Source organism: Falsirhodobacter halotolerans, assembly GCF_022899245.1.
Classification (GTDB): domain Bacteria; phylum Pseudomonadota; class Alphaproteobacteria; order Rhodobacterales; family Rhodobacteraceae; genus Falsirhodobacter; species Falsirhodobacter halotolerans.
In genome coordinates, this window is the sequence record NZ_JALJAZ010000001.1 from 42,501 (window position 1) to 100,171 (window position 57,671).

Here is a 57,671-nt window from a genome sequence, read left to right on the forward strand (position 1 = left end):
ACCTGACAGTTTGTCATTGTCACCTTGGTGATCAATGGCGGGTTGAGCCAGGTACTTTTATCCTGAATACATAGGGATATTAGAGCGAACCCGGGGAACTGAAACATCTAAGTACCCGGAGGAAAGGACATCAATAGAGACTCCGTTAGTAGTGGCGAGCGAACGCGGACCAGCCGAGCCTTGAGGATGACTGGAATGCGCTGGAAAGCGCAGCGATACAGGGTGACAGCCCCGTACAGGAAGTCTGATGGGACGTATTAAGTAGGGCGGGACACGTGAAATCCTGTCTGAAGACCGGGGGACCACCCCCGAAGGCTAAGTACTCCTTACTGACCGATAGCGAACCAGTACCGTGAGGGAAAGGTGAAAAGCACCCCGACGAGGGGAGTGAAACAGTACCTGAAACCGGACGCCTACAAGCAGTCGGAGGGACATCAGTCCTGACGGCGTACCTTTTGTATAATGGGTCAACGACTTGGTCTTACGAGCAAGCTTAAGCCGCTAGGTGAAGGCGCAGCGAAAGCGAGTCTTAAAAGGGCGCATGAGTTCGTGGGATCAGACCCGAAACCAGGTGATCTAGCCATGTGCAGGATGAAGGTACGGTAACACGTACTGGAGGTCCGAACCAACACCCGTTGAAAAGGGTCTGGATGACGTGTGGCTAGGGGTGAAAGGCCAATCAAACCTGGAGATAGCTGGTTCTCCGCGAAAGCTATTTAGGTAGCGCCTCGGACGAATACCTGCGGGGGTAGAGCACTGCATGGATGATGGGGGCCCACAGCCTTACTGAGTCTAAGCAAACTCCGAATACCGCAGAGTACTATCCGGGAGACACACGGCGGGTGCTAACGTCCGTCGTGAAGAGGGAAACAACCCTGACCTGCAGCTAAGGCCCCTAATTCGTGGCTAAGTGGGAAAGCATGTGGGACGGCCAAAACAACCAGGAGGTTGGCTTAGAAGCAGCCATCCTTTAAAGATAGCGTAACAGCTCACTGGTCTAGATAAGCTGTCCTGCGGCGAAGATGTAACGGGGCTCAAGCCACGAGCCGAAGCTCAGGATGCATAGCGATATGCGTGGTAGCGGAGCGTTCTGTGATATAGAACGCTGTCTGTTCTGTTTAAGCGGGTCGCCGCGCTCAAGTAGCGTAGCGGTAGCGCAAAGCAGTGAAGACAATGTTCTGTCTGTGAAGCCGGGCCGGAAGGCATCCGGTGGAGAGATCAGAAGTGAGAATGTTGACATGAGTAGCGACAAACAGGGTGAGAGACCCTGTCGCCGAAAGTCCAAGGGTTCCTGCTTAAAGCTAATCTGAGCAGGGTAAGCCGGCCCCTAAGGCGAGGCCGAAAGGCGTAGTCGATGGGAACCAGGTTAATATTCCTGGGCCGTGAGATGGTGACGGATCCCGAGTGTAGTTTGCCCTTATCGGATTGGGTGAGCTGCTTAGGGGTTCCTGGAAATAGCCTCTCTATAAGACCGTACCCGAAACCGACACAGGTGGACTGGTAGAGAATACCAAGGCGCTTGAGAGAACCACATCAAAGGAACTCGGCAAAATGCCTCCGTAAGTTCGCGAGAAGGAGGCCCCACTTGCAGGCAACTGTGGGTGGGGGGCACAAACTAGGGGGTGGCGACTGTTTACTTAAAACACAGGGCTCTGCGAAGTCGCAAGACGACGTATAGGGTCTGACGCCTGCCCGGTGCCGGAAGGTTAAAAGGAGGGGTGCAAGCTCCGAATTGAAGCCCCGGTAAACGGCGGCCGTAACTATAACGGTCCTAAGGTAGCGAAATTCCTTGTCGGGTAAGTTCCGACCTGCACGAATGGCGTAACGATCTCCCCGCTGTCTCTGATGTGGACTCAGCGAAATTGAACTGTGTGTCAAGATGCACACTTCCCGCGGTTAGACGGAAAGACCCCATGAACCTTTACTATAGCTTCGCACTGGCATCAGGATTGTGATGTGCAGGATAGGTGGTAGGCATCGAAGCGGGGACGCCAGTCCTCGTGGAGCCATCCTTGAGATACCACCCTTCGCACTCTTGATGTCTAACCGCGGCCCGTTATCCGGGTCCGGGACCCTGCGTGGTGGGTAGTTTGACTGGGGCGGTCGCCTCCTAAAGTGTAACGGAGGCGCGCGAAGGTTGGCTCAGACCGGTCGGAAATCGGTCGTTGAGTGCAATGGCAGAAGCCAGCCTGACTGCAAGACTGACAAGTCGAGCAGAGACGAAAGTCGGCCATAGTGATCCGGTGGTCCCAAGTGGGAGGGCCATCGCTCAACGGATAAAAGGTACTCTGGGGATAACAGGCTGATGATGCCCAAGAGTCCATATCGACGGCATCGTTTGGCACCTCGATGTCGGCTCATCTCATCCTGGGGCTGGAGCAGGTCCCAAGGGTATGGCTGTTCGCCATTTAAAGAGGTACGTGAGCTGGGTTTAGAACGTCGTGAGACAGTTCGGTCCCTATCTGCCGTGGGTGTAGGAGACTTGAGAAGAGTTGCCCCTAGTACGAGAGGACCGGGGTGAACGAACCACTGGTGGACCAGTTATCGTGCCAACGGTAGTGCTGGGTAGCTATGTTCGGACAGGATAACCGCTGAAGGCATCTAAGCGGGAAGCCCCCTTCAAAACAAGGTCTCCCTTGAGGGCCGTGGAAGACCACCACGTCGATAGGCCAGAGGTGTAAGTGCAGCAATGCATTCAGCTGACTGGTACTAATTGCCCGATAGGCTTGATTTGATCCGGAAAAAGCCGGACCAAAAGCAACCACGACTTGAACACAGGATCAAAACGATCCCTGATGTTGTAAAACCCTCCCGGCAAACATGCCGGGACGGGGTCTTCCTCGGTTTGGTGGTCATAGCACGAGCAAAACACCCGATCCCATCCCGAACTCGGCCGTTAAGTGCCGTCGCGCCAATGGTACTGCGTCTCAAGACGTGGGAGAGTAGGTCACCGCCAAACCTAGAAAGACCCCATACTCTCAAACGATAATCCCTCTCTCGACACAAAAGTAGCGCTCCCACAAAAGCGCAACTCCCGCGGGATGGAGCAGCCCGGTAGCTCGTCAGGCTCATAACCTGAAGGTCGTAGGTTCAAATCCTACTCCCGCAACCATCGTTTCCGACTCATCGTCACAACCAACCCCGGCCAAACGCCGGGGCTTTTGGCATTTGGACGATCCGCCCTTTACCTGAACCCGGACCTGGGGCCCGGGAAGCGCGCCGTCTTCCGCCAGACGCAGAATCCCCGCCAGATCGCCCACCAATTCCATCCGGTGGCCTCCAGGTGCCCCGGTCTCCGGGATCATCCGCACCTCGGAGATGAGGCCGCGCAAGATCTCCGTCGCCTCGCGCTTCATCCCCGGCGCCTGAAGCGCTTCCGACAGACGGGCGATCTCGGACCGATACCGAACGCCGAGGCTCGGATGCAGACGCAGGGCAGGGGGCTTGGCCCGAAGACGGCAGCCACAAGGTTCAATTGAGTGGGAAATCGGACGCGTGGCGGTTCATGAACGTATTTCGTCCCGTCGCCGAATTGTCGTCCAGCCTTTGGCTTGTTATCGGGTGATGATGGATCACGCCTCACCCTCCAGCCGGATCATCGTTGCCGGCACCTGCGGCCTTATCTTGACGGTCGGGCTTGCGCGTTTTGCCTATACGCCAATGCTTCCCCTGATGCAGACCCAACTTGGCCTCAATGCCGCGACGGGGGGCATGATGGCCACCTTCAACTATGCGGGCTATTTGTCGGCGATCCTGATCGTCACCATGGTGGGTGATCCGGCTCTGCGGCTTTGGCTGTATCGCGCGGGATTGGTCGCGGGGTTGGTGGGCACTCTGGGCATGGGATTAACCACATCGCCCGCTTTGTGGATGGCGCTGCGCTTTCTTGGCGGGCTGGGTGCAGCCGCCGGAATGTTGCTGGGGGCGGGAATGGTGCTTTCATGGCTGATCGCCGAAGGGCGTAGGCCGCAGCTTGGTCTCCACTTCATAGGAATGGGGCTGGGGATCACCATTTCGGGCCTTTTCGTCATGGCAACTGCCTCATGGCTGACTTGGGCCGAACAGTGGATCGCGATGGGGATATTTGGGGCGGCGCTGCTTGTCCCGGCATGGATATGGCTACCATCGCCGCCCGCAACGCCCGCGCCGCCGGTGGCCAAAAAGGCGCGCGGGGTGGTCAAATCGCGCACACGGCCCCTGCAGTTTCTGGCCCTCGCCTATTGCGGTGCGGGTGTGGGCTATGTCGTCAGTGCGACCTTTTTGGTGGTCGTCACGGAAAGCCACCCTGCACTGGCGGGCAAAGGGACGTTGGTCTGGATCATCGCGGGAATCGCGGCAACGCCAGCCACGCTGGTTTGGGACCGTGTGGTCCGACGCATCGGGGACGTGTCTGCCTTGCTCTGCGCCTATGGGCTGCAGATTCTGTCTCTGCTGCTGTCGCTCCTGCCCTCACTGGCGGCGGCGATCGCCGGTGCCGTCCTGTTCGGCATGACCTTCATCGGCATCGTTTCGATGACCCTTGCCTTGGCAGGTCGACTTACGCCCGCGGCCCCGTCGCGGGCCATGGCGCAGATGACGCTGTCCTACGGGATCGCGCAGGTCACCGCGCCGGTGATCGTGGGTCTGGCTGCTGACAAGGGCGGCGGCTATGCCACCGGGCTTTGGATGGCCGTCGTGGCGATGGCGGTCGGCGTCGTGTTTCTTCTGGCCTATCACCGCGGAGTGCGACGGGCGTGAACGTGCGGGGTGACTGGCCTTCACAGCGTCTGATCGAATGGGGACATTGATCCGGTTTTCGTGGACCCGAAGGGGGTGGATGGGTCGCGCTCAGGCGGACCAATTGACAAGCTGTGCGCCGACCTCGGCCGCCGCCGAAATGACCGGATCGTAACTCGACCGCATATACGAGGCGGTGAAGCCGAGTGGCGGCGGGGTCCAGTCGGTGTCGATTTCGCAGACGCTGCCATGGCGCAGCGCGTCCTCGACAAAGTATCGCGGCAACCCGGCGACACCGATCCCGCTCTGCGCCATTTTCAAGCAGGCGCCGATCGTGTTCGAAGGCACGATTTTTGCCCGAAGCTGCTCGTGCCTGGAGAAGCGCTCAACAATGGCGATATGTGGTTTGCTTCCCTCACCGGGTGTGAAGATTGTCAGGCTGGACAGTTCTTCCAGCGTCGTGACCGGCATGATTTCGGACACAAGGCCCGGTGCCGCGACCCAACAGAAGTCCACGGTGCCGATGTCCAAATTCACCGCGTCAAGATCGACGATGGGCCCGTTCATGAAGGCGAGGTCCAGATCGCGCGCAAGGATGCGTTCCTCAAGCACAAGCGAGCGGTTGACCTCAAGTTCAAGCCGCACATTGGGATACCGCCGTTCCATCTCCTTCAGGAACAGGGGCAGCCAGCTGTGCGCGACCATCTCGGCCACGCCCAAACGCAGGACGGATTGCCCCTGCGTCCCACCGGCATCCAGAAACGCGGCGTAGGCCTTCATGACGTATTCGGCATGGGGGACCAGCCCCCGGCCCTCACGGGTCAGCTGAACGCCGCCCGTCGACCGTTCGAACAGCGTCTGGCCCAAAGAGTGTTCCAAATGCAAGATCCGGCTGGAGATGTTGGGCTGCGTCGTGTGCATCATATCAGCGACGCGCCGGAAGTTCCCGACGGCGGCAAGGCGAAGGAACGTCTCGATCTGCTTGAGCGAAGCTTGCAAGGCGTATCTCCCGTCCATTTTTGCAAACTGCCCGCGGGTCAGGCTCTGTTTGTCGGTCAAGTCGGCAACAGGTCATAATTTCATCAATGACCCAAGCGCCCGTTGATAAGATTTATCGATCAAGGCGACAGTTACAAACAATTTCTCAGATGGTGCCAGATCGCGCCACAGTCGGCGCAAGAGATGACGTCGTGAAGCGATCCCGGGGGCCCGGGACCGATAAAAAGGAGAGGTGAGATGATGAGAGCTGCTCGCACCCTCGCGGTCACGTTCTGCGCCGCGATGGCTTTTGCGCCCGCGGCCATGGCGGAAACCGTCTGGACGATGCCTTCCGGCTTGCCCGAAAGCAATTTCTTCACCAAGAACATCCGCATGTTCATTGAAGAGGTCGACGCGGCGACGGGGGGCGAACTGAAAATCGACCTGCGCCCGAACAACGAATTGATGAAGCTCGACATGATCAAGCGTGGGGTCCAGTCCGGCTCGGTCCCGATCGGTGAAATTCGTCTGGGCGTCTATGGAAACGAAGATCAGATGAACCTGCTTTCGGGTGTTCCGAACCTGGCAAGCGATTATGACCAGGCGCAAAAGCTCATGGATGCGCAGATGCCGTATTTCGACAAGGTGTATGGCGAAAACGGGATGATGGTTCTCAGCTATGCACCATGGCCGGGGCAGGGCTTCTTCACCAAGATGCCAGTGGACGGGCCGGAGGATCTCGCGGGGCTTCGCGTCCGGGTTTATTCAGCATCGACCGAGGAAATGGCCGGCCTGTTGGACATGCGCCCGACGATCCTGCCCTTTGCCGAAGTGCCGCAGGCCTTTTCGACGGGCCTCATCGACTCTCTCTTCACCTCCGCGCAGACGGGTGAGGACATTCAGGTCTGGGACTATGTCGACCACTACGTCTATACCGGGTCCATGCATCCCAAGAATGCCATCATCGTCAACCGCCGGGCGTTCGACCGTCTGGACGAAGGGATGCAGACCGCGCTTGTGGAGGCCGGTCGCCGCGCCACCGAACGTTCGTTCACGATGAGCCGGGATGCCAATGAGGCGACACTGGCCGCGCTTCAAGCCCATGGCATCACGGTGACCGAGGGGTCGGAAGCCCTGCAATCCCGCCTGAGCGAGATCGGTGCCACCATGCTTGAGGAATGGGCAAGCAGCGCCAATCCCGAACAACAGGCCGTGCTGGATGCCTATGAGGCTGCGCGCGGCAACTGACCCCACCTTACGGGCACCGCCTGTGCCCGTTCCTTTCGATACTGTCCCCCCAGGGTCCATGCACGGGATGTCCGGATGATGGAAAAATGTCTTGATGGCCTTTACGCGCTTTGTGGATATCTGGCGGCGTTCTTTCTTGCCATGATCGCGGTTCTGACGGCGGTGCAGATCGTCGCGCGGCAGTTCGGTTGGGCGCTGGAGACGGTGGAGCTTTCCGGCTTTTGTCTGGCGGCGTCGACCTTTTTTGCCCTGGCCCATACGCTGGTGCGGGGCGATCATATCCGGGTCGGGTTCGCCGAAAACTCGACCCGACGCTGGCTGGTGCGGGGATCTGACCTGTGGGCCTGCGCCGCCAGCTTCGTCGTGGTCGCCTATTGCGCCTGGCACATGATCAGATTCACCTTGGAAAGTCATGCCTATGGCGATCTGTCGCCCGGGTTGATGGCGATACCGATGTGGATTCCCCAATGCGCCGTGGCGTTCGGACTGGTTGTCCTGGCGGTTGCGCTGTTGCATCAGATCGTGCGGCTGATCGGGGGACGAAACACCCAATTCGAAGACGCCCGGCACCGGAACGCCGCCGGCATCAGCCCCGAGTAAGGTCATGGATCCCGTCTTCACCTCAATGATCGCCCTGGGCGCGGCCATGATCGTGCTGCTGATCAGCGGCGTCTGGATCGCCATCGCGCTGCTGAGCGTGGGGATCCTGACATTCCTGCTTTTCACCCATGCGGACCCCGCCCTTCTGGTGCCGTCGACCCTGTGGGACGCAAGCTGGAACTGGGCATTGACCGCCTTGCCGCTTTTCATCTGGATGGGGGAGATCCTGTCCCGGTCGGGCCTGTCGGCGAACCTGTTCGGCGGTCTTGCCCCCTGGTTGCGCCGTTGGCCCGGCGGGTTGATGCATGTGAACGTCGTGGGCTGCGGCATCATGGCGGCGGTCGCGGGGTCCTCGGCGGTCACCACGGCCACGGTCGGCCGGATGAGTATTCCCGAACTGACCCGCCGCGGGTATGACCGCGACATGATGATCGGCTCGCTTGCCGGGGCGGGAACCTTCGGGCTTCTGATCCCGCCGTCGATCATCATGATCGTCTATGGCGTTCTGGCGCAGCAATCGGTGGCACGGCTGTTTATCGCGGGCATCCTGCCGGGGCTTTGTCTCGTCGTGCTGTTCTCAAGCTATATCGCCCTGTGGGCGCGGTTCAACCGGTCCAAGGCGCCTGTGCCCGAACCGGCCATGTCATTCCGCGAGAAGCTTTCGGCTTCGCGAGAGCTGACCCCTGTTTTGCTGTTAATCGTCGCGGTCATCGCCTCGATCTATGGTGGCCTTGCCACCGCGACCGAGGCGGCGACCATCGGCATCCTCGGGGCGCTCGGTCTGGCGGCCCTGAACCGCAGCCTCGATCGCCGCATGTTTCTTGACAGTCTGATGGCGGCGACCCGCCTGTCCTGCATGATCGCCTTGGTGATCTCGGCGGCATCCGTGCTGTCGGTCGCGGTGGGATTTGCGGATATTCCGCGCACTTTGGCCGGATGGGTCGAAGGGATCGAACTGTCGCGGCTGGGGTTGATCCTTGCCTTGACGATCTTCTTCCTGATCTTGGGCTGCTTTCTCGAAGGTGTCTCGATCCTCGTGCTGTCTTCCGCTGTCGTGCTGCCGATGGTCGACGCGGCGGGGATCGACCTTTTGTGGTTCGGCATCTACATCGTGATCGTGATCGAATGCGCACAGATCACCCCGCCGCTCGGGTTCAACCTGATCGTCCTGAAGTCGATGACGGGCCGTAGCATCTGGGAGATCACCCGCGCGACGCTGCCCTTCCTGATTCTGTTGCTGGTCATGATCGCGCTGATCGTTGCCTTTCCCCAAATCGTGACCGCTCTGCCCCAGATGATGTCGAACTGAGATCTTAGGGACGTGTCGTCCCGGCCCATGTCCCATGCCTCTTCCCGGACGGGGGGGCGGCCTCCAACTGCCCGAGATGTCATGCTCAAACGCGCTGCCAATCCCGTCGTTGCCACCCATTGGGGCCTTTACCGGGCCGAAATGGACGGCAACCGGCCCCAGGCTCTGGTCCCCATTGCCGCCGATCCCGATCCCTCACCGTTGAGCGAGGCGATGATCGCCGCGCTTGACGCGCCGTCACGGATTCGGCGTCCAGCTGTGCGGCAGGGGTTTTTGCGTCGGATCGAACGGGGTGGCCCCCCCGGAAGCCCCAATGCGCGCGGTCAAGAACCTTTCGTCGAACTGCCATGGGACGAGGCGCTGGATATCGCCGCCGCCGAGCTTGGGCGCGTGCGCGCCGCCTATGGCAACGGGGCGATCTATGGTGGCTCATACGGCTGGGGGTCGGCGGGTCGCTTCCACCATGCGCAAAGCCAGGTGCATCGCTTTCTCAACAGCATCGGCGGCTACACCCGGTCGGTGCAAAATTACAGCTTTGCCGCGGCCAGCGCGATCGTCCCGCGTATTCTTGGAACGCATGACGGTCTTGTGGAGGGCCATACAAGCTGGGCCCGCATTGCGGAACATACGGAAACCGTCTTGATGTTCGGCGGCGTTCCACGACGCAACGCCCAAGTCTCGTCCGGGGGAGTTGGGAGGCATATCGTCGAAGAACACCTTAAGGCGCTGCGCCAGCGGGGGGCGCGGTTGATTTCCGCGTCGCCGGTGCGGAGTGATACCGAAGGCGGGGGTGTGGAATGGCTGCCGGTTCGCCCCGGAACGGACACAGCACTGATGCTCGGCATGGCCCATGTGCTGATCGAGGACGGTCTTGTTGACCGCGATTTCCTGGACAGGTGCACGACCGGATACGAGGTGCTTCGGGATTACGTCATGGGGTGTTCGGGGGGACCCGCGCGAACGCCCCAATGGGCCGAAGCGATCTGCGGCGTTCGCGCGGACCGGATGCGGGACCTCGCCCGCCACCTTTCGGCCACGCGAAGCTTCATCATGGTCGCCTGGTCGCTGCAACGCGCCGACCATGGCGAACAACCCTATTGGATGGCGATGGCGCTGGCGGCGATGCTGGGGCAGGTCGGTCTGCCCGGGGGCGGGTTCGGATACGGGTATGCCTCGGCCAACGGGATCGGCCAGGCGCCGATGCCATTTCGCTTTCCCGCCCTGTCGCAGCTTGCGAACGGAGTCGACGATTACATCCCCGTGGCCCGCATCACCGACGCCTTGGAAACGCCCGGCGGCGCGTATCACTTCGACGGTCAACGGCGGACCTATCCCGATATTCGGCTGGTCTATTGGGCAGGGGGCAACCCGTTTCACCACCACCAGGATCTGAACCGGCTGCGCCGGGCCTGGCAACGGCCCGAAACCGTGATCGTGCACGAGGGGTGGTGGAACCCGCTGGCCCGGCATGCCGATATCGTCTTTCCCGTGACCACCCCGCTGGAACGCAACGACATCGCGGCGTCGGCGCGCGATCACTTCATCGCCGCATCGCATGCTGTGGCCACCCCGGCCCATGAGGCGCGCAACGATTACGACATTTTCTCCGCCCTCGCCGCACGCCTTGGGGCCGAACAGGACTTCACCGCCGGGCGGGATGAGGAGGCGTGGCTGCGTCACCTATATGCCGAAGCGGGGGAACGGGCGTCAGCGGTGGGCATCACACTGCCGCCGTTTGATGCCTTCTGGAAGGACGGCATCCTCATGATCGACCCCGCGCCGTCCGAATACACACGCGATCTTCTGGCCGATTTTCGTGCGGACCCGGAGGGCGCGCCGCTGCAGACACCCTCGGGCCGGCTTGAGATTTTCTCAAAAACCATCGCGGATTTCGGCTATGACGATTGCCCCGGGCATCCCGCATGGCTGGCGCCGAAGGAATGGCTGGGTGCGCCGATGGCGGCGACCTATGGCCTGCATCTTCTGTCAAACCAGCCGCGTCACCGCCTGCACAGTCAATACGACATGGCCGGTCCCTCTGTGGCGGCGAAACGTCATGGGCGGGAAACGATCTGGTTGCATCCGATCGACGCGGCCAGCCGCGGGCTGGCCGAGGGGGCTCCGGTCCGGGTCTTCAACGACCGCGGGGCGTGCTTGGCAATTCTGGCCATGGACGACGCGATGCTGCCCGGCGTTGCGGTGTTGCCGACCGGCGCGTGGTATGACCCGGTCCCCTCCGGGGCGGGGGACGCGGATGCACCGCTGGAGGTTCATGGAAATCCCAATGTGCTGACCGCCGATCGCGGGACGTCGAAATTGGCGCAAGGATGTTCCGCGCAATCCTGTCTTGTCGAGGTGGAACCGTGGCGGCGTCCGTTGCCACCGGTCCGCGCCTTCTTGCCACCGGACTTCGTTCCCCGCGCCTGACACCCCGTCATGGCCCCGCGCGGGGCCATACCCAAAAGAGAGTTCAAGGATGACCGAAGCCACCCTCAGCGCCGATATCGGCGGAACGTTCACAGATGTGGTCCTGGATATGGGCGGCACCTTGTTCAGCACGAAGGTGCTGACCAATTATGCCGCGCCCGATCAGGCCATCATCGACGGGATGCGCCGGGTGTGCGACCAGGCCGGGATCGCGCCCGGACAGATTGGCCGTGTCATCCATGGCACCACATTGGCGACGAATGCGCTGATCGAACGGCGCGGCGCCCGCACGGCCTTCGTCACCACACAGGGATTTCGCGACACCGTCGAGATGCGCACCGAAAGCCGCTTTGAGCAATATGACCTGAACCTTGTCCTGCCGACCCCTCTGATCGCCCGCAACCACCGCTTTACGCTGGCCGAACGCATCGATGCCACGGGCAGGGTTCTTCTGGCGTTGGACGAGGCTGAGGTCGAGGCGCTTGGGCGGGCGATCGGGGCGGGGAATTATGAAAGCGTCGCGGTCGGGTTGATTCATTCCTATGCCAATCCGGCCCATGAACGCCGTGTGCGCGACATCCTCACCGCGATCTGCCCCGGCGTTTCGGTGTCGATCAGTGCCGATGTCTCGCCCCTGATGCGCGAATATGAACGGTTCAACACCGTGATCGCAAACGCTTATGTCCGGCCGATGATGGAGCGTTACCTAAATGCCTTACAGCATCAGTTGGTCACGGCGGGTGCGGAATGTCCGATCTTTCTGATGCATTCGGGCGGCGGCGTCATCTCGCTTCGCGATGCGGCGGCCTTTCCCGTCCGGCTGATGGAATCCGGCCCCGCCGGAGGGGCGATGTTTGCCGCATACACGGCGGCCAGCCACGGATGCGCGCGGGTTCTGGCCTTCGACATGGGCGGCACGACCGCGAAAATCTGCCTGATCCGCGACCATACACCCAAGACTGCCCAAGTCTTCGAGGTGGCCCGAACCTATCGTTTCAAGAAGGGCTCCGGGATGCCGATTTCGATCCCGGTGATCGACATGGTGGAAATCGGCGCCGGGGGCGGTTCCCTTGCCACCGTCGACGACATGCGCCAGATCCGCGTCGGCCCGGAAAGCGCGGGGTCGGAGCCCGGACCCGCCTGCTATGGCCGCGGCGGCCTGCGCCCGGCGGTGACGGATGCCGATCTGGTGCTGGGGCGGCTTGATCCCGAAAACTTCGCCGGCGGCACCATGACGCTTTCGACCGAGGCATCGGCCCGCGCGATCACCGCCGAGGTGGGGGAACGGCTGGACCTCGACGCGACGATGGCCGCCTTCGGAATCTCGGACATCGTGGACGAGAACATGGCCAGCGCGGCCCGCGTCCACGCGGTTGAGAACGGCGAAGATCTGGGGGACTACACCATGATCGCGTCGGGGGGTGCGGCCCCGCTGCATGCGGGCCGTTTGTGCGAAAAACTCGGCATCCAACGATTGATCGTGCCGCCCTCGGCGGGGGTCGGATCGGCGGTGGGCTTCCTGCGCGCCCCCTTCGCCTTCGAAAGCACCCGCAGCCTGTTCATGCGGCTGGACGCGTTCGACACGCAGATCGTGCGCGATCTTCTTGCCAGCCTTGCGGCAGACGCCACGTCGTTCGTGCGCAGCTGCGACACGACCTTGCCCATCGCGTGTGAAACCCGCGTCTTCATGCGGTATGCCGGGCAGGGATGGGAAATTCCCGTCAGCCTCGATCAGGCCGATATCGCGACGATCGACGCGGCCACCTTGCAACGCCTGTTCGAGACGGAATACGCCAAGCTGTTCTCGCGCATAATCGAAGGAATGCCGATCGAAATCACCGTCTGGGCGGTGAACGCCACGACCCCGCGCGTGCGCCCCGAACCCGTCGATCCGCTGGGGACGGTGGTTCAGGCCAGGCCCCAATCCCACCGCCCGGTGTTCGACGCGGGGCTGGAGCGTTTCGTCGATGCGGCGGTCATCGCCCGCGCGACCTTCTTGCCCGGGCAACAGATCGCGGGGCCCTGCGTCATCCACGAAAATGAAACCACCATCATCGTTCCGGCCAGCCGGGTCGCGAATTGCCGGTCCGACGGCGCCATTGAAATCGTCCCGCACGGAGCCTGATCCATGACACAGCTTTCGACCGTCACCCTTCAGGTGTTGTGGAACCGCCTGATCTCCATCGTCGAGGAACAGGCGCAGGCGCTTGTGCGGACGGCCTTCTCCACCTCGGTCCGTGAGGCGGGCGACCTGTCGGCGGGGGTTTACAACCGCGCGGGTCTGATGCTGGCCCAGGCGGTGACCGGCACCCCCGGCCATGTGAACGCCATGGCCGATGCCGTCGCGCATTTTATCGACGCGATCGGCGCGGACCGCATTGCGCCGGGTGATATCTACATCACCAACGATCCATGGAAGGGGACCGGTCATCTTCACGACATCACCGTTGTCACGCCGGTTTTCCATGACGAGGCGCATATCGGCTTTTTCGCCTGCACGGCGCATGTCGTCGATATCGGGGGCCGGGTCTTCGGTGCGGATGCGAACTCCGTCTATGAGGAAGGACTGTATATCCCGATCACCCGCTTTGCGGATGCGGGGCGCATCAACGACACGTTGCTGCAGATTGTGCGCGCGAACGTCCGAGAACCCGATCAGGTCGTGGGCGACATCTATGCGCTGGCTACATGCAACGATGTGGGTGTGACGCGTCTACGCGACACCTTGCAGGAATTCCGCCTGTCGGATCTGGACGAGATCGCCGAGTTCATCTTCGGCAACTCTCGCAGTGCCACGTTGGAGAGGATCGCGGCCCTGACACCCGGAAGCGCCGCGGGGGAGATGCGGATCGACGGCTTCGCGCAGCCCATCGATCTGGTCTGCCGTCTGCACATCCTGAGCGACCGGATAAAGGTCGATTTCGCCGGCACCTCGGGGGTGGATGCCAAAGGCATCAACGTGCCGCTCGTCTATACCAAGGCCTATGCCTGCTATGCGCTCAAATGCGCCGTCGCGCCCGAGATACCGAACAACGCCGCATCCCTGGCCCCGTTCGAGATCACCGCCCCCGAGCATAGCATCGTCAACGCATCCTTTCCGGCGCCGGTGGCCTTGCGCCATGTCATAGGGCACATGATCCCCGACACCGTTTACAACGCGCTGGACAAGCTGTTGCCGCAGGTTGTCCCCGCCGAAGGGGCCAGCGCCCTTTGCAACTTTCAGCTCAGCCTTCGCCCCGCAAGCGAGGCGGCCCGGCAGAACGGGGCGCGCCGGGCGGAGATACTGATGTTCAATTCGGGCGGCGCTGGGGCCCGACCGACGCTGGATGGGATGAGCACCACCTCTTTCCCCTCGGGGGTGATGACGATGCCCGTGGAAGCGACCGAGCAGAGCGGGCCGGTGGTGATCTGGCGCAAGGAACTGCGGCCCGATTCCGGGGGTGCCGGAACTTATCGTGGGGGGCTGGGACAGGTGATCGAGCTCAGTGCCGCGGCCGGGCATGTCTTCGACATCTCCCTGATGCTGGACCGGGTAAAACATCCCGCGCGCGGACGGGCCGGGGGCGGCGATGGAGCGTCGACCTGTGTGACGCTGGCCGACGGCACGGTCCTGCAAGGCAAGGGGCGGCAGTTCGTGGGTGCCGGACAGAAGCTGAAAATGGAGCTTCCGGGCGGTGCCGGATACGGCCCGGTTGCAGAACGGGCGGCGCAGGCCGTGCAACAGGATCTAAGGCTCGGCTATATTTCAGAGGCGGCCGCTCGCGACAATTACGGCCTTGCCGAGGACCAAATCCGCTGGGCACAGGATACGGAAGAGTCGTGATTTGTCGCCGATAAGGGCCGGTCGCCGTGAGAGTGAGGGCTGACAGGAAGACCGCGGGACGGGGTCCGCGACGTGTCGCTGCGGGCCTTCATGTGGACATGATCCCGGTGCGACTTGGCGGGACGCGAGGTCATTCCGGCCCGATCGCGTCGAAGGCCCCAACGGAAATTCCCGTCAGCAGCCACCGGCTTCCCTCCTGGGCAAAGGTCAGGTCGAAGCTGACATGGTCGGGCTGCAACGGGAAATAACCTGTCAGCCGCATCTGGTCCTGCCCCTCGGTCAGTTGGGCGTTCAGGATCACGGGATCGGTGACAAGGACACGCGTCAGGTCCAGACGTTCGGCCCGCAGCTGAACGAACAGGCCTGCAAGTCGCGTCGGGTCGTTCGCCGCCGCGAAATCCGCCGCCGCATAATCGCGCACGACGGTGTAATTGCCCGTCCAGTTGCCGTGGTTCACCGCCGCCAGCACGTCGCGGATCAGCGCCGTCGCGAAGCTGCGTTCGACCATCTTCTCTTGCGCGGTGACGGAAATCGGCGAAAAGGCAAGGGCGGCAGCAAGGGCCGCCGCGTGCAGCGGCCCTTTCCGACAGGTCTTACCACGCATATGTCATCCCGATGCGCCCGCCCACCTGGTTACGATCCGTACCATAGCTGATGCCCGCGTCGAATTGCACGTTTTCATTCGTGCGGAAGCCCATGGATACGGCGACCGCCGACGACCCTTCGAAATGCCCAAGGGCCGACGACACCGCGAAGGTGGCATCGGCGGGCACATAGGGCGCGTCCATCGCCATCGCCATCGCGATCCCTTCTTTGTTGTTCTGGATTTCGCGCGCGTTGCGATCCACCTGATTGCTTAGCGAGGACATGCGCGACCCGATGGAGCGGTCGACCGCGAGATTGCCGCTGGCATCAGAGGTGACGTAACCCACCTCGCCCGACTGGGCGTCGCGGCTGGCCTGGCTTGCGATGCCCGTCGCGGTATAGGTGTTGCTTGCGTTGCCCAGAACGAACTGGTTGTCGCGTGTGGCCGTGGCGCCGTTGCCGATCGCGGCGGAGTTCGCACCCGATGCGCTGGCAAGGTTCCCGAAGCTAAGCGAATTGGCGCCGGACGCGACGGCACCTTCACCGACCGCGGTGGATCGCACACCTGTCGCCTGCGCCAGATGGCCGAAGGCCTGCGCCCGCTCGGCGGTCGCCATCGACTGCCATCCGATGGCCGTCGCCCCCGCACCCATCGCCACGGATTCCCCACCGATCGCGGTGGTGGAGTTTCCGATCGCCTGCGAGGTATCGCCCAAGGCCAGCGCATCCGTGCCTGCGGCGATGCTTTCATTTCCGATGGCGGTGGACAGATCGGTTTGCGCATCGGCATTCTCACCGATGGCCAAGGACCGCACGCCCTGCGCGGTGGCAAGGTGCCCGAACGCCTGCGCGCGTTCCGCCGTCGCCATGGATTGCCAGCCGATGGCCGTCGTGCCTGCGCCCACCGCCACGGATTCCCCGCCTATGGCCGTGGTGGAATTGCCGTTGGCCAAAGACGTGTCGCCGATCGCCAGCGCGTCCGTGCCCGCCGCGATGCTTTCATTGCCGATGGCCGTGGACAGATCGCTTTGCGCATCGGCATTCTCGCCGATGGCCATGGACCGAATGCCCTGCGCGGTTGCAAGATGCCCGAACGCCTGCGCCCGTTCCCCGATGGCGACCGACTGCCAGCCGATGGCCGTCGTCCCCGCGCCGTTGGCTACAGCCTCGCCGCCAAGCACGGTCGAGGAATTGCCGACCGACGACGCGCCTGCCCCGATGGCAATGGAATCTTCGCCCGACGCGGAGGCGCCCGCATCCTGACCGCCCGCATTGTTGCCGCCGACCGCGATGGCGCCATAGCCCGACGCGACGGCATCCTCCCCCGCCGCGATGGATTGATCGCCCGACGCGGTCGTCTGATGGCCAAGGGCCGTGCCGAAGGCGCCCGTCGCCTCGGCCTGCCAGCCGATGGCGGTGTTGCCCGGGGCGGTTGCGACGCTTTCGCCACCCACGGCGGTGGTGGAGTTTCCGTTGGCCACAGCCGTGTCTCCCACGGCCAGGGCATCGACCCCGTTCGCGGTGGCGTTGCTGCCGATCGCAGTCGCGTTCGCCGATTGCGCCGACGCCCCGACGCCGCATTCCAGCGCCGTGCCGTCCAATCCGACGGGTGTGTTGCACGAGGGGGTGTCGTCGGCAAATGCGAAGCTCGCGCTGCCAAGAATCGTGGCAAGCGTCAGCGCCGGACGGAGAAAGAAAATATTCCGGGCCGCAGGCTTTGTGTCAGGCAGGTCGGTCATGATCATGTCCTTTGTGAAAATCCGGGCCGGACGCCAAGCGCCGACAGTTCCACGACACCCCAGATGCCGTTCCGGATGCGCGCGGCAAAAATTTTTGTGATCGGGTTTGGCTGGCGGCTTGCGTGGACGCGACATGCGGGGCCGAGTGACGCGCGGGCGACACGGCTGGAGGACCTGTCTTACAGATCGGATTAAGCGGGAACGGGCGTTGGCGTCCACCTTCCGCATGTTCCCAAGGCATTCTACCGGGGGTGACGGTATCGTCGGGTTTTGGCTGGGTGATCGTCGCCTTTGGGGTGTTTGGCGATCATTTGCTCTGTCCGATGAAGGGCACGGCAAACGATCGGGACGCGTGCCGTCCGAGGCCTGCCATGCGTCGCTTCGGCTTTCGAACCGAACCCTTGGTCAAGACCGGCGGGCAAGTCCCCGCCGCTTCGTCACGGCAGGCTGCGGATCGGCTCTACCGGGGCGGGGGAATAGCCGACCAGTTCCGACGTCAGTCGAGCATAGGTGCCATCTGCGATGATGTCGGCCAGCGCCTTGTTCACGGCGGCGGTCAGATTGGGTTTTCCCATCTTGATCGCAAAGCCTTTCTGGACGGTGCTGACAGGCTCTTCCAGCATCACCAGGGGCAGGTTCGAGGTCTTGATGGCATGTCCTGCGGCGACCGCATCCGTGATGATGGCATCGACATTGCCGTTGGCCAAATCCTGCATGGCGTCGGATTCGGCCTTGTAGGCTTTGACATTGCCACCAAGCTCTTCACCGATCTTGGTCCAGTTCGACGCGACCAGCCCCCCGACGTTCCGGCCGTTCACATCGGCCGGTACCTTGATGTCGCTGTCGTCGAGCACAACGACACGTCCGCCGGACTCGAGCCAGCCATCGGCGAATGTCACTTTCTGCTGCCGCTCCGGCGTGATGTCCATGGCCACGCTGATGATGTCGTATTGGTCGGCCTCCAGACCGATCAACACGCTTTCCCATCTTACCAGCACCGGCTCGTATTCCAAGCCAAGCCGCTTGGCGATTTCGCCCATCACGCGGATCTCGAGCCCGTCGAGCTGGCCATACGGCGCGCGCATCGAAAAGGGCGGGTACCGCCGGTGGGCGCTGGAGGCCAGAGACCGGGGTGGCGATCACGTCCTGCGCGATTATCTCGTTCAACCGTCCCTTTTCGGCGCTGCAGAGCCATGAGATCAAGTTTCCCTCGGACGCCGGTTTTTGCGAAGCGTCCGGGCGCGAATAACGAGTCAACTGCGTCCGGATATTATCAGAAGCCAGTCACCCGAGCGGAAGTTCAGTCCAAAGCGCTTGCCTCGATCCTGCTAGATTGACGATCGTGTTATTGCCGATGCCCCAATCGCTGCGATGTAGGCGTTGCACATCACCAGCAATTGCGACCGAATGGCCTCTGTTTCGGCCTCCGTTAAATTACGCTCAAACACATAGCGCACAGTGCCGAAGATGGTGGCAAGTAGCGTTAGCGTGACAGTCGGCAGGTCAGGAAACGTGGAGCACGGGGTGGTTGCCAGCATCGCGGTGCTTGCCGCGTCCGTTCGCCGCATGAACGAAGCAATCAGCGCCTCGTTGTCGAGTTCCGCAATCGAGCGATAGAGCGCACGGGTTTCCTCCGGGCGCGCCATCTTGGCATCCCAGTAGGTCGTCACCAGCGCCTTGATCATGGTATCAATGGACGCGCCATGATGCGCCTTGCATGCGCGCTCGACCTTCTCCGCAATGTCGTCGAGGTAGCGACCGTTGATCGCGTAGAACAACGCCTGCTTGTTTGGGTAATACTGATACAGGGTGCCCACGGACACTCCAGCGCGCTCTGCGACCCGGGTGGTGGTGAGACGATAGGGACCGTCGAGCAATAAAACCTGAATGGTCGCTTCGAATATGGCGTCCAACGTAGCGGACGCACGCCTCTGACGCGGGGTTTTCCGGGCACTTAGATGAGTTGGCGAAGCGTCTGCCATAAGCGAATCCACAAAATGAAGTATCCTTCATATACTGGATCTGTCGATTTTGAAGTCAAAGAGAGCCGCATTATGGTGGGTGAAAAACGTATCGCATTTGTCACGGGTGCAAATAGGGGGATCGGTCTCGAAATCGCCCAACAACTCGGGCAAGCTGGTGTCTGCGTCATCATCGGCGCGCGCGATTCCCGACGCGCCAAGGTGGCAGCCGCTAAGTTGTGTGCCGCCGGTTTCGATGCGAAATCGGTGGTGCTCGACCTAACTGACCCAGCCGGGATCGCAGCGGCGGCCGAGATGATTCGAGTGGAGTACGGCCGGCTCGACATCCTTATCAACAATGCGGGTATCGTCGATGCACATGACGGGCCACCGACCACGGGGACCGCAGACGCGGCGCGGCGAATTATAGAGACCAACTTCATCGGGACGTTGGTCGTGACGCAAGCCATGCTGCCGCTGTTGAGGCAAGCACCGGCGGCGCGCATCGTCAACGTGTCGAGTTCCCTGGGCTCACTGACCCTAAACGGCGATCCCACCTCAAAATTCTATAATGCCCGGCTGATCGGGTACAACGCGTCCAAAGCGGCATTGAACATGCTTACCGTACAACTTGCCGAAGAGTTGCGTGGGACGCGGATCATCGTGAATTCGGTCAGCCCCGGCTACGTGAAGACGGACCTGAACGACCACAAGGGCGTCTTGTCCGTAGGGGAGGGGGCGAAAATTCCCGTTAAATACGCACTGCTCGGAGACGATCCTGTTTCTGGCCGTTTTGTGGAAGGAGATGAAGCAGTCCCCTGGTAAAGCCACAACGGCCTTAACGGCTGTCCAGTCTCGCAACGCTTGCAGTGCTGCACTGCCGTCAGACCGCCTCCTCATCCGTGCCGACAACGCCCCGGAGTTCATCGTCCAATCCGTTCGGGACTGGATCAGCGCCATCGAGGCGAAAACGGCTTGCATCGGGTCCCGATTGACGCGGGAGAACGGATACCTTCAACACCCATTTCCGCGATGAGATGCTGAACGGGGAGATCTTCTACATCCCCCGTAGGCATAGACTCAGATCGGGCAAGGGAGAAGGCACCCTTATACGAAATGGTCCCACAGCGCATTGCTCTATCGCCCACCGGCTCCGGACACCATCGTCGAGTTGGTCCATATACCGGGCGTGCACGGGCGTTGAAAACGGGCCAAGTTCCTCGGGCCAAGATCGGTCCGGTCCGCAAGCTCCGAAGCACTTCCTTCGCCGCCTATCTTTCGACGCAGAGGGTCATGCCCATACCGCCGCCGATGCACAAGGTGGCCAGTCCGCGTTTCAGATCGTTGCGTTGCAGGTCGTGCAGGAGGGTGACCAGAATGCGGGCCCCCGACGCGCCGATCGGATGGCCAAGGGCGATGGCCCCGCCATTCACGTTCACGATCTTCGGGTTCCAGCCCATTCCTGCGTTGACGGCGCAGGCCTGTGCGGCAAACGCCTCGTTGGCCTCCACCCGATCCAGATCGTCGATCGTCCAACCCGCCTTCGTCAGCGCCGCCTTGGAGGCGGGGATCGGCCCCGTGCCCATCATCGCGGGATCGACCCCCGCAGTGGCCCAGCTGGCAATACGGGCCAGCGGGGTCAGACCCCGCCGCGCGGCCTCGGCCTCATGCATCAGGACCACGGCCGCCGCCCCGTCGTTCAGGCCCGAGGCGTTGCCCGCCGTGACGGTGCCGTTCGCATCGAACGCGGGCCGCAGCTTGCCCAAGGCGTCTGCGCTGGTCTCCGGGCGCAGATGGTCGTCGGCATCCACCACAGCGGTGCCCTTGCGGCCTTCGATGTGGACGGCGGCGATCTCGTCGCGAAAGCGGCCGGCGGCTTGCGCATCGGCGGCGCGTCTTTGGCTGGTCAGGGCGAAGGCGTCCTGCGTCGCGCGGTCCAGACCGAACTGCCGCGCGACGTTTTCCGCCGTGATGCCCATATGATAACCGCCGAACGCGTCCATCAGCCCGTCGGCCACCATCGTATCCACAAGGCTGACATTGCCCATTTTCGTGCCCGTGCGCAGCATCTGGCAATGTGGGGCGCGCGACATGGATTCCTGCCCCCCCGCCACGACGACCGACGCATCGCCGAAGGCGATCTGTTGCAGGCCCAAGGCCACGGCGCGCAGCCCCGAGCCGCACACCTGATTGATACCGAAGGCCGTCGCGGTGTCGGGAATGCCCGCCTTAATTGCGGCCTGCCGCGCGGGGTTCTGTCCGGCCCCCGCCGTCAGAACCTGCCCAAGGATGACCTCGTTCACCTCACTCGGGTCCACCGTCGCGCGCCGCAGGGCGGCCTTGATCGCGGTGGCCCCCAGGTCATGCGCGGGAACGGCGGCCAGGGGGCCGAGAAAGCTGCCGACCGGCGTGCGCGCGGCGCCGACGATGACGATGGCCGTCATGCCGCCGCTCCCGACAGATCGACGGTGAAGCGCGCCTCGGTCCGGGCGGCGACCTCGTCCACCGTGACGCCGTCCGCAAGCTCGATCAGGCGCATGTCCGCAGGTCCGCGCCGGGCGATGGAAAAGACGCCAAGATCGGTGATGACCAGATCGGCCACCCGTTTCCCGGTCAGGGGCAGGGTGCATTCGGTCAAGAGCTTTGCCTGATCCCTGGCGCTGTGTTCCATCACCACGACGACGCGCTTGACCCCGGCCACCAGATCCATGGCCCCCCCCATGCCCTTGACCATCTTGCCCGGTATCATCCAGTTCGCCAGATCGCCGCCTTCGGACACCTGCATCGCGCCAAGGATGGACAGGTCGATATGCCCGCCCCGGATCATGCCAAAACTGTCGGCGCTGGAAAAGAAACTGGTCTGGGGCAGGGCGGTGATGGTCTGCTTGCCCGCATTGATCAGGTCGGCATCCTCGGCACCGTCGAAGGGAAAGGGGCCCATGCCCAACATCCCGTTTTCGCTTTGCAGGCGGACGTCCATGCCATCGGGGATGAAGTTGGCCACAAGGGTGGGAATGCCGATCCCAAGGTTGACATAGAAGCCGTCCTGCAATTCACGGGCGGCGCGGGCCGCCATCTGGTCGCGTGTCCAGGGCATCAGGCCACCTCCGCCGGGCGCGGTCGCACGGTGCGCTGTTCGATGCGTTTTTCGGAATTCGGCACATGCACGATGCGATCCACGAAGATGCCGGGCGTGTGGATGTGATCGGGGTCGAGATCGCCTGTGGGCACAAGATGCTCCACCTCGGCGATCGTGATCGTTCCGGCCGTCGCCATCATCGGGTTGAAGTTTCGCGCCGTCATCCGATAGACGAGGTTGCCCTCCGCATCCCCCTTCCAGGCGTGAACAAGGCTCAGATCCGCGACCAATCCGGTTTCCATGACATGATCCTCGCCGTGAAACGCGCGCACCTCCTTGCCCTCGGCGATGAGGGTGCCGACGCCGGTCTTGGTGAAAAAGGCGGGAATGCCCGCCCCGCCCGCGCGGATGCGCTCGGCCAGCGTGCCCTGCGGATTGAATTCCAGCTCCAGATCCCCCGACAGGTATTGTTCGGCGAACAGCTTGTTTTCACCGACATAGGACGAGATCATCTTGGCGATCTGCCGTGTCGCCAAAAGCCGCCCAAGACCGAACCCGTCGACCCCGGCATTGTTGGAGATCACGGTCAGATCCCGCGCGCCCGACCTTTCGATCCCTTCGATCAGGGATTGCGGAATGCCGCACAGGCCAAACCCCCCGGACATGATCGTCATTCCGTCGCGCAGCACCCCCTCCAGGGCCTCCGCCACGGTCGCATGAACCTTGCGCATGAATTCCTCCCCTCCCGATACCCCGAAACCCTACGGCTTGCCTCGACCGGGCGGGTAGTCGTATTTCTACGACATGACGGCAGCGTTCCCTTTCACCCTTTCGGATATGCCCGTGCCGATGGTCTTTGCCACGCACCGGATCATCCGCGACTGCAATGCCGAATTCGCCCGGCTTTTCGGCTATGACCGGGCGGACCTGATCAACGGCAGCCTGGCGCGCCTCTATCCCGCCATCGCCGATTTCGTCCGCACGGGAGAGATGTGGCGCCACAATCTGCCGGGGGGCGCGGTCTATTACGATGAACGGGTGATGGCCGATGCCGGGGGGACGCGGTTCTGGTGCCGCGTCCATGGGCGCACCCGCGATCCGGTCGATCCCTTCGCCTGGGCGCTTTATTGTTTCGAACCGATCAGCCGCCCGGTGTCTCGAAAGACGCTCAGCCTGACCGGACGGCAACGGCAGATCCTGACCCTTGTGGCGCAAGGCAAGACAAGCGCGGTGATCGCGGAGGAAACCGGCCTCTCGCGCCGCACCGTGGAGGCGCATCGCCTGCGCCTGACCCGCGCCGTGGGCGTTGAAAATTCGGCCCAGCTGATCGCGTGGTTCCTGTCCGAATGATCGCCCCCCGTGACGACCGGGGGGGCTTAGTCCGTGAGGCGCAACCGGTCCCGGGCCTCCAGCAAAAGCCGGCCTGCCTGCCCCCGCGCGTCTTCCCCGAACCGGCTCAGGATCCCCGAGACACAAAGCGCGCCCCTCAGGTCCCCGTCCGGTGCGGTGATGCGTACGGCGACCGCCGCCACATCGGGATTTCGTTCGCCAAGGGACACGAACACCGTCGGGGCGTCGTCCCGCGCGCTCAGCGCATGTCCCGCAGCGCCTCGGTCGATGCTCAGACGCGACCCCTCATCCAGATGATGGCGCACGGGGTTCGGAGAGTTCTGACGATAAAGGCATATGCGCTCTTCCTGCTTGCGCACATAGAACGAGGCCGTCTCGCCCGTCAGATCGACCAGCCGGCGCAGTTCGGGCCGGATCTTTTCGCCCAGATCGAAGCGCCGCCGGAACAACGCGCCCAAGCGCCAGACATTCGCGCCGAGCGCGTATCGCCGGTCGGAATCCCGTGTCACGAAACCGAACAGGATCAGGGAATTGAGCAGTCGGGGAAGGGAGCTTTTCGAGATCCCCGTCTCCGCCGCCAATTCAGTAAGGCTGAACGAACTGCGCTCTTCTGAGAAGGCATCAAGGATCGACAACGCCTTCTCGACCGCTTCGACGCGCTGTTCTGAGGACATAGTGGCTGTTCCATTGAGTGAAACCAGGGTTCCGCACTGTGGACACATCCTGCGGGATTGTCCACTGTCGCAGCAGACGGAGGGGAGGTCGTGACAAGGAGGATGCCCCATGAACACATCGCGCGCCACCGGTGATGCCGAATGGACCATCCCGCTGATGGCCGCCAGACCACGCACGCGCGTTTCCGTCATCACCTTCGGGGACATGGCATGACCTCGCAAAGCCGGTCCGTCTCCCCCCTTTCGGGCATCCGGGTTCTGGACATGACGAACGTGCTGGCGGGCCCGTTCGCGTGCCAGCAGCTGGCGCATCTGGGGGCCGAGGTCATCAAGATCGAGATCCCGGGGCGCGGCGACCTTGCCCGTCAGTTGGGCGCATCGCGGGATCTGTCGGCCGACCTGATGGGCGTGTCCTTTCTGGCGCAGAATGCCGGGAAAGGGTCGGTGGAACTCGATCTGAAGACCGACGAGGGCAAGGCCGATTTTCTGGCCCTGGTCGCAACCTCCGATGTCGTGGTGGAGAATTTCCGCCCCGGCGTGATGGATCGGCTGGGACTGGGATGGGAGGTGCTGCGCGCCCGCAAGCCCGATCTCGTCTATTGCGCCATTTCGGGCTTCGGTCAGACGGGTCCATGGGCGAACCGCCCGGCCTATGACCAGATCATCCAGGGGGCCGCCGGGGTCATGGCCGTCACCGGCACGCCCGAGGTGACCCCGCTGCGCGTCGGCTTTCCCGTGGCGGACACGATCGGCGGGCTGACCGCCGCCATGTCGATCTGCGCTGCCCTGGCCGATCGTGGCGAGGCGCGGTTCATCGACGTGTCCATGCTGGAGGCGACGGTGGCGACGATGGGCTGGGCCGTGTCGAACTGGCTGGTGGCGGGGGTGCCGCCGGCGGTGATCGGCAACGAGAACATGACGGCGGCCCCCTCCGGCGCGTTTCAGACGCGCGACGGGCTTTTGAACATCGCCGCCAACGAACATCGCCAGTGGGAGGCGCTGTGCCGCCATATCGGCTGCGACCATCTGCTGACCCATCCCGATTACCGCCAGCGCGAGGATCGCAAGGCCAACCGCGATGCCCTGCGGGGGGAGATCGAGGCGGCGCTGGCCCGCAAATCCGCCCGCGAGTGGGAGGCGGAGCTGAACCCGATCGGCGTGCCGAGCGGCGCGGTCCTGAAGGTCGAGGAGGTTCTGGCCTCCGAACACCTGTCCCAACGCGGGCTCGTCCACGACTTCGGGCCCATGGAGGGGGTCGCGGGGCAACGGCTGTCGCTGGTCGCCTCGCCCGTGACCATCAACGGCCAGCGGCCATGCGTCGCCGCCCCGCCGCCGCGGCTGGGTCAGGACACCGAACGATACCTGCGCGGGCGGGACAAGGAGAAAACACGATGACCGACCCCTCCGTAGAGGACTGGTGGACGACCTCGATCATCCGGATGGAGCCGGGCGTGATCGAGTTCCGCGACCGCCCCATCGAGGATCTGATCGGCACGGTCAGCTTTCCGCAGATGATCTGGCTGATGCTGCGGGGCGATCTGCCGACCCCCGGTCAGGCCAGACTGCTCGAGGCGGCGCTGGTCGCCTCGGTCGATCACGGGCCGCAGGCCCCGTCGATCGCCATTGCGCGCATGGCCGTCACCTGCGGGGTGGGGCTGAACAACGCGATGGCCTCGGCGGTGAACGTGCTGGGGGATGTCCATGGCGGCGCGGGGGAACAATTGGTGGAGCTGTTCGGCCGGATCGACCGGGCGGGCGGACCCGCGGCAGTGCCGGAGGCGCTGAAGGCCCATCGCGCCGAACACGGCAAGTTCGTTCCGGGGTTCGGGCACCGGTTCCACAAGGACGGCGACCCGCGCGCGCCGCGCCTTCTGGGCCTGGTCGACGATCTTGCGGCCCAGGGAGAGATTTCCGGCCGGTTCGCCGCCATCGCCCGGGCCATCGAGGCCGAGCTTGCGCGAGGAAAACCCCGGGGCGTGCCGATGAACATCGACGGCGCCACGGCGGTGATCTTCGCCGAACTGGGATTTGCCGCCCCGCTTGCGCGCGGCATCTTCTGCCTGTCCCGCTCGGTCGGCATTCTGGCCCATGCCTGGGAACAGAGCCAGCAGGGTGGCCGCAACAAGGGGCCGATGCCGCCAAACTATCTTTGGACCTATGGCGGGGCGCCGGGCGCGTGACGGCCCGCTACAGCCGACCCACGATCCTGTCCGCCACACGCAGGGCATTCGCGATGATGGTCAGCGTCGGGTTCACCGCACCGATCGACGGGAAAAAGCTGGCATCGGTGACATAGAGGTTGTCGATCCCATGCGCGCGGCAATCCAGATCGAGGACGTCGCGATCCGGGTCCGGGCCGAAGCGCAGTGTGCCCGCCTGATGCGCCGTGCCACCGATGGGCGTGTTCTTGCCCAGATACAGCGCGCGGTCCATCAGATGCGGGTGGATCGCGCCCTTGTCGCAGATGGTGCGCAGCATTTTGCGCAGGGCGTTGTGCCCGTCCATGTTGGTCGGCGTCAAATCCAGATGGACCTGACCGTTGCGATAGAAGATCCGGTTGTCCGCGATGGGCAGATCTTCCGAGGTCAGCCAGAAGTCGATCGAATGCCCGGCGATCCAGTCGAACGGCTTTTCCGGCAACCATTGCAAAAAGGACGGCAGCCCTTCCGCCTCGATCTGGGTGCCGTCCGATTTGCCGACCATCTGGATATGCCCCAGCGGAAAATCATGGGGGTTCATCGGCGATTTCGGATGGGCGTGATAAAAGTCGTTGAGGCCGAGGGTCTTCTGAAACTCCGTCGGATTGGGATCCTTGGAGATGGCCATCACCGTCGCATTGTTGTGCCGCATGTAGTTGCGCCCGACCTGACCCGACCGGTTGGCCAGACCGTCCGGGTGCCGGTCGCTACCCGAGCGCAAGAACAGGAGGGCCGAGGACAGCGCCCCGCAGGCGACGACCACGATGTCGCCCCGGATCATGTGGGTGCGGCCTTCGATCACCGTTTCCACCCCCGTGACGCTGGTGCCCGCCGCATCGGTCACAAGCCGTTCGACATAGGCGTTTTTCAGCAGCGTCAGATTCGGATGGGCGGCAAGGGCCGGGTCGACGCAGATCACCTGCGAATCCGACTTGCCGTTGGTCAGGCTGGGATAGCCGTCGAACGGGTCGCAACGCAGAAGGGGCGAATGCGGGGTCGCGGCCCCGGTGGCGTCCTGATCCATGAGCCCGCCCACCGGCAGGTGGAAGGGATGCAGCCCCTCGCGCGCCCAGTCGTCGGACAGTTTCTGGATGCGCGGCTCGTGCCGGATCGCGGGATGTTTGTAGGGTCTGTACGTCGGGGGTTCGGTCGGATCCTCGCCACGATGGCCGCGCACTTCGAACAGCTCTTCCGCCGCCTGGTAATAGGGTTCGAACTCGTCGTATTTCACCGCCCATTCCGGCGCGATCCCGTCGGGATGGCGGACCGCGTCGAAGTCTTCGGTGCGCAGACGGAACAGCACCGCGCCATAGACCTTCGAATTGCCGCCGACGAAATAATGCAGGCCCGGCTGGAACGTCTCGCCCTTGGAGGACACCCACGTCTCATCGGTCTGATACCGCCCCTTGGCAAAGACCTCTTCGGTGCTCCAGTTTTCACGTTCGCGCTTGAGATAGTCACCCCGTTCGATCAGCAGCACCCGCTTGCCCGTCTGGGCCAGACGCCACGCCATCGTGCCGCCCCCCGGCCCCGACCCCACGATGACAACGTCGTAACGATCCTCGATCATGGCTGGCTCCTACATCATGCGGTGGTGAAGATTGTCGAGGATCCAGATCGTCCCTCCGGCCATCAGGCCGATGATCAGGGTGGTGAACAGGATCAACTGAAGGTCGTCGCGGGTGGATCGTTTCAGGGTGATGTGCAGGAAGAACCGGAAATGCACCACGACCTGCACAAGGGCCGTCACCGCGATCACCCCATAGGCCGTCATCGTCGGCAATCCCGCCGCCACGACCAGAAACGCCACGGCCGTCAGGATCACCGCCAACACGAAACCCACGAGATAAGAGCGCAGCTCGCGGCGTTTTTCCCGTGCGGTATGCTCGGCGCTCATGCCAGCCCCCCAAGATAGACGACGGAGAAGATGAAGATCCAGACGATGTCCAGAAGGTGCCAGAACAGCGCAAGCCGCATGAGACGCAGCTTGACCGGGGATTGCGGGCCGAAGATCGCCACCTGAAGGATCGACAGGATCAGCCACACGCACCCGGCGGCCACATGCAGCCAATGCGTGCCCAGAAGGGCATGAAGCGCCGAGGTCCAGCCGCTGCGCTGGGCCGAGGCGCCTTCCGAGGCCATCTTGACGAACTCGGACCCGCCCAGCCACAAAAACACCAGCCCAAGGATGAGCGTCGCGACCAGCCACATCTGAAGGCGGGCGGGCGGCTCCTTGTATTTCATGGCAAGGCTCGCCATGCCCATCGTCAGGCTTGAAAAAAGAAGCACCCCCGTTTCCAGCGCCGAGGAGGAAAGCTCCAGCACATCGCGCGGGCCGGGCCCCCCATCGGTCGAACCCATCATCGACGCATAGGTGGCGAAGAGAAGGGCGAACAGGACCAGATCGCTCATCAGGAAGATCCAGAACCCGAACAGCGTTTCCTCCGCCTGTTCATGGGTGTCGGGATCGGTGTGGCCCAGATTGATGCCGGGGTGGCGGTGATGATCGACGGCGGTCATGGGGCGGGGGCCTCCGCGATGCCCTGATTGCGGGGCGTGGTTTCGTGATCGCGGTCGGCGGCGGGCAGGCGGCGCACCTGGGCCAGCCACGCCTCATCCTGGCGGCGCACCTCGGCCGCGGGGATGATCCGCATCGTGTCCAGCACGAAGGACCGGGCAACGACCGCCCCGATCGCCACCAGAACGCCCAGGGCGGCCAGCCACCACATATACCACACAAGGCCGAAGGCCGCCGCCGCCAGGGCCAGACCGAACACGACGCCCGTCATGGAATTCCGCGGCAGTTCGATATCGTGATAGGCGCGGCGCGGGGCATAGGCGGTGCCATCCTCCTTGGCCGCAAGGAAGGTATCGCGCGACGTGGCAACCGGCAGCACGGCAAAATTGTATTCCGGCGCGGGGCAGGGAATGCCCCATTCCAATGTGCGTCCGTCCCAAGGGTCCCCCCCCGGCACGGCCAGCGTGGCGCGGCGGCGGATGGACACCACAAGCTGGATGACAAGGCTGGTCAGGGCGGACAGCAGGAACAGCGCGCCGATGCCCGCGACGATCGTGAAGGGAAGATAATCCGGCTCGAAGAACTCCTGCGTGCGGCGCGGCATTCCCATCAGCCCCAGCGGATACAGCGGAAGGAAGGCCAGACAGAACCCCGTCACCCAGCAGCCGAACGCCACCCGGCCCCACCATTCGTCCAGACGAAAGCCGAACGCCTTGGGAAACCAGTAGGTATAGGCCGCGATCATCCCGTAAAGCAGGCCGGGGATCAGCATGTTGTGGAAATGCGCCACAAGAAAGACGGTGTTGTGCACCTGAAAATCCACGGCGGGGTTGGCCAGCAGGATGCCCGTCAGACCGCCGACCACGAACAGCACCATGAACGCCAGCGCATAGAGCATCGGCACGGTGAAGCGGACGCGCCCCCAGGCCATCGTCAGGATCCAGTCGAAGATCTTCACGCCTGTCGGAATGCCGATCGCCATGGTCGCGATGCCGAACACGGCGTTCAGGTTGGCGCTTTGCCCCATCGTGAAGAAGTGGTGCACCCAGACCGTGAACGACATGACCGCGATGCACATGGTCGCGATGATGAGCGAGTCGTAGCCGTAGAGGATCTTGGCCGAGAAGTTCGAGATCACCTGCGAATAGACGCCGAAGGCGGGCAGGATCAGGATATAGACCTCTGGATGGCCGAACAGCCAGAACAGGTTGGCAAAGTTCATCATGTTGCCACCCCCGTCATTCGTGAAGAAATGCGTGCCGACATACCGGTCCAGGGCCAGCAGGGCCGTCGCCACGGTCAGCGGGGGCATGGCGAAGATCATGAGGACGGAGGTGCACAGCGAGGTCCAGCAGAACAGCGGCATCCGAAACGGGTTCATGCCGCGGCACCGCTTCTTGTAGATCGTCACCGCGATGTTGATCCCCGTCATGGTGGAGGCGAGAGAGCCGAGCGTCACGGCGAAGATCCAGTAATCCGGGCCCACGCCGGGATTGAAGACCGCGTCCGTATAGGGGGGGTAGCCGGTCCACCCGCCGGTCGAAAACTTGCCGAGGACAAGCGAGGCCATCATCAGCCCCGCCCCCCCGGCCGTCAGCCACAACGACATGGAGTTCAGCAGCGGAAACGACACGTCGCGCGCGCCGATCTGCAAGGGCAGGGCGAAGTTGATGATCCCCGTCAGGAACGGCATCGCCATGAAGAAGACCATGATCGAGCCGTGGGTGGAGAACAGCTGCGCGAAATGTTCGGGCGGCAGGAAGCCGGGATTGTCGAAGGCCATCGCCTGCTGGGCGCGCATCAGCGACCCTTCGATGACGGCGCGGGCCAGCATGACCATGGCGATGATCACATACATGATCCCGATCTTCTTGTGATCGAGGCTGGTCAGCCATTCGCGCCACAGCCAGGTCCACCGGCCAAGCCAGGTCAGAAGACCGATCACCACGACGGCCCCGATCACCACGAGCGACGCCGCCCCCGTCGCGATGGCGCTGTAGAACGGAAGCGCGTCAAAGGACAGCCGCCCGAACACGAGCGGCCACCATCCTTCAGTGGTCGGCATGATGATGTTCCCCCGTCGCATGGTCTGAGGCGGTGTTGCCGTGGTCCGCATGCGCACGGTACCGGGAGACGACAGTGCCGAAGAGGTCGGGATCCACTGTCGAGAAGATCAGGCCCTTCTGGGGGTCGAAGTCGAACCGGGACCGCAGATCCGCCAACTTGCCCTTTTGCGACACGAGGGCATAGGCCCCCTGGTCGAGCGAGCGGCCAGCGGTCCGGGCGGCGGCGATCCAGCGGTCGAACTCCGCCTGCGGCAGGGCGAGCGTGTCGAACTTCTGGTCCTGAAAGCCGAAGCCGTTGAATTGCGTGTTCTGCCCCATCAGCACGCCGGGACGGTCGGCCATCAGGTTCAGCTCCGTCACCATGCCGGCCATGGCATAGATCTGGCTGCCAAGAGCCGGGATCATGAAGGATTGCATCACCGTGTCGCTTGTCAGGCGGAAATGCACCGGACGATCGACCGGCACCGCCATGACGCCGACGCTGGCGATGTTCTGTTCGGGATAGATGAACAGCCATTTGTAATCGAGGCCGACGACCTCGACCTCCAGCGGCGGCAGGTCGGACGGGATGGGGGCATAGGGATCGAGGGCGCGGGCCTTGCCCAGAACCAGCGACGCCAGAATGCAGACCAGAATGATCGGAACGCCCCAGACGAGGATTTCCAGCGGCCAGGAGAAACGCCAGTTCGGGCGATAGGTCGCATTTCTCCGTCGACGGAACCGCCAGGCCACGAAGGGCACAAGGAAGATGGCCGGCAGGACCACGATCATCATCCAGCCGGTCACCTGAAACAACAGGTCGCGCTGCGTCGCGGCGACCGGCCCGTGGGGGTCGAGAAAGCTGATGCCCGACCCGCATCCCGCCAGAAGCAGGACCGGGGCCAGCGCCGCAAGACGTCCCATCCACCTTGGCGTGGATGGGGGGGCTGCGACGCTACAGGTCGGCATCGATGTCATGCCCCTCGGCATCGAACCGCCTGAGGGCGAGCACCGCCTGGATCAGGGCCAGATGGCTGAGGGCCTGCGGATGATTGCCCGCCAGCCTGCGCGAGCGGGTGTCGTATTCCTCGGACAGCAGACCGCAGGGCCCCGCGACGCCCATCGCGGTTTCCATCGTCCGCACGGCATCGGCGCGGCGGCCGACCCCCAGCAGACATTCCGCCAGCCAGAACGAACAGGCCAGAAACGCCCCTTCGGGCACCAGCGCGTTCATCTTGTGGCGGTGCACGAAATCCCCGTCGACAAGCTGGGCCTCGATGGCGGCAAGGGTGCCCACCATGCGCGGATCGCTCATCGGCAGAAAGCCGATCCGGGGCAGCAGCAGAAGCGAGGCATCCACCTCCGACCCGCCATAGAAGGAGGTGAAGCTGTTCACCCCGTCATTGAAGCCTTCCTTGCATACGTTCGCGTGGATCCGGTCGCGCAGCGTCTCCAGTTCGGCCCGCCGGTCATCCGGCAGTTCCCCCACGCTCTGGCCCTTGAGGAAGCGATCGATGACCACCCAGGCCATGGCCTTGGAATAGACGTAATGCCGCGGCTCCCCCCGGCTTTCCCACAGGCCCTGATCCGGTTCGGTCCAGACCTTGGTGACATGCTCCAGAACCGCGTGTTCCAGATGCCGCCCCTGGTCGTTCCGCTCCATCCCCGCGCGTTCGGCGATGTGCAGGGTTGAGATCAGCTCCCCCCAGACGTCAAGCTGCAGTTGCCCCGCCGCCGCATTGCCGACGCGCACCGGCCGGGCGAAGCGATATCCCGGCAGCCAGTCCAGCTCGGCCTCGTCCAGACGGCGCGCGCCATCGACGCGATACATGATCTGCATCTTGTCGGGCGCCCCCGCCACCGCGCGCAGGATCCAGTCGCGCCAGTTGCGGGCCTCGTCCACGAACCCGCATTCCAGAAACGCATCAAGCGTGAAGGCGGCGTCGCGCAACCAGCAATAGCGGTAATCCCAGTTCATCTGGCCGCCCGGCTGTTCGGGCAGCGATGTCGTGGGGGCGGCGACAAGGCCGCCGGTGGGGCGGTGGATCAACGCCCGCAAGGTCAGGAGCGACCGGCGCACCGCATCGGGATAGGCAAGCCCCTTGACATCCAGGCGCGAGAGCCAGTCGCGATCCGTGCGTTCCGTCTCCCGAAGGGCCGCCTGTGCATCCACGCCGTCGCCGACCCGTTCATGCGAATGGCCGTATGCCAGAACGAAGGCCAGATGTTCGCCTTCCTTCAAGGTGGCGCGCGACAGGACGGCGTCGTCTTCGATAATCATGGGGGCGTCGGTGTGCAACGCCAGCTTGTCGGGACCGACATGCATGGCCAGACCCTCCCCCTCCGGCGTGATCCAGGGCGGCATGTTGCCGTAATCGAACCGGAAGGAGGCCCGCGACAGGATATCGACGGACCCCTGCGTCACCCGGGCGATGCGGATCAGAAGCGGCTTTCCTTCCCGTTCCGGCATGAAATCCGTGACGACCAGCGTGCCCGAGGCGCAGCGATGTTCGGTTTCAAGGATCATGGTGTCGGGCCGATACCGCTGCTCGGTGGCCGTCACCGCCCCGTCCGGGGCAAGGCTCCAGTATCCGTGGCGCTCATTTCCCAGAAGTGCGGCGCAACAGGCGGGCGAATCAAAGCGCGGCAGACACAGCCAGTCGATCGACCCTTCGTTCGAGATCAGGGCGACGGTTTCCCCGTCGCCGATCATGGCGTAATCTTCCAGCGCGACCGTCACGGCTTGCGTCCCGGGCAACCTTCGCGGCGGGCAAGGTGGTAAAGACCGGCAGCGGCCAGAAGCCCCGCCGCGGACCAGAAGGCCAAGCGGTGACGTTCGGTGAACATCTGGACGCTGCGCGATTTCGACCGTCCGTCAAAGCGCCCATGGGCGTCGTAATCGCCCTTCACCGGCTTGAACAGGTTGACCGGCGCGTCGTCCGGCTTCTCCTCGTCGGTCAGTTGGCCGGAATAGCCGGCTTTGGCAAGATAGCGGTCCAGCAATCCCGGCGCGATCCGGTTGCCCAGGATGGCCTGCACCGTGGGATAGCCGACCCAGACGTTGCGCCGCTTGTTTTCAGCGGCGAAACGGATGGCCCGCGCGGGAACCTCCGGTTCATAGATGGGGGGGACGGGCTGGGCCCGGCGTCCCATCTTGTTCAATGCCCAGTCGAACTGGGGCGTGTTGACCGCCGGCAGGTCCACCATCGTCACCCGCACGTTCAGCTTGTCATGGATGATCTCGGACCGGAGGGAATCGGTGAAGCCGCGAATGGCGGCCTTGGCCCCGCAATAGACCGACTGGAGCGGAACGGAGCGATAGGCCAGCGCCGAACCGACATTGACGATGACGCCCCGATCCCGTTTGCGCATCCGTTTCAGGGCGGACATCATGCCATGCACCTGCCCCAGATAGGTCACCTGGGTGCCGCGCTCCACCTCCTCCGGGGTCAGTTTGGCGACGGGAGAGAAGATGGTCGCCATGGCCACGTTGACCCAGACGTCGATGGGCCCAAGCTCGCGCTCGGCCTTGTCGGCGGCGGCCTCCACGGCGGCGGCATCCGCCACGTCCGTGGGAATGGCCAACGCCCTGACCCCTTGCCGACGAGCATAGATCGCGGCCTTTTCCAGCCGATCGGGGTCGCGTGACAAAAGGACCACGTCATATCCTGCCCGGGCGAATTCATCGGCGGTCGCACGCCCCACCCCAGCACCGGCCCCGGTCACGACGACGATCTTGTTCACGCCTGAATTCTTTTTCACAAGTTCATTCCGCCCATCCTGTTCGATGGATCAGCTAGCGGCCCCTGGGATCACGGCAATGCCGCGGTTCGAAATTGGGCCGAATTGCCTGCCAAGGCGGGCACCAAGCTGGGTCAGGCGGGCGGCGAGGACGTGATCCCGGCTCAAGCTGTTCCTGCTTGAACATTTCGGCAATATTGTAGCACAATATTAGACAGATGTTTGAATCTCAGAATATATTATGACGGAATTTTGGTGAAACGTGTGCGGAAGGAAGTTGCGTTGTCAACAATATCGCGCGATCAAGCCGCCCTGACGCCCGACAGATTGGCCGATGAATTGCGGGCCGAGATCCTTGACGGGCGCCTTCCCCCCGGGGCGCGCTTGGGCGAGATGGCGCTGGCCGCGCGTTTTGCCGTCAGTCGCGGGCCGATCCGCACGGCCCTGCTCAAGCTTTGCGACGCGGGGATCGTGACGATCGTGCCCAACAGCGGCGCGCGGGTTCGCATCATCACCCGCGAGGATGCCCGCGCCCTTTACCAGATGCGCGCCGCGCTGGAGACGGAGGCCGCGATGCTGGCCGCATCCCGGGCCGATGCGGGCACCGCCGCGCGCTTTCGCGCCTTGCTGGACCAGCACGGGGCGGACATCGCGGCGCATCCCGACGGCGCGTATCTGCAAACCTCGGCGGATCGCGATTTCCATGTGGTGATCGCGCAGATGGCCGGGAATCCCCTGATCCTGCGGGGCCTGAGCCACGAGCTTTATCCGCAGCTGTCCCTGTTGCGGATGGGGCATCGCAAGGTGACGGGGCGGGGGCTGCAGGCCTTGCACGAACATGACCGCATCGCCGCCGCCATCGCGGACGGCGATGCGGAGGTCGCGGGCCTTTTGATGCGCCGCCATATCCGCAACAGCTGGAACGCGCTGGCGGCCCAGTTGCCCGCCCCCGAAGATGCCGCCGATTGATCCGAACACCCCCAACAGGAAAGCCGTCACCCCATGCTGAACCATGTCATCAACCGCACCTTCAAGGCGCGTCTGCACACTGGCGCGCCCATCCTGATGCCGGGGGCCGCCAACGCGCTGGCCGCCCGCATCATCGAGGATCAGGGGTTCGAGGCGGTCTATCTGTCGGGCGCGGGGCTGACGAACACCTATCTGGGGATGCCGGATCTGGCCTTCATCGGTTTGCAGGAGATCGCGCAGCACACGGCCACCATCCGCGACGCGACCGAATTGCCGATCGTGGTCGATGCCGATAACGGCTTTGGCAACGCGCTGAACGTCCATCACACCATCCGCACGCTGGAACGCGCGGGGGCCAGCGCCATCCAGTTGGAGGATCAGAAAACCCCCAAGCGCTGCGGGCATTTTGCGGGCAAGGAGGTCGTTCCGCTGGCCGAAGCCCGCTCGCGCATCAAGGCGGCGGTGGACGCGCGGCAGGATGAGAACACGCTGATCATCGCCCGCACCGACGCCCGCGCCACCGATGGATACCAGGAAGCGCTGGACCGCGCGGCGGCCTTCATCGAGGACGGGGCCGACATCACCTTCGTCGAGGCGCCCCAGACGGTGGAGGAGTTGCGCGGCATCCCCGCCGCCCTTGGCGGCACGCCGCAGCTCGTCAATCTGGTCGTGGGCGGCAAAACCCCGATTCTGGGCATGGACGATCTGGGCGCGATGGGCTTTTCGCTGATCCTATATGCCAATGTCGCGTTGCAGGCGGCGGTGCATGGGATGCAGGTCGCGCTCAGCCAGTTGCAGGCGGATGGGCGGATGGACGAGGGCGGCCCCGTCGCCAGCTTCATGGAGCGTCAGCGCATGGTCCGCAAAGACCACTTCGACGCGTTGGACCGCAAATACGCCTATAAGGAATAAGGGGACGCCCTCTGAACGATAGACGCGGCCAATCGTGCCATAGGAAATAGATATTAGATTTTCCGCCCGTTTGACCCTATTCCAAGCCGATTCCGTCGCCCTGCGCGGTGCGGATGCGGTTCGGCCACGAAACTCCCGTGCGCGCCGCGCAAAGGATTGGGGAAAGGCGCGTCATGGCCAACGACATGTTCATCGGAAAGAAATCCAAGGCCGCCGGCGGGTGGGGTGCCCTGAAAAGCTGCGGCAAGCAGCTTCTGGAAACGCGCAAGCCGCTGGCCGGTGCGATGACCATGCTCAAGGCCAACCAGCCCGACGGATTCGACTGCCCCGGATGCGCTTGGGGGGATCCCAATCACGGCTCCTCGTTCGAATTCTGCGAAAACGGCGTGAAGGCCGTCGCGTGGGAGGCGACGAAGCTGCGCGTCCCGCCGGAGTTCTTTGCCAAGAACAGCGTCAGCCAGTTGCGCACATGGAGCGATTATGACCTTGAGCATCAGGGCCGTCTGACGAACCCCATGCGCTACAACGCCGCCACCGACCATTACGAGCCGGTGACATGGCAGGCGGCCTTCGACGAAATCGGCGCAACCCTGCGCGGTCTGGACCCCGATCAGGTCGAATTCTACACCTCGGGCCGGGCGTCGAACGAGGCGGCGTTCCTGTATCAGACCTTCGTGCGGCTTTATGGCACGAACAACTTCCCCGACTGCTCCAACATGTGCCACGAGGCGTCGGGCGTGGCGTTGACCGATGCGATCGGCATCGGCAAGGGCACCGTTCTGCTGGAGGATTTCGAGAAGGCGGACGCCATTTTCGTCTTCGGTCAGAACCCCGGCACCAACCATCCGCGCATGTTGGCCGATCTGCGCAAGGCGACCGAACGCGGCGCGCAGGTGGTGGTGTTCAACACCCTCAAGGAAAAGGGTCTGGTGCGGTTTGCCGACCCGCAGAAAAAGCTCGAGATGCTGGTGGGCGGGTCGGAGCCGACCTCCACCATGTATTTCCAGCCGCGTCTGGGCGGCGACATGGCCGCCGCGCGCGGCATGGCCAAGATCGTCTTCGCCGCCGATGAGGCCGCCCGTGCCGCGGGCCGCGCGCCCATCATCGACGACGCCTTCCTGACCGAACACACGGACGGTCTGGACGACTGGCGCGCCCTGGTCGAGGCGACGCCCTGGACCGTGATCGAGGAGCAGTCGGGCCTGACCCAGGCCGATCTGACCCGCGCGGCGGAGGTCTACATGACCTCCAACGCGACCATCGCCACCTGGGCCATGGGCATCACCCAGCACCGCCATTCCGTCCAGACCATCCGCGAGATTTCGAACTTCATGTTCCTGCGCGGCAATATCGGGCGCGAGGGCGCGGGTCTGTGCCCGGTGCGCGGCCATTCCAACGTGCAGGGCGACCGCACGGTGGGCATAAACGAAAAGGCGCCGAAGGCCCTTCTGGATGCGATGGAGCGGGAGTTGGGCGTGCCCATGCCCCGCACCCCCGGCCACAACGTGCTGGAGGCGATCGGCGCGATGCTGGCGGGCACGGCGAAGGTGTTCGTGGGTCTGGGCGGCAACTTCGCCCGCGCCACGCCCGACAGCGCGCTGATCGCGCAGGCGATGGACAAGTTGGACATGACCGTCCATGTGGCGACCAAGCTGAACCACTGCCATCTGTTGCCGGGCAAGGTGGGCTTCGTGTTCCCCTGCCTTGGCCGGACCGAGATCGACCGCAATTCTCTTGGCGTTCGCCAGATCGTCACGGTGGAGGATTCGATGTCCATGGTGCACGGATCGGGCGGGATCAACCTGCCCGCCTCGGCCGAGTTGAAGTCCGAGGTGGCGATCGTCGCGGGCCTGGCCAAGGCCACGGTCGGGTCGGCGGTGGTCGATTGGGACGCGATGGCCGATGACAACGACAAGATTCGCGAGCTAATGTCGCGCGTTCTGCCCGGCTTTCACGACTACAACACCCGCGTTCGCGTCCCGCGCGGCTTCTGGCTGCGCAATCCGGCTTCCGAGCGGGAGTTCCGCACCCCCACCGCCAAGGCCAATTTCGGCACGTTCGACCTGCCGGGCCAAACCGAATGGCAGATGCGCGCCGACACGGCGGACACCTTCGTGCTGCAGACCATGCGGTCGCACGATCAATACAACACCACCGTCTATGCGATGAACGACCGGTATCGCGGCGTCTATGGCGAGCGGGAGGTCGTGTTCATCAACCCCGCCGACATGGAGGGGCTGGCGGTCGCGTCCGGGGATCGCGTGACGATAGTCACCCAATCGACCGACGGGATCGAGCGGCGGATCGCGGGCTTCCGTGTCGTGCCTTATGACATCCCGCGCGGCTGCCTCGCGGGGTATTACCCCGAGTTGAACGCGCTGGTCCCCTACAATTCCTTCGGGGATCGCAGCTTCACCCCCACGTCGAAGTCGGTGCTGGTCAAAGTCACCCGCGATGCGGCCTGACCGCGCCGACAAGGAGGATCTGGCCGAAGACTGGACCCGTGTGGTCGCGTGGTTGCAGCGTGATCCCCGGTTCCGGGACAACGCGCTGGCGGCGGGCCTGTTCGCCGCGCTGGCGCTGGAAATTTCCGCCGACAGCCGGGGATTTTCGAACGATTTCGGCCTCTCGCACGCGCTGGTGCTGCGCGAGGTCGTGGTTCTGGACGACGAACTGGGTCTGATCGCGGTGACGCGTGAGGATCCGCGCACGCAACGCCGGTTTCTGGGGCTGACCCCCGCCGGCCAGACATTGGCCGCGACGGCACGGGCCGAGGCCTGATCGCCCGCCCGCCGCCGCGATCCCGACCTGCCGGAAACGGCGGGGCGTCTGGCATGGATCATTGCCATTTAGTTAATTAAAAACAATGGGTTGATAGGCGCGGGCCATCAAACAAAACTTGCGTGATCGGCGGCATTGTGCCACATGGACCGAATGTCCTAGTGCCATGGCAGGTCCTTCGTGCAGTGCGCGTGTCCCGGCCCGGTCCCGACCCAGACGGCGCAAAGCCGGTGGCAAGGTGGGGCAAAGAGATTACTGGAGGGATACCACATGTCATCTGTCGCGACCGGGGGTCACACCTCGCCCGGCCTTCTTGATCGGGAACGCACGATCGCCAAACCCGGCTTCAACCGCTGGCTGGTGCCACCGGCGGCGCTGGCCATTCACCTGTGCATCGGCATGGCCTATGGCTTCTCGGTCTTCTGGCTGCCGCTGACGGGGGCGCTGCAGAACACGCCCGCCACCTGTGCGGACATGTCGCTTGCGACCGCGCTGTTCACGACCGAATGCAACTGGCGCATCGCCGATCTTGGCTGGATCTACACGCTGTTCTTCGTGCTTCTGGGCTGTTCGGCGGCCATCTGGGGCGGCTGGCTGGAACGCGTGGGGCCGCGCAAGGCGGGCTTCGTCGCCGCGCTGTGCTGGTGCTCGGGCATCGCGATCGCCGCGATCGGCGTCAAGACGCACCAGCTGTGGCTGATGTGGCTGGGTGCGGGTGTCATCGGCGGCATCGGTCTGGGCCTTGGCTACATCTCGCCCGTGTCCACCCTGATCAAATGGTTCCCGGACCGTCGCGGCATGGCGACCGGCATGGCGATCATGGGTTTTGGCGGCGGCGCGATGGTCGGCTCGCCCCTGGCGTCGCAACTGATGGCCTATTTCTCGACCCCGGTCGATCCGGGCGTCTGGCAGACGTTCCTGTGCATGGCCGCCATCTATGCCGTGTTCATGATGTCGGGTGCCTTCGGCTACCGTGTGCCGCCCGCAGGCTGGCGCCCCGAGGGCTGGACCCCGCCCGCCGCCACTGGCAACACGATGATCACCCAAGGGCACGTGCATCTGAAGAACGCGCACAAGACCCCGCAATTCTGGCTGCTGTGGCTCGTGCTGTGCATGAACGTCTCGGCCGGGATCGGCATTCTGGGCGCGGCCTCGCCCCTGCTGCAGGAAATCTTCGCCGGCAACCTGATCGGCCTGCCGGGCGTGCCCTTCGCCGAGTTGGACGCCCAGCAAAAGCTGCAGATCGCGGGCATCGCCGCCGGCTTCACCAGCCTTCTGTCGCTGTTCAACATCGTCGGCCGGTTCTTCTGGGCCTCGGCCTCGGACAAGTTCGGGCGCAAGAACACCTATTTCATCTTCTTCATCCTCGGCATCGCGCTCTATGCCTCCGCACCGACTTTTGCGAACTGGGGCAACCAGCTGCTGTTCGTGGGCGCGTTCTGCATCATCCTGTCGATGTATGGCGGCGGCTTTGCCACCATTCCGGCCTATCTGGCCGACATCTTCGGCACCCAGTTCGTGGGCGCGATCCATGGCCGTCTGCTGACCGCCTGGGCCACCGCCGGCATCTTGGGCCCGGTCGTCGTGAACTACATCCGTCAATACCAGATCTCGCAGGGGTTTACGGGGGCGGACGCCTATACGATGACCATCTATGTCCTGTGCGGCCTTCTGGTCGTGGGCCTGATCGCCAACGCGCTGGTCCGTCCGGTCGATCCGAAATGGCTGATGTCGCAGGAAGAAGTGGCGGCCCTGCAGGCGCAATCCGCCGGGGCGGCGGCCAAGGTGGAATACGGCTCCTATGGCATCGACAAGGGCCGGTTCGACCTGCCCGCCCTGATCGCCTGGACCGTGATCGCGATCCCGGTCGCCTATGGCTGCTGGTTCACGCTGGTCAAGACGGCGGCCCTGTTTGCCAACTGATCGGGTTTCGTGACACAACGGATGCGGCCCCCTCGGGGCCGCATTCTGCATTTCGGGGGGACGATGATCGACAAGCTTGAGATGTTCATCCTTCTGGCCTCCGAACGCCATTTCGGGCGCGCGTCGGAAAAGATCGGCATCACCCAGCCGTCCTTTTCGGCCGCGATCCGGCAGTTGGAGGAGAAGCTGGGCGTGCAGCTTGTCCGCCGGGGGTCGCGGTTCCAGGGGCTGACGCCCGAGGGGGACCGCCTTCTGGTCTGGGCGCAGCGGATCGTGGGCGATGCCCGCGCCATGCGGGCCGAGTTTCAGGCCCTGCGCCATGGCGTGACGGGGCAGCTTCGGCTGGGCGTGATCCCGACCGCGGTTTCCCATCTCAGCCGTCTGACCGTTCCGATGCTGGACGATCACCCCAATCTTGATCTGACGGTGGAGGTGGGGTCGGCCACCGACATCGTGCAGCAGATCGACATGCTGACGCTGGATGCGGGCGTGATCTATGCCACGCCGCTGTCCGACAAGTTCGTTCAGCTTCCGCTGTATCGCGAACGGCTGGAACTGCTGGTGCACCGCGACGATCCGCTGGCCCGCGCGCCTTCGGTCGATTGGCCCGACCTGCGCGAGGTGCCGCTGTGCCTTTTGTCGTCCAACATGCGCAACCGGGAAATCGTGATGTCCCACCTTTTGCGGGCGGGACGGACGCGCGCGCCTCGGGTCGAATCGAATTCGATGCTGGGGATCATTTCCCATGTGGAACAGGGGCAATGGGCCTCGGTCATTCCCGACGGGTTGCTGGATCTTGTGCGCCATATCCCGCATCTGGTGACGCGCCCGCTTTCGGGCGCGGGGGACGAGGTGGCGCTGGCCTATCTTGCACGCGAACCCCGCCCGCAGAAGCTGGAGGCGCTGCTGTCCTCGGTCCGCCGCCGCACCGCGCGCCGCCCGACGGGCTGAGCGTCAGGCGGACACCGGCTGGGCCAGCCCCGCCGCCTGCATCCGGATGTCCGGCACCGCCACCGTTTCCCAGAACGCGCCGATCGTCGCCGGTCCGATCACCCGCACACGGGGCGAGGTCGCGCCGTCCGCCGACATCAGTTCGGACGCGGCAGAGACCTTCAGCCCAAGGCCGCGCAAATCCTGCACCGCCCGCCCCGAGGCCAGAAGCTGCGCCAGAAACGCGTTGCGGCTGCCGTCGAACCCCGCGCTGCCCCGGCAATCGATCACATGGGCGGGGCGGAAGGTCAGCGTCTCGGACCGTCCGCGCAGGCGATAGGTCAGGACGGGGTGGCCGTTCTGGTCCTGCACCCGAACCCGGGCGGCCTGCACGATCAGCTGCCCCCGCGCGATGGCCGCCTGAATCCGTCCGTCGATCTCGGGGGCCATGCGGTGGCGGTGCACGTCCCACCACGGGCGGGCATGGCGCAGGAACCGTTCCTTGTCCGGCGCGGACAGGCTTTGCCAGATGTCCTGGGTCATGGGCCGGATGCCGTCCACCACGCCGCGCCAGTCGCCCGTGGCCCGCGCATTGGCGCGAAGGACGCGGATCAGGCCGCGCAGGGTGATCCGGTCGGGCAGGGGCGTGGCGACGGGCGGCGGCGCGTGCACCCGCCGCCCGCGCGGCAGAAGACCGCGCCGCGAAAACGCCGCGATCCGCCCGCGATGCCCCGCATCCAGAAGCGAGATGACGCTGTCCACCATCGACAGGCCGGTGCCCAGAATGGCGACCGGCGCGTCGGGCGGCACGTTCAGCGTCCCGAAGGAATCCCAGAACGTGGTCATCCACGGCTCGGTCGCGGGGGGCGGGGCCTGGTTGCCGATGGCCAGGATCGCCTCATCCCCGTGGTGGCGGACCCCGCCTTCCGTGGTCAGCCAGACACCCTCGGCGCTGTCCTCCATGCAGGTGACGGCGGCGGTGACGTGGTGCAGGCGCCCCGTTCCCGCGAAGGGGGCGATCAGGCCGCGCAGGTAATCGGCATAGATCATGCGCGGGGCAAAGGACCGGTCCGTCCATCCCCCCTCCGGGTGCGCGGCGTGCAGCCATTCGGTGAAATGCGCGGGCCGATCCGCAAACGCGCTCATCCCCCCCGCGGGGACGTTCAGAAGATGGCCGGGATGGCGGGTGCCATAGGCGATGCCTTCGGCCAGACGGGGGTTGGGGTCGAAGATCGTCACCCGCGCACGATCGTCCGCGCGCAGGATATGCGCCGCCGCCAGAACCCCGCTGGCCCCACCGCCGATGATCAACGCGTGGCGATCGGCGGGGCAGGGGGCGGGGTCCGGGGCAGGGGGAGGCAGGGGCATGTCGTGACACTCGTTCGGGAAAGTCGCGGGAAAATCGTCGCCAAATCGGCGGGGGAGTTCAACAGCGTTCTTCACCGCGCGGCAAATCCGGGCGAACCTTCTTCCTGTCCCCAGCATCGGTCACGCGCGAAGAAAGTCGCGCACGAAGTCGGTGGCGGGGCGGGCGCGGATGTCCATGGGGCGGCCGATCTGTTCGATCCGGCCCATGGACATGACGACGACCAGATCGGCCAGATCCATCGCTTCGTCCTGATCATGGGTGACGAAGACGGTGGTCAGACCCGTGGTGTCGTGAATTTCGCGCAGACCGCTGCGCAATTCGCGCCGCACCCGCGCGTCCAGCGCGCCGAAGGGTTCGTCCAAGAGCAGCATCCGCGGCTCGATCGCCAGGGCGCGGGCCAGGGCGACCCGCTGGCGCTGCCCCCCCGACAGTTGCGAGGGAAAGCGGTTGGCGATGTGGGGCAGTTGGATCAGGTCCAGAAGTTTCGTCACCCGCCGCGTGATCTCGGCCGCGGGCGGGCGGCTGGCACGGGGCCGCGCGCGCAGGCCATAGGCGATGTTTTCGAACACCGTCATATGGCGGAACAGGGCGTAGGATTGGAACACGAAGCCCGCGCGCCGGTCCTGCACCGTCAGCCCCGCTGCATCCTTGCCGTCGAACAGGATTCGGCCCGAGCTGGGAAATTCCAGCCCCCCCAGAATGCGCAAAAGCGTGGTCTTGCCCGATCCCGACGGCCCCAAAAGCGCCACCAGCGCGCCCGAGGGCAGCGACAGGCGGACGGGATGCAGGGCGGTGGTGTCGTGGAAGGTCTTGGCGATCTCGTCGATTTCGATATGCATGATGATCTCCGTCAGTGGGAGCGGCTGGCCGACAACGCATCCGCGTGCCGCCATTCCAGAATGGTTTTCAGCGCCAGCGTCAGCAGGGCCAGCAAGGTCAGCACGGCGGCAAGGGAGAAGGCGGCGATCGAGAAGTATTCGTTATACATCATCTCGATCGTGATCGGCATGGTCGCGGTCTCCCCCCGGATCCGGCCGGACACGACGGCGACGGCCCCGAATTCCCCCATCGCCCGCGCGTTGCACAACAAGACGCCATAGAGCAGCGCCCAGCGGATGTTGGGCAGCGTGACCGTGCGGAACACCCGCCAGCCCGACGCGCCAAGGGTCAGCGCGGCCTCTTCCTCGGCCCGGCCCTGTTCGATCATCACGGGGATCAGTTCGCGCGCGATGAACGGAAAGGAGATGAAGACGGTGGCCAGAACCACGCCCGGAAGCGCGAAGATGATCGGAAACCCGCTGGCGACCAGAATCCCCCCCAAGGTGCTGTTCGTGCCCAGAAGCAGCACAAGGCACAGCCCCGCCACCACGGGGGACACCGAGAAGGGCAGGTCGATCAGCGTGATCAGAAAGGCCTTGCCCCGGAAATCGAACTTGGTGATCGCCCAGGCCGCCGCGATGCCGAACACCGCGTTGAACGGCACGGCGATGGCCGCCACCGTCAGTGTAAGGCGAATGGCATCCCGCGCGTCGCGCGACCCGAGCGAGCGGACGGCCTCGCCAAGGCCCCGGTTCAGCGCCTCGGCGAACACGATGAACAGGGGGGCGAACAGAAGGATCGCCAGCAGCAACATGACGCCCCCGATCAGCAGACGTCGCACCAGCGGCGTTTCCTGCGTGGGGTTTTGGGCGTGAACGGTGTTAGACATACCCGATCCTCCGGCGGCTCCAGACCTGGATGATGTTGATGATCAGCAGCATCGCGAACGAGATCAGCAGCATGGCGATCCCGATGGCGGCGGCGGCGTTGTAGTTGAATTCCTCCAACCGGATGACGATCAGCAGGGGCGCGATCTCGGTCCGGCCCGGAATATTGCCCGCGATGAAGATGACCGAACCGTATTCCCCGACCGACCGCGCAAGCGACAGGGCAAAGCCCGTCAGGGCGGCGGGCATCAGCATCGGCAGGATCACGCGGCGCAGCGTATAGCCGCGCGTGGCGCCAAGCGTGGCCGAGGCTTCCTCCACCTCCTTCTCGATCTCGGCAATCACCGGCTGGACGGTGCGGGTCACAAAAGGCAGGCCCACGAAGACCAGCGCGATGAAAATGCCGATCTGGGTATAGGCGATGCGCAGGCCCATATCCGACAGCACCGACCCGAACAGCCCGTTCGGGGCGTAAAGCGCGGTCAGGGCGATGCCCGCCACAGCGGTCGGCAGGGCGAAGGGCAGGTCCACCGCCGCATCGACCAACCGGCGGCCCGGAAATTCATACCGCACCAGAACCCAAGCCAGCACCACGCCGAACACCAGATTGAACAGGGCCGCCAGCAACGAGATCCTGAAGGACAGGAACAGCGCGGCGCGCACGCGTTCGGTGCTGATCGTGGCCCATATCTCGGCCGGGCCCCAGGCAAGGCCCGGGACCAGAAGCGCGCCGATCGGCAAAAGGACGACGATCGACAGAAGCGTCAGGGTGATCCCCATCGACAGGCCGAAGCCCGGCATGGCGGATCGGCGGGTGCCAAGCCACGTTCCCATCTTACTTTGCCGTATAGATCTGGTCGAAGGTGCCGCCATCGCCGAAATGCTCGGGCTGCGCCTTCGCCCATCCGCCGAAATCGGCGATGGTGACAAGGTTCAGGTCGGGAAACCGCGCCGCATCCTCGGGCGTGGCGGCGGACGTGTCCCAGGCGCGATAGAAATTCTTCATCGCCAGCGCCTGCGCCTCCGGGCTGTAAAGGTAGGTCAGGTATTCCTCGGCCAAGGCCCGTTGGTCGTCATTGGCGATGTTGCCGTCCACCACCGTCACGGGGGGTTCGGCCAGAATGGACACGGAGGGCACGACGATGTCGAATTCGTCCTCGCCCAGTTCCTCCAGGGCCAGCCACGCCTCGTTCTCCCACGCCAGAAGCACGTCGCCGATGCCGCGCTGGGTGAAGGTGGTGGTCGATCCGCGCGCGCCGGTGTCCAGCACGGGAACGTTGCGATAGAGTTGGCCCACGAATTCCTTCGGATCACGGCCATTTTGTTCGGCCCAGGCCCAGGCCGCCAGATAGTTCCAGCGCGCCCCGCCCGAGGTTTTGGGATTGGGGGTGATCACCTCGATCCCGTCGCCGGTCAGATCCCCCCAATCGGCGATGCCCTTGGGGTTCCCGTCGCGCACCAGAAACACGATGGTGGAGGTGTAGGGCGAGGAGCCGTGCGGCAGACGCGATTGCCAATCCGCCGGGATCTTGCCGGTGGCCGTGGCCACGGCGTCGATATCGGCGGCCAGCGCCAAGGTCACCACATGCGCGTTCAGCCCGTCGATGACCGCGCGGGCCTGGGCGCCCGATCCGGCATGGGTGGTGTCGATGCGTGGGGCATCATGGCCCTCGGCCCGCCAGTGGTCGATGAACAAGGCGTTGTATTGACGATAGAATTCGCGCGTCGGGTCGTAGGACGCGTTCAGCAATTGCTGCGCATGGCCAACGGTGGGGGTCATGGACAGGGCCGCCATGACGGCAAGGGCAAGGGTCGGATATCGGCGGGGCATGAAGGTCTCCTCGTCGGGGGCACGCGGGATGCGCGTCATGACGATAATAACGACAGCTTCACTAGATTTTTAAAAGAGAACGTTTTTCTCTTTTCGGTCGGAACAAGCCGTTCCCTTATCCGCCGAACGGGGGCCTGTCCGCACCGCAGCCGCTTGTCTTTCGCCGCCCGCCTGCGGCATGACTGGGCGCAGGGCAACGTCGGAAGGATTGCAATGGCATCTCATGTTCTGGTCACGGGGGGGGCGGGCTATATCGGCGCGCATGCCTGCAAGGTTCTCAAGGCTGCGGGCTTCGTTCCGGTGACATTCGACAACATCTCCACCGGGTGGGAGGAGGCGGTGAAGTTCGGTCCCCTGTTCAAGGGCGACCTGATGAACCGCGCCGACATCGACGCGGTCCTGGTGCAGTACAAGCCGGTGGCGGTGATGCATTTCGCCGCGCTGTCGCTGGTGGGCGAATCGATGAAGCATCCGGGCCTTTACTGGCGGGTGAACGTGAACGGCGCGCTGAACCTGCTGGAGGCGACGGTCGCGGCTGGGATCAGGAACTTCGTCTTTTCCTCCACCTGCGCCACCTATGGCGATCAGGATGGCGTTCTGCTGAACGAAGACACGCCGCAGCGGCCCATCAATTCCTATGGCGGATCGAAGCTGGCGATCGAGGAGATGGTGCGCAACTTCTCGGCCGCGTATGACCTGCGTCATGTGATCTTCCGCTATTTCAACGTGGCGGGTGCCGACCCCGAGGCCGAGGTGGGCGAACAGCACACGCCTGAGACGCACCTGATCCCGCTGATGCTGGACGCGGTCGCGGGCAAGCGCCCGGCGCTGACGGTGTTCGGGACGGATTACCCCACGCGCGACGGCACCTGCGTGCGCGATTACGTTCATGTCATGGATCTGGTGGATGCCCATGTGCTGGGCCTGAAATGGCTGTTGGAGGGCAAGGACAGCCGTGTCTTCTGTCTGGGCACCGGCAACGGTTTTTCGGTGACCGAGGTGATCGACGCCTCCCGCGCGGTGACCAACCGCGACGTGCCCATGACCTATGGCGACCGCCGCCCCGGCGATGCGGTCACGCTGGTGTCGGGATCGGAAGCGGCGATACGCGATCTGGGATGGGAGCCGAAACGGTCCACCCTGCGCGACATGATCGGCGATGCCTGGCGCTGGGCGCAGGCCGAACCGTTCAAGGCGTGACATGCGCCCCCGGCCCCATTCGGGCCGGGGCGACCCCCCTTACTTGTCCTTCGGTTGCGCGAAATGGCGGACCAGTTCGCGCATGTAGGGGGCGACCATCTTTTCCATCAGCACGGCGGGATCGGCGGGCAGGGAGGGCACCGCCACCGCCTCGGAGGTTGCGGGAAGCGGGTCGAGGAACAGATCGTCCCGCCCGAAGAAGCGGCGGGCGATCGCCTGGTTGCCGGGGCCGTATTCGGCCATGATGTCCGCCCGCAGATCGTGGGGGATCAAGAGGTTTGAGGTTTGCCCCCGCCGGATGTCCTTGTTGACCGCCTCGGCAAACTCGATCAGCTTCAGGCGCAGGCCCATCGGCGCGTCGATGAACGGCAGGTGCCGCACGAATTCCGACATGTCGGGGCACAGGCTTATGTTCTCGCCCCCGGCGGGTTCCAGCGCATTCCACCCGTCGAACCCGAACTGCCGGCAGAACGCGGCGATCGGGCCGTCGGGCATCTGCCGGCGTTCGAAGACGTAAGGGACCACACTGCCCGCCCCGAACACCTCCTCGATCCGGGCGATGTATCCGGCATAGTCGATCCAGTGGAAGTCCTTCCGCCGGGCCAGGAAATCGGGCCACGACATATGGCAGAACTTGGGATCCCATTGCCCCTTCACGTTCTGCGCCCACCAGCTTTCCAGCCAGAGATCCTGGCGGCGCATCGCGAAGATGACCTTCACATGAAAATGTTCGGCGAAACCGGCCAGGGGGGACAGGTCCTGCCGCGTGCTCACGGCCTCGTCGCTCATGACAAGGGCATGGATCGGGACGGTTTGGCTGTCGGCCCGCTTGACCAGATCGAGGGCCACCTTCCGCGCGGTCGTGCGGCCCGAAAAGATGTTGTTGAAGACGCCGATATGCCGCTGAACCCCCAGCGGATACAGAATCCCCGCATCGCGCAGGAGCGTCCAGTTCTTCTTCATGATCGCCTGGATGGCGGTGGTCGCGGTCCGGTGCACCCCGATGTGAAGATAAAGTTCGCGTTTGTTGCCCAAGGTGAACCTTCCGTCTGTCTGCGTGGCCGTCTGAAGGCGCGGATCGCCGGATGCCGTGCGACGGGCGATGTAGCCCGGAAGGGCGGGAATTCCAAGACGCGGGGCGCGCGTCCGGTCAGACGGCCTGCGCGTCGGGCAGCCTTTCGCCGTATTCCGCGACCTTGGCGCGGATGAACGGCGCCTCCGGGCGGATCAGGGCGGCGATGTCCATCAGAACCTTGGCAAGGGTCAGATCCTTGCCCTCCATGGCCAGAGCCAGATTGCGCATCTGATCCCCCTCTGCCGGATTGAGGGGGATCGCATCCCCGGCGGCGGTCAGAAGCGTCCGGTAATGGCTGAACACCGCCTGCGCCGTCAGCTTTCCGGGGATCGCTGCATCGGCCAGATGCGTGACCTTGTCGTAATTGGCGCGGATTTCGTTCGTGCGGTGGATGTAGCGGGCGATGTCCTCGATCCCGCTCAGCGTCGCGCGGTCGTAATTGTCGCTCGCCTTTCCGATCCGCGTCGTTTCCAGATCGGCCAGCGTCTGGGCCGGATTGACCATGGACGCCGCATCGTCGCCCGGCGGATGGGCGCAGCCGACGGCCCGCAGGAATCCGGCCACATGCTCCGCCCCGGTGTGGCGATAGGCCAGAACCGTCACCTTGTCAGGGCCGAACGCGCGCTGGAACGCCTCGATGATGGGGCGTTGCGAAATGAAGCCCCCGTTCAGGCCGGCGAAGAAGGCGGGGAAGGTGCGGGTGACGACGCCCTTGTTGACCTCGTTGAACCAGGATTTCAGCAGCGACAGCGGTTCGCGCAGATAAAAGATCACCCGCACGTCATGGCCCGCCAGACGCCGGGTCAGATCGTCCATCGCCGCGGCCGAATCGGCCCGCAGGGCAAGCTGGGCGAACTCCTCGCTCGACAGGATGACGTTCGGTTCGGGCACGTCGCGCAGGGCCGCGTCGAGGGAGGCGAAGGCCGCGTCGGTCGAAATCTCGTCCCGATACCAGGGCGGCGGATAAAATCCGTGGTCGCGCGCCAAGGTCAGCGCCAGCTGGCCGTGGTTCGTGGGGTTGTTTCGGGGGCGGCAGATGCCCGGATACAGGTATCCCACGGCGCGCAGATCATCGGCGTGACGGCTCAGATACGCCTGGATCGCCGAGGAGCCGGTCTTGTAATGCCCGATATGGAGATAGATCGTCTTCATCGTTCCCGAACAGCGGCGGTCGCAACGGACCTGAAACCGGGTATCTAGCGCCATGGTGCCGATCACGCAAGGAACGGGCATCCGTGCTGTTTTCCTTCGGCGGACGCTCTGCTAGACGGGGAAGGACTTCTGAAAGGGAACGGGAAATGTCGGCGGGACGTGTTGTGATGGTGGGGGCCGGACTGTCCGGCGCGGTGATCGGGCGGATGCTGGCCGAGGCCGGTTGGCAGGTCAGCGTCGTCGATGTGCGCGACCATGTCGCCGGCAATTGCCACACCGAACGGGATGCGGACACCGGCGTGATGGTCCATGTTTATGGCCCGCACATCTTCCACACCGACGATGAGGAGGTGTGGGATTACGTCAACCGCTTCGCGACCTTCCTGCCCTACAAGAACCGGGTGAAGACCACGTCGGGCGGGGCGGTGTATTCGCTGCCGGTGAACCTGCACACGATCAACCAGTTCTATGGCAAGACGATGCGCCCCGACGAGGCGAAGATGTTCCTTGAGGAACAGGCCGACACCTCCATCACCGATCCCCAGACCTTCGAGGATCAGGCCCTGCGCTTTGTCGGCAAGGACCTCTATGAAGCATTCTTCAAAGGCTACACCCAGAAGCAATGGGGCGTCAGCCCGACCGAGCTTCCGGCCTCGATCCTGAAGCGCCTGCCGGTGCGGTTCAACTATGACGACAACTATTTCTTCCACAGGTTCCAGGGAATGCCGGAACACGGCTATACCGACATGGTCGCGGCGATCCTGGATCATGAGAACATCACCGTCACGCTGAACACCCGGTTCGACCGGGCGGAGGTGGGCGATTACGATCATGTCTTCTATGCCGGACCGATCGACGGATGGTTCGATTACGAACTGGGCCGTCTGGGCTATCGCACGCTGCATTTCGAGAAGTTCACCTTCACCGGGGACTGGCAGGGCTGCGCCGTGATGAATTACGGCGAGGTGGACGTGCCCTTCACCCGCATCACGGAACACAAGCATTTCGCCCCGTGGGAAACGCATTCCGGGTCCGTCCTCTACCGTGAATTCAGCCGGGAATGCGGTCCCGACGACATTCCCTATTACCCCATCCGCCAGGTGAACGAACGCGCCCTTCTGGGTGAATACGTCGAAAAGGCGAAGGAAGAGCCGGGCGTGACCTTCGTCGGGCGTCTGGGCACCTACCGCTATCTCGACATGGACGTGACCATCCGCGAGGCGCTGGATTGCGGCCGCCGCTTCCTCGCTGCGCGCGAAACGGGGCACGCCATGCCCGCCTTCGTGGTCAACCCGCTCTGATGCGCATCGCCGCCGTTGTCGTCACCTTCAACCGGCGGACGCATCTGCAGGTGACGGTGGCCCGCCTGCTGGCCGAACCGCTGGATCACATCCTGATCGTGGACAGCGGGTCCACCGACGGCAGCCGTGCCTGGCTGGCGGGCCAGACCGATCCCCGGATCACGGTGGTGGAGATGGCGCATAACGGCGGCGGCGCGCTGGGGTTTGAGACCGGAATGCGCGAGGCGGTGGCGCGCTTCGATCCCGACTGGCTTTTGCTGATGGACGACGATGCCCGCCCCGAACCGGGCGCGGTCGCGGCCTTCCGGGCGATGGCCCCCGAAGCGGATGTGGTGGCCGGGGCCGTGCGCTATCCCGACGGGACGATCTGCGACATGAACCGCCCGTGGATCAACCCCTTCTCCGGCCCGTCGATCTTCTTGCGCACCCTTCTGGGCGGTGGGCGGGAGGCGTTTCATGTCGGCCCTGCCGATTACGCAAGCGAGCAGCCGAAAACGATCCACGGCGCGTCCTTCGTGGGCCTGTTCCTGTCACGCAGGGCGGTGGCGGCGGGCGGCTATCCCGATGGGCGCATGTTCATCTATGGCGATGACGTGCATTACACGCTGGGGCTGTCGGCCAAGGGAATGGCGTCGATTTTCGCGCCCAGCTTGCGGTTTGAACACGACTGTTCCACCCTGGCGCGGGGGGATGTGTTCCGCCCGCTGTGGAAGACCTATTACCATCACCGCAACCTCTGGCGCGTCTATCGCCGGGCGGCGGGGCCGGTGCTGTTCTGGCCGCTGATCGCGCTGATGGTGCCGAAATGGATGATGAAGGGGGGCAACCTGCCCCCGGACGACCGCCGGATCTATCGCCACCTGATCCGTCTGGCGATCGCGGATGCGGCGCGGGGGAACCTGTCGCGCCCCCACGCCGAAATCCTGTCCCGCGCGGATTAGGCCCAGCGTCCGATGGCCAGCATCCGCACCGTGATCGTCCCCGAGGTCGACACGGCGGCATAAAGCCGGGTGGCCACGTTCTGCACCGCCGGGGCCGCCGCCGCCGCCCAGATGCCAACATGACCCGGTTGCACCATCACGACGGGGGCCGCCACGAAGGCCGCGGGATAGGTCCATGTGGCCTGCGCCGACTGGAACAGCGCGCCGTGGGTCGTCGTGACCCCGCCCGATACGGCGACGGTCCCGAAACAGATCAGCGTGCCGTCCGCCAGACGCAGGAACTCCCCGCTGGCGGCGCTTCCGCGCTGCATCACGGCCCCGGTCGGCACCTCCCCCTCACGGGCGACCGGACCCACCATGTTCAGTTTGTGCAGCAGTTCGGCCCAGGGCGCGCCGTTGTGACGGACATGGGCATGGGGCACGTCGCCCGCGCGGCCCACGGCGATCTGCGCGGCGCTGCTGCCGTCCCCGCCCAGATGCAGCATCGACATCTGCGCGGCGGGCGCGTTCGACGGCGCCTCGGCCCAAGCGTAAAGCCCCGACGGCCCGCCGAACAGGGCGGAGGCGTTGCCAAGCGCGGGCAGGGTGTGCGGCCGATCGGTGCCGATGCCGAACGCGCCCACCCGCATCAGCTTGTCCGCGCCCGCATCCTGCGCGTCGGCCTGCACCGCCGCGCCGCTGACCGCGCCGGTCCGGCCATTGATCCGAAGCGCCTCCACCCAGGCGCTGCCGTTGGCGCTGGTCTTGATCGACAGATCGTCGGTGCCGTTCAACCCGATCTCGGCCCGCCCGGACCAATTGGACTGATACAGCAGGCTGGCGGTGTCGGTCGTCGCGGCCTTGTTGATCTTGACCTGATGTCCGGCCCCCGCATGGGTCAGCAGCGTCGCGGGCGACGACACGCTCAGCCGATTCGTGGCGTCGGCGGTGGCCGAGACGCCGATGCGGGCCGCCTCCAGCCCCCGCTCGCGCCCCGCGCTCCACGCGCTGCCGGTCCAAAGCAGGTCGCCCCCATCCTCCAGCACATGCACGCTCCAGCCGCGCCGCGGGGCGAAGAACTGCCAGGCGTTGCCCGACCAAAGCGCGATCCGGTTCTCCTTCCCGGCAAAGGCCGCCGTGGCCGATCCGCCGACCAGATACCGCGCCCCGGCGTCCGGGGCCGCGGGCGGGTCCGACAGGCGCGCGGTCACCACGGGCTGGACCAGAACGTCCAGCGCCCGAAGCGCTTCGTTATGGGTGACGTGCTTTTGCGCCTGCGCCGGTTGGATCAGGGGCAGGGACAGGATCGGCGTGGTGTCGGACATGGCTCTCTCCGCAAGGTTCGGCCGCGATCCTAGGGAGCGGCGCCTTGCGCAAAGGTGGCGGCACCGCGCGGTGCCGCCGCAACATCACCGCTCCAACCCGGCCAGATAGCCGCGCCGCATGAACAAAAGCCCCAGCATGATCATCCCCAGCGAGAGGCCGAAGCAATAGGCGAGCGAGACGAATTGCGGATCATAGGTGGGATAGAATCCGCTTCGCACCATGGCCACACCCTGCGCCATCGGAAACCATTCGATGATGTGACGGACCTTCGGGGGAAGATCCTCGACCAGAAAGAAGATGCCCGACACGAGGAACAGCGGGCGGCTCAGGATGCCCCACAATTCGCCCCAGACGGGGAAATAGCCCACCATCAGACAGTTGATCAGACCGATGCCCAGCCCCAGCGTCGCCATGATGGCGATCCCTGCGAACAGGGGAAAGGGCCGGATCATCGTATGCGCATCGACGAAGCTGAGGATGATCGTCATCACCAGCGCAAAGATCACCAGTTGCGTCAGCAGGTTCAAGGTGAAGCGCGCCAGCACCGAATCGATCCACGTCACCCGGGAATAGGCCAGAAGGGGCTTGGAATAGTTGATCGAGTTCGTGATCCGTGCCGTCACCTGATTGAACATGTTGAACGGCATCACCCCCGCCGCATAGAACACCAGAAAGCTGGTGCCCAAGGGCGGCGTCCGCACGATCATCGAAAACGCCATCGCCATGACCGCCGTGGTCCCCAGGGGGGAGATGATGGCCCAGATATACCCGCCGGGAGAGGATCCGTAAGACGTGCTCATCTCCCGCTGGATCAACGAGATGAACACCCGCAACGAGGCCAGCTTCGGCATGGGAAGCTGCGGCGCCTCGGCGGGGTGGGGGCGGGGCGTGTCACTCATCCTCATCCTCGTCCGATTCGTCCTTGGCGTTCATGATCGACCGGTGAAGCTGGATCGCCTCCTCCAGATCGTCGAAATAATACATCCGCCCGCGATAGAGGACCGCCCCCGCGTTGCACATCCGGCGCAGTTCGGGCATGGCGTGCGACACCACGATCGCGCCCGACGTGGCCAGACGCTGCCGGAAGATCGCGGTGCTTTTCTTGCGAAACGCCGCGTCGCCCACCGCCATCACCTCATCCACAAGATAGGTGTCGAACGGAATGCCCATGGACACGCCAAAGGCGATCCGCGCCCGCATCCCTTGGGAATAGGTGCGGACCGGCAGATGCATGTGCGACCCGATCTCGGCGAAATCGGCCACGAAATCCACCAGTTCGTCGCTGTCCACGCCATAGATGCGGGCCACGAAGCGGATGTTCTGCGCGCCGGTCATGTCGCCGTGGAAACTGCCGCCGAACCCCACGGGCCAGGAAATCGTCCCGGTCTTGACGATGCGCCCCTGATCGGTGGCCAGACGCCCGCCGATCAGCTGCATGATCGTCGACTTGCCCTCGCCGTTGCGCCCCAGAAGGGCCAGCGAGACGCGGTCGGGAATGGTCAGCGTCTGGTTGGCCAGAATGACCTTCCGGCCCCCGTCGGGGGTGGGAAACGATTTGCTGACCCCTTCGAACCGGATCATCGTCAGCGCCGGTCGCGCAGGGAGTAATAGACGAGGCTGCCGATCGCCCAGGCAAGGAACGTGAACAGCGCGACCAGCGCGGTGTTCAGCCCGCGCTGGGGAAACTGCGATTTCTCGGCCAGGGTCGGGCGGATATAGGCCGCAAGATATCGGTTGCGGCGGTTCGCCTCGGCAATGGCGGCATCGTAATTGGCCAGCGCGGTCGTATAGGCGCGTTCGGCGAATTCACGGTCCACCGTCAGCCGTTCGAATTCGGCCACGATGCTGGCATAGCTTTCGCCGGTGGTGTTCACCGCCTCGCCGCCGAATTTCGACCGTTCCGTGGCGATGCGCTGGCGGATCACATCCACCCGCCGCGTCGCCTGCGTCACGCGCGGGTCGGTTTCGCTGGTCGAACTTTGCAGGATGTCCTGTTCCACCAGCGCGGTGGTCAGCTGCTGCTGCAGGGCGGCGATGATGGCCGACTGGCTTTGCAGGTCGGCATTGATGTCCACGATCTGGTTGCGCACGCGAAAGGTGGTCAGCGCCTCGCGCGCGGTCTTCAACCGTTCCAGCGCGATGTCCAGATCATCGCTGGCATATCGCGTCGCATCTTCGCGCGCGGTCATCGACAGGTTGTTGACCAAGGTCATCGCTTGGGTCTCGATCGCTTCGGCAATCGCCTTGGCATCGTCCGGGCGGAACGCCAGAACCTGCAGTTCCGTCAGACCCGATCCGCTGTCATAGGCGATGCGGATCATCTTGCGCCAGTAATCCGTCAGATCCTCCAGCGTGCCGTCCGCGTCGAACCGCATCAGGATATCCGCCTCGGGGCGGGTATAGAGGGTGCGCAGGTCCACCTGCCCATCGACGGCGCGCACCATGTCCGGGCTGCGCAGGAATTCGTAGACGATGTCGCTGTCATTGGCGCTGTTGGATCCGCCCAGCGTCGTGGACAGGCCGCCCAGAAAGTCGGACGCGGCCGAAGAGCTGTCCTCGCTGCGCATCGTGAAGGCCAGCGTGGAGGAATATTGATCCGACGCCCAGAGATAGAGATAGGAGGCCGTCGCCAGCACCGGCAGGATCACGACCAGCACAAAGGCCATAAGAATGCCCCGGTGGCGCGGCTTGATGCGCGCCAGACCCGCGGCCTTGATCGGGGTGGGCGCTTCGGGGTCGGTCTTCAGGTCGGCCAGACGCGGAAAGGCGTTCGGCCCCTTGCCGCCCGGCCCGCCGTTGCCCGGTCCTCCGTTACCCGGCCCCCCCTTTCCCGGCCCCCCCTGACCGCCACCCGGCTTGGCCGGGACCTTCGGGGCCTCCGCCGCCTGACCTTCGGCCGCGGGGGCCGCCGGATCGGGAGAGACGGTCTTGTCCTTGGCATCCTCCGCCGGTTTGGCAGGCGAAGGCGGGGTCGTAGAAGAAGTTTGGGTCATGAGGGTAATTTCACATGGCGGGGCACAGGGGACGACGCGACCTCCCCCGTTCCGCTGCGGACACCTGTCACGGGCGTGTCCAACGGGTTTCGGGACAGACGATCTCTACAACGCGCCCTTCTTTTTGGCAATAACGGCCCAAGGCGCGGGTGGGCGGCGAAAAACGCCCCCAGGCAGGGGGTTGGCCGCGTGCGCCCCGCCCGGGGCACGGCAACGTTACCTCAGCCGAAGCGGCGCAGCGTGTCGGCCAGCACGGCGCGGTCGCCGTCGGACCCCAGAAGTGCCACCGCCT

Annotated in this window: 48 protein-coding genes, 1 tRNA gene and 2 rRNA genes (2 of these 51 cut by a window edge); 23 read left to right on the forward strand and 28 right to left on the reverse strand. The window is 64.3% G+C overall.

What is annotated here, in order from left to right:
• The 4 genes from MU449_RS00220 to MU449_RS00235 form a co-directional block, all read left to right on the forward strand.
• Positions 1–2,734: ribosomal RNA gene (locus MU449_RS00220) — 23S ribosomal RNA — on the forward strand (it extends 130 nt beyond the left edge of the window).
• Positions 2,735–2,844: 110 nt separating this feature from the next.
• A 5S ribosomal RNA gene (gene rrf / locus MU449_RS00225) occupies positions 2,845–2,959 on the forward strand.
• Between the two features lie 76 nt (positions 2,960–3,035).
• Positions 3,036–3,112, forward strand: a tRNA-Met gene (locus tag MU449_RS00230).
• Positions 3,113–3,567: 455 nt separating this feature from the next.
• Positions 3,568–4,737 (forward strand): YbfB/YjiJ family MFS transporter, encoded by a 1,170-nt coding sequence (locus tag MU449_RS00235; protein ID WP_280517667.1) that lies wholly within the window; start codon positions 3,568–3,570, stop codon positions 4,735–4,737.
• A 90-nt stretch (positions 4,738–4,827) separates the two neighbouring features.
• On the opposite strand, the gene MU449_RS00240 is transcribed toward MU449_RS00235, so the two are convergent.
• Entirely contained in the window at positions 4,828–5,715 is an 888-nt protein-coding gene (locus tag MU449_RS00240) for a LysR family transcriptional regulator (protein WP_244735967.1), read from the reverse strand.
• Positions 5,716–5,952: 237 nt separating this feature from the next.
• Between MU449_RS00240 and MU449_RS00245 the strand changes: the two genes are divergently transcribed.
• The 6 genes from MU449_RS00245 to MU449_RS00270 all read left to right on the forward strand — a co-directional run bounded on the left by MU449_RS00245 (position 5,953) and on the right by MU449_RS00270 (position 15,101).
• Positions 5,953–6,942: a TRAP transporter substrate-binding protein gene (locus MU449_RS00245; RefSeq protein ID WP_244735968.1), complete on the forward strand. Its 990-nt coding sequence runs from the start codon at positions 5,953–5,955 to the stop codon at positions 6,940–6,942.
• Between the two features lie 75 nt (positions 6,943–7,017).
• Positions 7,018–7,542: a TRAP transporter small permease gene (locus MU449_RS00250; protein WP_244735969.1), complete on the forward strand. Its 525-nt coding sequence runs from the start codon at positions 7,018–7,020 to the stop codon at positions 7,540–7,542.
• A gap of 4 nt (positions 7,543–7,546) precedes the next feature.
• The gene (locus tag MU449_RS00255; protein ID WP_244735970.1) at positions 7,547–8,851 is read left to right on the forward strand and encodes a TRAP transporter large permease; all 1,305 of its coding nucleotides are present in this window, start codon (positions 7,547–7,549) and stop codon (positions 8,849–8,851) included.
• An 81-nt stretch (positions 8,852–8,932) separates the two neighbouring features.
• Complete coding sequence (locus tag MU449_RS00260; RefSeq protein ID WP_244735971.1) at positions 8,933–11,278, forward strand: molybdopterin-dependent oxidoreductase; 2,346 nt, start codon at positions 8,933–8,935, stop codon at positions 11,276–11,278.
• A 49-nt stretch (positions 11,279–11,327) separates the two neighbouring features.
• Positions 11,328–13,403: a hydantoinase/oxoprolinase family protein gene (locus MU449_RS00265; RefSeq protein WP_244735972.1), complete on the forward strand. Its 2,076-nt coding sequence runs from the start codon at positions 11,328–11,330 to the stop codon at positions 13,401–13,403.
• Between the two features lie 3 nt (positions 13,404–13,406).
• Positions 13,407–15,101 carry a hydantoinase B/oxoprolinase family protein gene (locus MU449_RS00270; RefSeq protein WP_244735973.1) on the forward strand — a complete coding sequence of 565 codons (1,695 nt, stop codon included), beginning with the start codon at positions 13,407–13,409 and terminating at the stop codon, positions 15,099–15,101.
• A 130-nt stretch (positions 15,102–15,231) separates the two neighbouring features.
• Here the strand turns inward: MU449_RS00270 and MU449_RS00275 are convergent, their stop codons facing one another.
• The 4 genes from MU449_RS00275 to MU449_RS00290 form a co-directional block, all read right to left on the reverse strand.
• On the reverse strand, positions 15,232–15,705 hold the full coding sequence (locus MU449_RS00275) for a hypothetical protein (RefSeq protein WP_244735974.1): 474 nt from the start codon (positions 15,703–15,705) through the stop codon (positions 15,232–15,234).
• A complete protein-coding gene (locus MU449_RS00280; RefSeq protein ID WP_244735975.1) occupies positions 15,695–17,425 on the reverse strand; it encodes a YadA C-terminal domain-containing protein in 1,731 nt (576 codons plus the stop codon). The genes MU449_RS00275 and MU449_RS00280 overlap by 11 nt, the downstream gene beginning before the upstream one ends.
• A gap of 437 nt (positions 17,426–17,862) precedes the next feature.
• Positions 17,863–18,549 (reverse strand): transporter substrate-binding domain-containing protein, encoded by a 687-nt coding sequence (locus MU449_RS00285; protein ID WP_280517668.1) that lies wholly within the window; start codon positions 18,547–18,549, stop codon positions 17,863–17,865.
• A 204-nt stretch (positions 18,550–18,753) separates the two neighbouring features.
• Positions 18,754–19,338, reverse strand: a complete 585-nt coding sequence (locus MU449_RS00290) for a TetR/AcrR family transcriptional regulator (protein WP_244735977.1) — start codon at positions 19,336–19,338, stop codon at positions 18,754–18,756.
• An 84-nt stretch (positions 19,339–19,422) separates the two neighbouring features.
• Between MU449_RS00290 and MU449_RS00295 the strand changes: the two genes are divergently transcribed.
• Positions 19,423–20,211 (forward strand): SDR family oxidoreductase, encoded by a 789-nt coding sequence (locus tag MU449_RS00295; RefSeq protein ID WP_244735978.1) that lies wholly within the window; start codon positions 19,423–19,425, stop codon positions 20,209–20,211.
• 446 nt (positions 20,212–20,657) lie between these two features.
• Here the strand turns inward: MU449_RS00295 and MU449_RS00300 are convergent, their stop codons facing one another.
• Genes MU449_RS00300 through MU449_RS00310 form a run of 3 tightly spaced genes read right to left on the reverse strand, consistent with a single transcriptional unit; the run spans position 20,658 to position 23,196 of the window.
• Positions 20,658–21,830, reverse strand: coding sequence for an acetyl-CoA C-acetyltransferase (locus MU449_RS00300; protein ID WP_244735979.1), 1,173 nt, complete (start codon positions 21,828–21,830; stop codon positions 20,658–20,660).
• Positions 21,827–22,483: a 3-oxoacid CoA-transferase subunit B gene (locus MU449_RS00305; protein ID WP_244735980.1), complete on the reverse strand. Its 657-nt coding sequence runs from the start codon at positions 22,481–22,483 to the stop codon at positions 21,827–21,829. The genes MU449_RS00300 and MU449_RS00305 overlap by 4 nt, the downstream gene beginning before the upstream one ends.
• Positions 22,483–23,196, reverse strand: a complete 714-nt coding sequence (locus MU449_RS00310; protein ID WP_244735981.1) for a CoA transferase subunit A — start codon at positions 23,194–23,196, stop codon at positions 22,483–22,485. Before MU449_RS00310 ends, MU449_RS00305 begins: the two co-directional genes overlap by 1 nt.
• Before the next feature lie 73 nt (positions 23,197–23,269).
• Between MU449_RS00310 and MU449_RS00315 the strand changes: the two genes are divergently transcribed.
• Positions 23,270–23,815, forward strand: a complete 546-nt coding sequence (locus tag MU449_RS00315; RefSeq protein WP_244735982.1) for a helix-turn-helix transcriptional regulator — start codon at positions 23,270–23,272, stop codon at positions 23,813–23,815.
• 26 nt (positions 23,816–23,841) lie between these two features.
• Here MU449_RS00315 and MU449_RS00320 read toward each other — a convergent pair whose 3' ends face one another.
• Complete coding sequence (locus MU449_RS00320; protein WP_244735983.1) at positions 23,842–24,489, reverse strand: IclR family transcriptional regulator; 648 nt, start codon at positions 24,487–24,489, stop codon at positions 23,842–23,844.
• 210 nt (positions 24,490–24,699) lie between these two features.
• On the opposite strand from MU449_RS00320, the gene MU449_RS00325 reads away from it, so the two are divergent.
• Complete coding sequence (locus tag MU449_RS00325; protein ID WP_244735984.1) at positions 24,700–25,884, forward strand: CaiB/BaiF CoA transferase family protein; 1,185 nt, start codon at positions 24,700–24,702, stop codon at positions 25,882–25,884.
• Positions 25,881–26,669: a citryl-CoA lyase gene (locus MU449_RS00330; RefSeq protein WP_244735985.1), complete on the forward strand. Its 789-nt coding sequence runs from the start codon at positions 25,881–25,883 to the stop codon at positions 26,667–26,669. Before MU449_RS00325 ends, MU449_RS00330 begins: the two co-directional genes overlap by 4 nt.
• A 7-nt stretch (positions 26,670–26,676) precedes the next feature.
• Here the strand turns inward: MU449_RS00330 and MU449_RS00335 are convergent, their stop codons facing one another.
• The 7 genes from MU449_RS00335 to MU449_RS00365 are packed head-to-tail and all read right to left on the reverse strand — an operon-like array spanning position 26,677 to position 34,994.
• On the reverse strand, positions 26,677–28,257 hold the full coding sequence (locus MU449_RS00335; RefSeq protein ID WP_244735986.1) for an FAD-dependent oxidoreductase: 1,581 nt from the start codon (positions 28,255–28,257) through the stop codon (positions 26,677–26,679).
• Between the two features lie 9 nt (positions 28,258–28,266).
• A complete protein-coding gene (gene cyoD / locus MU449_RS00340; RefSeq protein ID WP_244735987.1) occupies positions 28,267–28,584 on the reverse strand; it encodes a cytochrome o ubiquinol oxidase subunit IV in 318 nt (105 codons plus the stop codon).
• Positions 28,581–29,207, reverse strand: coding sequence for a cytochrome c oxidase subunit 3 (locus MU449_RS00345; protein ID WP_244735988.1), 627 nt, complete (start codon positions 29,205–29,207; stop codon positions 28,581–28,583). The genes cyoD and MU449_RS00345 overlap by 4 nt, the downstream gene beginning before the upstream one ends.
• Positions 29,204–31,270 carry a cbb3-type cytochrome c oxidase subunit I gene (locus MU449_RS00350; protein ID WP_244735989.1) on the reverse strand — a complete coding sequence of 689 codons (2,067 nt, stop codon included), beginning with the start codon at positions 31,268–31,270 and terminating at the stop codon, positions 29,204–29,206. Before MU449_RS00350 ends, MU449_RS00345 begins: the two co-directional genes overlap by 4 nt.
• Positions 31,257–32,174, reverse strand: coding sequence for a cytochrome ubiquinol oxidase subunit II (locus MU449_RS00355; protein WP_244735990.1), 918 nt, complete (start codon positions 32,172–32,174; stop codon positions 31,257–31,259). Before MU449_RS00355 ends, MU449_RS00350 begins: the two co-directional genes overlap by 14 nt.
• Before the next feature lie 31 nt (positions 32,175–32,205).
• A complete protein-coding gene (locus MU449_RS00360) occupies positions 32,206–33,990 on the reverse strand; it encodes a glycoside hydrolase family 15 protein (RefSeq protein ID WP_244735991.1) in 1,785 nt (594 codons plus the stop codon).
• Entirely contained in the window at positions 33,987–34,994 is a 1,008-nt protein-coding gene (locus MU449_RS00365) for an SDR family oxidoreductase (RefSeq protein ID WP_244735992.1), read from the reverse strand. The genes MU449_RS00360 and MU449_RS00365 overlap by 4 nt, the downstream gene beginning before the upstream one ends.
• A gap of 279 nt (positions 34,995–35,273) precedes the next feature.
• On the opposite strand from MU449_RS00365, the gene MU449_RS00370 reads away from it, so the two are divergent.
• The 6 genes from MU449_RS00370 (at position 35,274) to MU449_RS00395 (ending at position 42,527) form a co-directional block, all read left to right on the forward strand.
• Entirely contained in the window at positions 35,274–35,960 is a 687-nt protein-coding gene (locus MU449_RS00370; RefSeq protein ID WP_244735993.1) for a GntR family transcriptional regulator, read from the forward strand.
• Between the two features lie 33 nt (positions 35,961–35,993).
• Positions 35,994–36,872: an isocitrate lyase/PEP mutase family protein gene (locus MU449_RS00375; protein WP_244735994.1), complete on the forward strand. Its 879-nt coding sequence runs from the start codon at positions 35,994–35,996 to the stop codon at positions 36,870–36,872.
• Positions 36,873–37,045: 173 nt separating this feature from the next.
• The gene (locus MU449_RS00380) at positions 37,046–39,337 is read left to right on the forward strand and encodes an FdhF/YdeP family oxidoreductase (RefSeq protein WP_244735995.1); all 2,292 of its coding nucleotides are present in this window, start codon (positions 37,046–37,048) and stop codon (positions 39,335–39,337) included.
• Positions 39,327–39,653 carry a hypothetical protein gene (locus MU449_RS00385; protein ID WP_244735996.1) on the forward strand — a complete coding sequence of 109 codons (327 nt, stop codon included), beginning with the start codon at positions 39,327–39,329 and terminating at the stop codon, positions 39,651–39,653. The genes MU449_RS00380 and MU449_RS00385 overlap by 11 nt, the downstream gene beginning before the upstream one ends.
• Before the next feature lie 270 nt (positions 39,654–39,923).
• On the forward strand, positions 39,924–41,576 hold the full coding sequence (locus MU449_RS00390) for an OFA family MFS transporter (RefSeq protein ID WP_244735997.1): 1,653 nt from the start codon (positions 39,924–39,926) through the stop codon (positions 41,574–41,576).
• Positions 41,577–41,639: 63 nt separating this feature from the next.
• A complete protein-coding gene (locus tag MU449_RS00395) occupies positions 41,640–42,527 on the forward strand; it encodes a LysR family transcriptional regulator (RefSeq protein WP_244735998.1) in 888 nt (295 codons plus the stop codon).
• A gap of 3 nt (positions 42,528–42,530) precedes the next feature.
• Here the strand turns inward: MU449_RS00395 and MU449_RS00400 are convergent, their stop codons facing one another.
• The 5 genes from MU449_RS00400 to MU449_RS00420 form a co-directional block, all read right to left on the reverse strand.
• A complete protein-coding gene (locus tag MU449_RS00400; protein WP_244735999.1) occupies positions 42,531–43,874 on the reverse strand; it encodes an FAD/NAD(P)-binding protein in 1,344 nt (447 codons plus the stop codon).
• Positions 43,875–43,994: 120 nt separating this feature from the next.
• The gene (locus MU449_RS00405) at positions 43,995–44,714 is read right to left on the reverse strand and encodes a sulfate/molybdate ABC transporter ATP-binding protein (RefSeq protein WP_244736000.1); all 720 of its coding nucleotides are present in this window, start codon (positions 44,712–44,714) and stop codon (positions 43,995–43,997) included.
• A gap of 11 nt (positions 44,715–44,725) precedes the next feature.
• Entirely contained in the window at positions 44,726–45,583 is an 858-nt protein-coding gene (gene cysW / locus MU449_RS00410) for a sulfate ABC transporter permease subunit CysW (RefSeq protein ID WP_244736001.1), read from the reverse strand.
• Entirely contained in the window at positions 45,576–46,415 is an 840-nt protein-coding gene (gene cysT / locus MU449_RS00415; RefSeq protein WP_244736002.1) for a sulfate ABC transporter permease subunit CysT, read from the reverse strand. The genes cysW and cysT overlap by 8 nt, the downstream gene beginning before the upstream one ends.
• 1 nt (position 46,416) lies before the next feature.
• Entirely contained in the window at positions 46,417–47,376 is a 960-nt protein-coding gene (locus MU449_RS00420) for a sulfate ABC transporter substrate-binding protein (protein WP_244738893.1), read from the reverse strand.
• A 249-nt stretch (positions 47,377–47,625) separates the two neighbouring features.
• Here MU449_RS00420 and galE point away from each other — a divergent pair, with 249 nt between their 5' ends.
• Complete coding sequence (gene galE, locus MU449_RS00425; protein WP_244736003.1) at positions 47,626–48,612, forward strand: UDP-glucose 4-epimerase GalE; 987 nt, start codon at positions 47,626–47,628, stop codon at positions 48,610–48,612.
• A 39-nt stretch (positions 48,613–48,651) separates the two neighbouring features.
• Here galE and MU449_RS00430 read toward each other — a convergent pair whose 3' ends face one another.
• Together MU449_RS00430 and MU449_RS00435 are read right to left on the reverse strand one after the other, a co-directional pair.
• Positions 48,652–49,647, reverse strand: coding sequence for a hypothetical protein (locus MU449_RS00430; protein ID WP_244736004.1), 996 nt, complete (start codon positions 49,645–49,647; stop codon positions 48,652–48,654).
• 115 nt (positions 49,648–49,762) lie between these two features.
• Complete coding sequence (locus MU449_RS00435; protein WP_244736005.1) at positions 49,763–50,920, reverse strand: hypothetical protein; 1,158 nt, start codon at positions 50,918–50,920, stop codon at positions 49,763–49,765.
• 65 nt (positions 50,921–50,985) lie between these two features.
• Between MU449_RS00435 and glf the strand changes: the two genes are divergently transcribed.
• Both glf and MU449_RS00445 read left to right on the forward strand, forming a co-directional pair.
• Positions 50,986–52,140, forward strand: coding sequence for a UDP-galactopyranose mutase (gene glf, locus MU449_RS00440; protein WP_244736006.1), 1,155 nt, complete (start codon positions 50,986–50,988; stop codon positions 52,138–52,140).
• Positions 52,140–53,081, forward strand: a complete 942-nt coding sequence (locus tag MU449_RS00445) for a glycosyltransferase (RefSeq protein ID WP_244736007.1) — start codon at positions 52,140–52,142, stop codon at positions 53,079–53,081. The genes glf and MU449_RS00445 overlap by 1 nt, the downstream gene beginning before the upstream one ends.
• Here MU449_RS00445 and MU449_RS00450 read toward each other — a convergent pair.
• The 5 genes from MU449_RS00450 to MU449_RS00470 form a co-directional block, all read right to left on the reverse strand.
• Positions 53,078–54,385, reverse strand: coding sequence for a DUF2793 domain-containing protein (locus tag MU449_RS00450; protein ID WP_244736008.1), 1,308 nt, complete (start codon positions 54,383–54,385; stop codon positions 53,078–53,080). The genes MU449_RS00445 and MU449_RS00450 overlap by 4 nt on opposite strands.
• A gap of 84 nt (positions 54,386–54,469) precedes the next feature.
• Positions 54,470–55,285: an ABC transporter permease gene (locus tag MU449_RS00455; protein ID WP_244736009.1), complete on the reverse strand. Its 816-nt coding sequence runs from the start codon at positions 55,283–55,285 to the stop codon at positions 54,470–54,472.
• Positions 55,278–55,967, reverse strand: coding sequence for an ABC transporter ATP-binding protein (locus MU449_RS00460; protein ID WP_244736010.1), 690 nt, complete (start codon positions 55,965–55,967; stop codon positions 55,278–55,280). The genes MU449_RS00455 and MU449_RS00460 overlap by 8 nt, the downstream gene beginning before the upstream one ends.
• A gap of 2 nt (positions 55,968–55,969) precedes the next feature.
• Positions 55,970–57,379: a KpsE/RkpR family capsule polysaccharide export protein gene (locus tag MU449_RS00465; protein WP_280517615.1), complete on the reverse strand. Its 1,410-nt coding sequence runs from the start codon at positions 57,377–57,379 to the stop codon at positions 55,970–55,972.
• 221 nt (positions 57,380–57,600) lie between these two features.
• Positions 57,601–57,671 carry the 3' portion of an NUDIX hydrolase gene (locus MU449_RS00470; RefSeq protein ID WP_244738894.1) on the reverse strand. Its footprint extends 376 nt past the window's final position, so the window shows 71 of its 447 coding nt (coding positions 377–447); its start codon lies beyond the right edge, outside the window; the stop codon is at positions 57,601–57,603.

What these genes read in the sequence shown, in the direction of transcription:
- MU449_RS00235 (WP_280517667.1), top strand. Translation starts at nt 3,568, where the DNA reads ATGGATCACGCCTCACCCTCCAGCCGGATCATCGTTGCCGGCACCTGC.
- MU449_RS00245 (WP_244735968.1), top strand. Translation starts at nt 5,953, where the DNA reads ATGATGAGAGCTGCTCGCACCCTCGCGGTCACGTTCTGCGCCGCGATG.
- MU449_RS00250 (WP_244735969.1), top strand. Translation starts at nt 7,018, where the DNA reads ATGATGGAAAAATGTCTTGATGGCCTTTACGCGCTTTGTGGATATCTG.
- MU449_RS00255 (WP_244735970.1), top strand. Translation starts at nt 7,547, where the DNA reads ATGGATCCCGTCTTCACCTCAATGATCGCCCTGGGCGCGGCCATGATC.
- MU449_RS00260 (WP_244735971.1), top strand. Translation starts at nt 8,933, where the DNA reads ATGCTCAAACGCGCTGCCAATCCCGTCGTTGCCACCCATTGGGGCCTT.
- MU449_RS00265 (WP_244735972.1), top strand. Translation starts at nt 11,328, where the DNA reads ATGACCGAAGCCACCCTCAGCGCCGATATCGGCGGAACGTTCACAGAT.
- MU449_RS00270 (WP_244735973.1), top strand. Translation starts at nt 13,407, where the DNA reads ATGACACAGCTTTCGACCGTCACCCTTCAGGTGTTGTGGAACCGCCTG.
- MU449_RS00275 (WP_244735974.1), bottom strand. Translation starts at nt 15,705, where the DNA reads ATGCGTGGTAAGACCTGTCGGAAAGGGCCGCTGCACGCGGCGGCCCTT.
- MU449_RS00280 (WP_244735975.1), bottom strand. Translation starts at nt 17,425, where the DNA reads ATGACCGACCTGCCTGACACAAAGCCTGCGGCCCGGAATATTTTCTTT.
- MU449_RS00295 (WP_244735978.1), top strand. Translation starts at nt 19,423, where the DNA reads ATGAAGTATCCTTCATATACTGGATCTGTCGATTTTGAAGTCAAAGAG.
- MU449_RS00300 (WP_244735979.1), bottom strand. Translation starts at nt 21,830, where the DNA reads ATGACGGCCATCGTCATCGTCGGCGCCGCGCGCACGCCGGTCGGCAGC.
- MU449_RS00305 (WP_244735980.1), bottom strand. Translation starts at nt 22,483, where the DNA reads ATGCCCTGGACACGCGACCAGATGGCGGCCCGCGCCGCCCGTGAATTG.
- MU449_RS00310 (WP_244735981.1), bottom strand. Translation starts at nt 23,196, where the DNA reads ATGCGCAAGGTTCATGCGACCGTGGCGGAGGCCCTGGAGGGGGTGCTG.
- MU449_RS00315 (WP_244735982.1), top strand. Translation starts at nt 23,270, where the DNA reads ATGACGGCAGCGTTCCCTTTCACCCTTTCGGATATGCCCGTGCCGATG.
- MU449_RS00320 (WP_244735983.1), bottom strand. Translation starts at nt 24,489, where the DNA reads ATGTCCTCAGAACAGCGCGTCGAAGCGGTCGAGAAGGCGTTGTCGATC.
- MU449_RS00325 (WP_244735984.1), top strand. Translation starts at nt 24,700, where the DNA reads ATGACCTCGCAAAGCCGGTCCGTCTCCCCCCTTTCGGGCATCCGGGTT.
- MU449_RS00330 (WP_244735985.1), top strand. Translation starts at nt 25,881, where the DNA reads ATGACCGACCCCTCCGTAGAGGACTGGTGGACGACCTCGATCATCCGG.
- MU449_RS00335 (WP_244735986.1), bottom strand. Translation starts at nt 28,257, where the DNA reads ATGATCGAGGATCGTTACGACGTTGTCATCGTGGGGTCGGGGCCGGGG.
- cyoD (WP_244735987.1), bottom strand. Translation starts at nt 28,584, where the DNA reads ATGAGCGCCGAGCATACCGCACGGGAAAAACGCCGCGAGCTGCGCTCT.
- MU449_RS00345 (WP_244735988.1), bottom strand. Translation starts at nt 29,207, where the DNA reads ATGACCGCCGTCGATCATCACCGCCACCCCGGCATCAATCTGGGCCAC.
- MU449_RS00350 (WP_244735989.1), bottom strand. Translation starts at nt 31,270, where the DNA reads ATGCCGACCACTGAAGGATGGTGGCCGCTCGTGTTCGGGCGGCTGTCC.
- MU449_RS00355 (WP_244735990.1), bottom strand. Translation starts at nt 32,174, where the DNA reads ATGGGACGTCTTGCGGCGCTGGCCCCGGTCCTGCTTCTGGCGGGATGC.
- MU449_RS00375 (WP_244735994.1), top strand. Translation starts at nt 35,994, where the DNA reads ATGCTGAACCATGTCATCAACCGCACCTTCAAGGCGCGTCTGCACACT.
- MU449_RS00380 (WP_244735995.1), top strand. Translation starts at nt 37,046, where the DNA reads ATGGCCAACGACATGTTCATCGGAAAGAAATCCAAGGCCGCCGGCGGG.
- MU449_RS00385 (WP_244735996.1), top strand. Translation starts at nt 39,327, where the DNA reads ATGCGGCCTGACCGCGCCGACAAGGAGGATCTGGCCGAAGACTGGACC.
- MU449_RS00390 (WP_244735997.1), top strand. Translation starts at nt 39,924, where the DNA reads ATGTCATCTGTCGCGACCGGGGGTCACACCTCGCCCGGCCTTCTTGAT.
- MU449_RS00395 (WP_244735998.1), top strand. Translation starts at nt 41,640, where the DNA reads ATGATCGACAAGCTTGAGATGTTCATCCTTCTGGCCTCCGAACGCCAT.
- MU449_RS00400 (WP_244735999.1), bottom strand. Translation starts at nt 43,874, where the DNA reads ATGCCCCTGCCTCCCCCTGCCCCGGACCCCGCCCCCTGCCCCGCCGAT.
- MU449_RS00405 (WP_244736000.1), bottom strand. Translation starts at nt 44,714, where the DNA reads ATGCATATCGAAATCGACGAGATCGCCAAGACCTTCCACGACACCACC.
- cysW (WP_244736001.1), bottom strand. Translation starts at nt 45,583, where the DNA reads ATGTCTAACACCGTTCACGCCCAAAACCCCACGCAGGAAACGCCGCTG.
- cysT (WP_244736002.1), bottom strand. Translation starts at nt 46,415, where the DNA reads ATGGGAACGTGGCTTGGCACCCGCCGATCCGCCATGCCGGGCTTCGGC.
- MU449_RS00420 (WP_244738893.1), bottom strand. Translation starts at nt 47,376, where the DNA reads ATGGCGGCCCTGTCCATGACCCCCACCGTTGGCCATGCGCAGCAATTG.
- galE (WP_244736003.1), top strand. Translation starts at nt 47,626, where the DNA reads ATGGCATCTCATGTTCTGGTCACGGGGGGGGCGGGCTATATCGGCGCG.
- MU449_RS00435 (WP_244736005.1), bottom strand. Translation starts at nt 50,920, where the DNA reads ATGCCCGTTCCTTGCGTGATCGGCACCATGGCGCTAGATACCCGGTTT.
- glf (WP_244736006.1), top strand. Translation starts at nt 50,986, where the DNA reads ATGTCGGCGGGACGTGTTGTGATGGTGGGGGCCGGACTGTCCGGCGCG.
- MU449_RS00445 (WP_244736007.1), top strand. Translation starts at nt 52,140, where the DNA reads ATGCGCATCGCCGCCGTTGTCGTCACCTTCAACCGGCGGACGCATCTG.
- MU449_RS00450 (WP_244736008.1), bottom strand. Translation starts at nt 54,385, where the DNA reads ATGTCCGACACCACGCCGATCCTGTCCCTGCCCCTGATCCAACCGGCG.
- MU449_RS00455 (WP_244736009.1), bottom strand. Translation starts at nt 55,285, where the DNA reads ATGAGTGACACGCCCCGCCCCCACCCCGCCGAGGCGCCGCAGCTTCCC.
- MU449_RS00460 (WP_244736010.1), bottom strand. Translation starts at nt 55,967, where the DNA reads ATGATCCGGTTCGAAGGGGTCAGCAAATCGTTTCCCACCCCCGACGGG.
- MU449_RS00465 (WP_280517615.1), bottom strand. Translation starts at nt 57,379, where the DNA reads ATGACCCAAACTTCTTCTACGACCCCGCCTTCGCCTGCCAAACCGGCG.